We start from the raw sequence: 54,857 nt of genomic DNA on the forward strand, positions 1-54,857 counted from the left end.
CCACTCGTCGGCCCTCGACCGACTGACGCTCACAGCCCTCGCAGTCGTACTGGCGGCGGGGGTGGTCGCCCTGGCCGGCGCGATCATGATGCAGGCGAAGAACCCCCACCGGGTGGCCTTCCCCGTGGTGTGCCTCGTCGTCGTGGCCGCTCTTCTCGTCGCGGCGGACGGGGTCGACGCCCATGGAGAGAAGCTGGCCACACAGTTGTCGGCCACACCGTTCACGGCGGGCGCGTGTGACTACATCCCGCAGGACTATGTCGCCACACCGGGCTGGTTCTTCTGGTAGGGCACAGCCACATGGGCCGGTGCCCTATGGACGGGGGCCACGTGGGCGGGCGCCACATGGGCGGCGCCGCAGTCGTCCGGCGTCCGGTCGCGAGTCACCCGGCCAGCGCGGCAAGGAGCATCGGCAGGGAACGGTGCAACTCCCTCTCCCAGTAGGGCCATGCGTGGGTTCCGGGCCCGTAGAAGTCGGTGAGCACCGGACTGCCGAGGGCGCCCAACCGGTCGGCGAGGGCCCGGTTCTGCCGCTCGAAGTAGGCCTCGTTCGGGTCCTTGGCCCCGGCCGGATCGTACGGGCCCGCCTCACCGTTCCCGCAGGACAGGAAGAGGGGGAGCCCGCGCAGTGCGCTCGCCCGTACCGTGGGGTCGTGCGCGGCCCACACCGTACGTTGGCGCACGGGATCACCCCAGACGGCGTACGGGTCCACGCCCTGCGTGCGGTCGAGGTTCAGGAACCAGTCGGGGCCGGGTCCGCCGGGCACCTGGAGCAGCGGGTGCACGGTGCCACTGAACGAGGCGACGGCCCGAAACAGGCCCGGGTGGCCGACCGCGTACGAGAGCGCGCCGAAACCGCCCATCGAGAGACCGGCGGCGACGCGTCGGCCGCCCGCGCCGTAGCCGCGCTCGACGATCTGCCGGACCTCGGTGGTGTGGAAGGTCTCCCAGCGAGGTGCACCGCCCCTGCCGTAGTTCCACCAGTCGCTGTACCAGCCCGCCGCGCCGGCCTCCGGCATCACCACCAACACCCGCCGCAGGGAGGGGAGTTGGGCCACATCGCTGTACGTCGTCCAGTCGGTGTACCCACCGCAGCAGCCGTGCAGCAACCACAGGGACGGCCAGTCGTGCCGCCCCGGCGACCAGCCGTCCGGAGTGAGCAGGCGTACCTGGGCGGTGGTGCCCAGGGCCGGGGAATCGATGGTGAGGTCGAGGCGGTTGGGGGCGATCCGTTGCTCCGCGACGACCCGCGCGCCGTCGTCGGCCCGGACGAACCGGTCCCGCGCGTGGCCCGTGCCCGCGCCGAAACCGGCGGCCAGCAGGGCGACCAGGATCGCGACAACGCCTGTGCTGACCGGTACGCGACGCATCCCGACCCCCTTGTGTGAGCCCCGGGCCCGGTGCGGAACACCGCGCCACTCGGCGACCAATGGCCCCGCCGGTCTACCAGCCGCGTCCCTTCGCGCGCGAGAGGCGCTCCCCGGCCACCCCCATGTGGGTTCACCACATGGGGGCCGCACCCATGGCGTGTCCTGCCGCTGGTGGCCGCACCGGCTCACCCGTACGGCTCTCAGAGCGACAGCTGGGACACCTCGCTGCTCAGCCTCGGTGCCGGAACCGGTCGTTCCGAGCGCGGCCTCGGCGGCACGGCCGGAGCGTCCCGGGCGATTGAGGTGATGAGCTCGCGCAGCTGCTCCGCGTAGCGGTGGATGTTCTTGTGCGCGATCGCCGTGTCCGGGTAGCGGATGGCCAGTTGCAGCCCGCCGTGCAGCCGGGTGAACCACGCGCACACCTGGTCGCCGTAGGAGACCCGGAGCAGCGCGGACGCCCGGAGCTCGTCCCACTGCCGGGCCCCGGGGATGTCCCGGGCGTCCACGAACGACACGATCGAGTAGAGGTCGGGGGACGTCGGGCGGAAGTCCGAGCCGAGGAGCCGCAGCACCCGTGCGATCGGCAGGTGGGCGAGCGCCTTGTTGGCCCGCAGCGCGCCGTGGACCATCTTCAGGGCGTCGTCGAACCCCCGCGCCTGTGCCACCGGGATCTCGATGGGCGCCCCGCCGACGTACCACCCCACCGAATCCGCCCACCGGGACTTCGCTCGGGTGTGCAGCGGCACCACCGTGCGGTAGACCGGCTCGCCACCGATGTCGTGGACGATGAGGCTGGTCGCCGCCAGAATGCCGACCTGCCCGCCGCCGAACGGCCGGCAGTACGCCGAGAAGGCGGCGGCGTCCGCGTCGTCCACGAGCATCTTGTACAGGAGCTTCTGCTCGGGCAGTCCCCCGCCGGGTTCGAGCCCGAGGTCCACCGGGAAGGCCGGCAGCCTGCCGTCGCACCGGGTGATGAACTCCCGCCAGCGCGCCACGATCGCGTGGGTGTCGTCGACCTGGTCCGCGCTGGCCCGCTCGATCTCGCAGAAGTCGACATAGCTGCCGACCGGTGCCGTCTCCTCGGTGCGCCCTTCGGCCCGCGCCGAGTACAGCTCATGGATCTCGGCGGGGATGCGCTGGATCGAGTACGCGTCGACGTTGCTGTGGTCGAAGGCCATGTAGACGCTGGTGGATTCGGGCCTGACGACCGCCGTGTACAGGAAGTTCGGCCAGCCCAGGGCGTCCGCCTCCACATCGAAACGATCCTGGAGGTGGTGGCTCAGCTCCTCCGCGTCGGGGAAGTCACCCACGACCTCACGCCGGAGCGCCACCGCGTCGGGCGCGGCGGTGAAGCGGCGCATCTCGTCGTCGACCCAGCGGAAGCCGCTGCGCAGCGTCTCGTGCCGCAGGGTCCAGGTCCGCAGGGCCGCTTCCAGGACGTCCAGGTCGACCGGCCCCAGGATGTCGAAGGCGGCGCCCAGCCAGGTCGGCACGAACAGGCCGTCCTGGCGCACGGACCGAGCGGTCCTGATGTGTGATTCCTGCACATAGGCGGGGGGCCGGGAGTCGTCCGGCTGACTGGTCGCGGCCTCGACCATGGCGGGATCCAGACTCCACTCCACCAGCCGTCCGGGACGGACCTCGCAGCCGTGAAGGTCGGTGATTCGCACGGGAGTTGTCCATTCACAAGCTGTCGGGGAACACGGGCGAGCGGCGGGCCGCGGGTGCTGGTACGGCTGCGCGGGAACGCCCGCCGCGGCCGGCCCTGCGGAGCACCTGGCGGCAGTCGGCCGGACAGGGCGAGCGGCCCGGCCGGGCGCGTACGGCCCGATGGCCCCGGACACGGCGCGCGGCGCGGCAGACGACCGCTGCCCCGGTCCGGCCCTCACACCCCGAGTGCTCCCCTGCGGGGCAGGCCGAGCCGGCCGGATCGCACGGCTGCCCCGGCCCCGGTGCCACAACGCCCCTCAGCGGGGCACCCGTTGGAGAGGGCGTCGGGCGAGTCGCGGCCGCCGCGCACCGCAGCCCAAGAAATACGGTCATGTGGTGACCAACGCGGGACAGGCGCTCCCGGGCACGCAAAACCACCCCATCGAGTCGTTTGCGCCGACCGGCGCGTCCTCACGCCCCCGAAGGGATCACACTCCCACCCCGCGACCCATGAGGCTTTGCCCAGTCCCCAACTCCCCCTGTAAAGCACCGATTTGCAGCTCGCGCGACCCGGATGGGGCAGGCAGCGGGGCGCGGCGGGAAGCGGTCGGGCCGCGCGTCAGCCCGTCGCGGCGGGCGGCGTGTTCGGCACCGACAGCGGGGCGGGCTCGGCCGTGGACGGCTTGGTCGCCGGCTTCGCCTGCGCGAGCTCCTCCTTGACCATGGCGGAGATCTCCTTCAGAATCGCCGCCACCTCCGCCTTGGCCTCGGCGACGTCCGCCGCGGCGTCCTTCTTCTCATCGGCGATCATCTGGTTGACGTCCTTCATCGTCGCCGCCAGCTCGGCCTTGACGCCGGCGACGTCGTCGTCACCGGCCCGGCTGCCCATCGACTCGCCTCCCGTCCCGGGGACGGGTACGGCCGGCGCCTGTCCGGCGGCGTAGGCAGGTGCTGCGGTACCTGCGGCGAGGGCGCCGCACAGGGCGATCGCGGCGACGGTGGTACTACGGCGCATGATCGCGCTCCTCATCAGGTCGACGGCATCCAGGTCACTCCACTCTCGATCCACTGTTCGCCACCTTCGGATGGAGGGCCACCCGGGCCTTCCGAACGAGTGAGCCCGGTCTGACGCTCCGTCGGGGGGTGCCGCACATGGCGCGGCGGCCGTCATGGAGGATCGGGCCATGGGTGAACGTGTGGAACGGGTCGACGAGCAGGATCGTGTCCTCGGCGTCGTCGAGCGGGGCGAGGCCGTGCGCGAGGGCTGGCTGTACCGGATGGCCATGGTGCTGTGCCGTGATGAGCGGGGCCGCTGCCTGGTGCACCGGCGCCCGGAAGGCGTCTCACGCTTTCCGGGCGAGTACAGCTGGCTGGTGGCGGGGGCGGTGGGTGTGGGCGAGCCCTACGCGGACGCCGCACGCCGGGAGCTCCGCGAGGAGCTCGGGGTGGACGCTCCGGTGCGTCCGCTCTTCAAGTTCCTGTGCGACGGGGAGCTCGGACCGTACTGGTTCGCGGTGTACGAGACCGTCGTGGAGGAGGCGGACGTCGTGGCGGACGCGTCGGAGGTCGCCTGGCACGGCTGGCTGACCGACGACGAGTTGAGGGCGGCCATGGCGAGCTGGAAGTTCGTCTCGGACAGCCGGGACGCCTATACCCGCTATCTCGCCCTCGGCTCGTCGGGCCAGGACTCAGGAGCGGTTGACCCGGCCGGCCACCGCGTGGCCGATGAGTAGGTAAACCACGGCGGGCAGACCGTAGTTGACGATCGTGCGCCAGGTGTCGGACCTGATGGTGAACATGTCGCGCGACCAGCCCGAGAGCCAGTCCGCCGCGTGGCGCACCCACGACACGATGTCGTTGGCCGTGTTGGCGTTCACCAGGAAGAAGGCGATCCAGAGGATCAGGATCAGGGCCATGACGTCGACGATGACGAGTATGCCGGTGGCGGCGGGGTTACCGCCGTAGCGCCTGGGCATGTCCAACTCCTTGTCTGTACCGATGGGTTGAGGTGCCGAGCCGATCGACCGTGACGTGCCCCGGGGGCGCCACGGGGGCGCCCGCCGGGACACGGGGGATGTCGGTCCTCACAGGCTGAGCAGGCGTTCCGCGAGCCTGCGGTATTCGCGCAGGGCCATCCGGAGGTCCTCGGTGGCCGAACCGCCGGACGCGTCCTGCCAGGACGCGCGCAGCGTGCCGCGCCGCTGTCCGAGGGTCTCGATGATCCGCTCGGTCAGGGCGTCGACCGCGGAGGCCGCTTCCTCGACCGCCGCGCGGGGTTCGTCCACGAACCCGCCGACCGCGTGGTGCAGCCTGAGCTCCAGCTTCTCCCGCTCGTGGGGCGGCAGTACGGCACCGTCGTCGACAGCGCCGGACTCGGCCGCGGCCCGCCGCCCGGCCTGCTCGGGGACGCGCCCCTCGGCCGCGGGCTGTTCCGCCACGGGATGCCCGGACCCGGACAGGGACCGTTCGGACACGGGCTGCCCGGCTGCGGACCGTCCGGTGAGGTGCTTCCCGGTCCCGGGCTGGTCGGGAAGGGTCTGGTCGGGGGCGACGGCGCGCCCGGCCACGGACTGGTCGGGGACGGCCCGTTCGGGGACGTCACGGCCGGTCAACGGCTCTCCGGCGGCGGCCCGGTCGGGGACGGCACCCCCACTCAGGGGCTGATCGGCGGCGGCCCCGGCGGGAACATCGCGTGCGATGCCGGGCTGATGGGTGCCCGGCTGCTCGGGGACGTCGTGCCCCGAGACGAGTTTGTCGGCCAGGGGCTGATCGGATGCGGAACGCTCGGGCTTGGTCATGACTGGCTCCCTCGGGCGGTGTCGTCGTAGTGCGTGCCGCTGTGGGACGCGTGCCGGCCGCCGCGCACTCCGAGGCGCCCGGCCTTGTCGCCGCGGCGTTCCCCGGCCAGTACGGCGAAGAACTCGTGGGCCTGTACGAGGGTCTCGCGCAGTTCTTCCGTGCTGGGCCTGCGCCCGTCGGCGCCTTGGGCGACGCCACGGATGCGGCGGTAGCTGTCCAGGTGCTGGGGGTGGTGCACCGAAAGCGCGGCCAGTTGCTCGTCGGACGAGCCGCTCGGGAAGCCGCGTTCGTTCGCGAGCCGGCCGAGCAGCGCCTCGGCCTCGGCCACCGCGCGGGTGGGCGATTCCACGAACTCCTCCTGAACACGGGCCCATTGGGCGGCGTACCGGCTGCGCTCCTCGGCGCTCGGGGGGTCGACCTTCAGGCTGCCGTACCGGCGGACCCGCTCGTCGAGGTCCTTCTCCGCGGCCTTCACATCGCCGTGGTGCTCGGCCACGGTCCGCTCGTACTCGGGTCCGAACCGGCTGCGCAGGCCTTGGCCCCGCCGCGCTACGAACATGCCGATGACCACCGCCAGAACAACGATCACCACGATCGCTATCAGGATGATGACGACACCACTGGACATGGCCTGCCTTCCCGTTGGAGAACGGCCCCGCACTACGGGCTGTCCTCCACCGTGTAGACGCGAAACGGCCGAATAAACGCGCCGTCAAGGGACGTGTCCCGCGACTTCCGCGCGACGGACCGTTCACCCCATCGGGTCACGCGATTTTCCCCCGGGCCGGAACACGGAGACGCTGCAGAGGAACAACCCACCACAAACTGGAGGAAAATCGTGCGTATCCGTACCGCACTCGCCGCAACTGTCCTGGCCGCCACTGCCGTCATCGGCACGGCGGGTGCCGCAGCAGCCGACCCCAACCCGCCGGTCGTCGGCTCGGCCCACGACTCCCCGGGCGTGCTGTCCGGCGATGTCATCCAGGTCCCGGTCGACGTCCCGGTCAACGCGTGCGGCGACAGCATCGACCTCATCGGGCTGCTCAACCCGGCGGCCGGCAACACCTGCGTGAACCACTGACGCACCGCCCGCGCACCCGACTTCGCCCCGGAACGGCACCAGGGTTCCGGGGCGAAGCCGCGTTCCCCGCACCGGCACCGCTCGGCCAAGGACCGGGCCGCTGCGGAAACAGCCCGGTTCACCTCGCGTCGGACGTGCATCGCCGCCGCGCCCGGAGCAGACTCGCCCTCGCGAGGGGGGCCGGCGAAGAACAGAACGAACAGGAAAGCAACGTCATGTCGACTGCCAGCCACACCGAGCACGCCGAGCACACCCACGAACACGGCACCGGCTGCGGCCATGTGGCCGTGCCCCACGCAGATCACGTGGACTATGTGCACGACGGCCATCTCCATCGGTCCCACGACGGCCACACCGACGAGTGCGAGCCGGGCGGCCACACCGTGCACGAGGACCACGCCCATCGCCACCAGGCGGGCTGTGGACACGTTTCCGTACCGCACGGCGACCATGTCGACTACGTCCACGACGGCCACCGTCACGCCGACCACGACGGCCACTGGGACGACCACTGAGCGTCGGCCGCCCCTGAACACGGCCGCATCGACTCCGGCGCGATCCCCGCTCGGTCCGCGGCAGGTCAGTCCGCGGCCGGCCAGTCGGCCGGAATCCCCCTCGCCCCCGACTGCGGCGATCCGCCCGTCCGGGCGAGGGGCCCCTCATGGGCGCGCGTGTCCACTCTCGCCCGCGCACTCGCCAGCAACTCCCTTGCTGTGGCGAGGAGTTCGGCTTCGGCGATCGGTCCCGGCGTGGGATCCGGCGCCGGTCTTGCCGCCTCGCGGATGGTGAGGGCGAGGTGGGCGGAGAGGCCGTCCTCGCCGGTGGCGCGGTGCGGGGCGCCGCGCGGTACGTACAGGACGTCACCCGCACCGATGACGGTGCACAGGGCGGGCGCAGCCGGAGTCCGGACCGCGCCATGACGTACATCGCCGTGGGCCGGGGCCTCGTACACCGTCCACTCCTTGCGGCCGGCGAGCTGTACGACGAGGACATCGGCGTCGTCGCAGTGCACATCGCGGCCCCGGCGCCCCACCGTCGTCGCGAAGCAGAACGCCTCCGTCTCGCGGCCCAGGTCCTGGGAGAGGAGGGCCGTCAGGGCGCCGGCCGAGGCGTTCCACCGGCCGAGTCGGGGCAGCAGGAGCGTGGCCCCCTCCGCGAGCAGATGCATGATCCGTTCCGGATCGGCGAAGCCTTCCTCGGCCCCGTGGGCCGTACCGGCGGCGGCACCGAGCTCCGCCGCCGGTACGACCTCGCTCTCCCGCACCAGCTCGACGTACGGCGTGCGCATCAGACCGCCGCCGAGCGCTCCCGTCAACTCCCGTAGTGTGGGCACCTCTTGAGGCAGGAATGGAGGCGTGAACACACGCGGCCGGCCCAGGCGGCACGTCTCGAAGAACGACCCGGGCTCGCCCAGCAGGCGGTCAAGCACTCCCCAACGCATCGTCTCTCCCCAGGTCGGGGGCGGTCCGGCGCCGCCCTCAGCCGAACCTACGGGAGCGATCACGCATATGCCCCGGGACGATCGGGCAGCGTAGGCGGTCGCGAAGTCGCGGGAGCTGCCCGGGAGATCATTGACGGGTCGGCGGATGCGTCGCACCCGATCGTTGACCTCAAGCACGGTGGAGGTCGTACGTTCCTCGCATGAGTATGGAAGCCACCGCGTGGACGCAGCTCCACAACGTCATGAACGCCCAGCAGGACAAGCGGCCCTTCAACCGGGCCACGCTGCGCCGCATCGGCGCCTTCGCCCGCCCCCACCGACGCCGGATCGTCCTCTTCCTGGTCCTGAGCGTCGCCACGGCACTGCTCGCGGTGGCGACGCCGCTGCTCGCCGGGCGGGTCGTGGACACGATCGTGGCCGGCAAGGAGAGCGGGACCGTCACCCGGCTCGCCCTGTACATCGCCGCGATCGCACTCGCCGAAGCGGCCCTCGGCATCGCGAGCCGGTGGCTTTCGTCGACGCTGGGCGAGGGGCTGATCCTCGATCTGCGGACGGCGGTCTTCGACCATGTGCAGCGGATGCCGGTGGCGTTCTTCACGCGGACCCGCACCGGCGCACTCGTCAGCCGCCTCAACAACGATGTGATCGGCGCCCAACGCGCCTTCAGCAACACGCTGTCCGGCGTGGTCAGCAACCTGGTCACGCTGCTGCTCACGCTCGCGGTGATGCTGGGCATCTCCTGGCAGATCACCCTGCTCGCGCTCGTCCTGCTGCCCGTGTTCGTGCTGCCCGCGCGGCGCATGGGCACCAGAATGGCGCGGCTCCAGCGCGAGGCCGCCGAGCACAACGCCGCCATGGGCACCCGCATGACCGAGCGGTTCTCGGCGCCCGGCGCGACCCTGATCAAGCTGTTCGGGCGGCCCGCCGAGGAGTCCGCCGAGTTCGCCGCACGGGCCGGCCGGGTGCGGGACATCGGCGTGCGTACGGCGATGGCGCAGTCCGCGTTCATCACGGCCCTCACCCTGGTGTCGGCCCTCGCGCTCGCCCTGGTCTACGGCCTCGGCGGTTACTACGCGCTGCGCGGCACCCTCGAAGCGGGCGCGGTCGTCTCGCTCGCCCTGCTCCTCACCCGCCTGTACGCGCCGCTCACCTCGCTGGCCGGGGCGCGGGTGGAGGTGATGAGCGCGCTCGTCAGCTTCGAGCGGGTCTTCGAGGTGCTCGACCTGAAGCCGCTCGTCGCGGAGAAGCCCGAGGCCCGGGCGGTGCCCGCGGGGCCGGTGTCCGTGGAGTTCCACGACGTACGGTTCGGCTACCCGGCCGCCGACAAGGTCTCCCTCGCCTCGCTCGAAGAGGTCTCCAGCCTGGACACCCGGGGCGGCACCGAGGTGCTGCACGGCGTCTCCTTCCGGGCCGAGCCGGGCCAGATGGTCGCCCTGGTCGGGTCTTCGGGCGCCGGCAAGTCGACGGTGGCCCAGCTCCTGCCGCGCCTCTACGACGTCGACGCGGGCACGGTCCGGCTCGGCGGCATCGACGTACGGGACCTGACCGCCGACTCGATCCGGGACACGATCGGCATGGTCACCCAGGACGGGCACCTCTTCCACGAGTCGGTCCGCGCCAACTTGACGCTGGCCCGCCCGGATGCCGACGAGGAGCACCTCTGGGAGGCGTTGCGCCGGGCCCGCCTGGACGGTCTGGTCGCGTCCCTGCCCGACGGGTTGGACACGGTGGTCGGCGAGCGCGGCTACCGCCTCTCGGGCGGTGAGCGCCAGCGGTTGACCATCGCCCGTCTGCTCCTGGCCCGCCAGCGGGTGGTCATCCTGGACGAGGCGACCGCCCATCTCGACAACACCTCCGAGGCGTCCGTGCAGGAGGCGCTCGGCGAGGCGCTGGAGGGCCGCACCGCGGTGGTGATCGCCCACCGGCTGTCCACGGTGCGCTCCGCCGACCTGATTCTGGTCGTGGAGGACGGCCGGATCGCGGAGCGGGGCACGCATGACGAACTGCTCCGACTCGGCGGCCGCTACGAGGAGTTGTACCGCACCCAGTTCGAGCGCCCGGGCGGTGCGCCCGCCCTCGGCTGACGCAGGGGCGGTCTCCCGGGCCGGACCCGCCGCCCCGGGGCGCCGCCGGACCGGCTGCCGTGGGGTCGCGGCCGGAAACACCGGGTCGCAAGGGAACGGATCACCTCCGATCACGGTCTAGTCCGGTGCGCACCCCTGGAGGCGGTGCGGCTGGACGGTGGTCGCCGGGCGCCGCGTCCGGGCAGACCGTTTGCAGAGAGTGTTCTTGATCCATGGGGCTGACAAGTACCACCGTTCTGGCATCGGCCGTGCTCTGCACGGTGCTGCTGTCCCTCGTCGTCGTATGGCAGTGGCCCCGGCTCTCGGGGCGGGGGTGGCAGCCGGTCCTCGGGCGGGTGGGCCTGATGTGCGCGGTCCAGCTGCTGCTCTTCTCCGCCGTCGGGCTCGCCGCCAACAAGACGTTCCTCTTCTACGGCTCGTGGGCGGACCTGTTCGGACAGCAGGACGGTGTCGGGGTGCTCGGCGCACAGGCGGCCGCGAGCCCCGGGGTGAAGGTCGAGGGCAAGCAGAAGGTGGACGTCCCCGGCGCCGGGAAGCCCAGCATCGGCGGCGAGGTGCAGAAGGTCTCCGTCCAGGGAGAGCGGTCCCGGATAGTGACTCCGGCCTATGTCTATCTGCCGCCGGAGTACTTCCAGAAGGGGTACGAGACGCGGAGCTTCCCCGTCACGGTGGTCCTGACCGGCTTTCCCGGCACGGCCGAGAACCTCATCAAGGGGCTGCACTACCCGAAGACGGCGTGGACCCTGTCCAAGCAGAAGAAGACCCAGCCGATGATCCTGGTGATGATGCGGCCGACCGTCGCTCCGCCCCGCAACACCCAGTGCATCGACATTCCCGGCGGCCCACAGACCGAGACGTTCTTCGCCGACGATCTGCGCAAGGCTGTCTCCGGTACCTACCGGGTCGGCACGAAACCGCGGAACTGGGGCTTCATCGGCGACTCGACGGGCGGCTACTGCGCCCTGAAGATCGCCCTGCACCACCCGGAGGCGTACGCGGCCGGAGTCGGGCTCTCCGCCGACTACAAGCCGGACGTCGACCTCCAGTCCGGGGACCTCTTCCACGGCAACAAGCGCGAGGAGAACCGTTCCGACCTGCTGTGGAGCCTCGACCACCTGCCCCAGGGCAAGTCCTCCTTCCTGGTCACCACCTCCCGGCAGGGCGAGAGCAACCTGAAGGAGACCCGGAAGTTCATCACGAAGGTGAAGAAGCCCGCCCAGGTCTCCTCGATCACGCTCGACTCCGGCGGCCACAACTTCAACACCTGGCTCCGCGAGATCCCGCCCTCTCTCGAATGGCTGAGCGCCCGCCTCGCCGGGTGACCGGCCGCACGAAACTCGGCTGCCCCGCGCGCCCAACTCGCTTATCGTCAGCATGATTTCCGGCCGACGGCTCGGCCCGGCCGGACGAGGACGACGACGTGGAGGACGACTGTGCGGTACCGCGAACTGGGACGCAGTGGGCTGTCCGTGTCCGAGATCGGTTACGGCGCGTGGGGCATCGGCGAGTCCAGTTGGGTGGGTGCCACCGAGGACGAGTCGGTACGCGCCCTGCACCGGGCCATCGACCTCGGCGTGAACTTCATCGACACCGCGCGCGGCTACGGCGAGAGCGAGCGCATCGTGGGCCGGGTCGTGCGCGAGCGCGCCGCGGGCTCCGGGGACACGGTGCGTGTGGCGACCAAGGTGCCCCCGAAGAACGGTGTGTGGCCCGCGCCCAGCGGCATCGACCCCGCGCGGGCCTTCCCCGGCTCCCACATCCGGGAAAGCCTGGAGACCAGTCTGCGCGCGAGCGGACTGGAGCGTTTCGACCTGCTGCAGTTCCATGTGTGGAGCGACGACTGGGTCGGCCGCGGCGACTGGCTGGAGACCATCGACGACCTCAAGCGGGAGGGCACGATCGGCCTGTTCGGCGTCTCCGTCAACGACCACCGGCCCGACACCGCACTGGCCCTCGTCCGCAGCGGCGCCGTGGACAGTGTGCAGGTCATCTTCAACGTCTTCGACCAGTCCCCCACCGACGAACTGTTTCCGGCGTGCGAGGAGCACGGGGTGGGAGTCGTCGTGCGGGTCGCGCTCGACGAGGGCGGTCTCACCGGCAGCATCAGGGCCGACACGACGTTCCCCCAGGGCGACTGGCGACACCGCTACTTCAAGGGCGACCGCCCCGCACAGGTCGAGCGACGGGTCGCCGCGATCGTCGCCGATCTCGGCATCGCGCCGGACGAGATCGCGGAGACGGCGCTGCGTTTCGTGCTGAGTTCCCCGGCGGTGTCCACCGTCATCCCGGGCATGCGCAGCGTGCGCAACGTGGAGCGCAACACCGCCCTGAGCGACGGGCGCACCCTGACCGCCGAGCAGCTCGCCGTGCTGGCGAAGCACCGCTGGCAGCGCAACTTCTACTCGTGAGTGCTGCTGGGGGCAACGCGGCTGCGCGAGGCCCCTCCGAGGCCGTGCGGGGCAGGCGGTGGGGAACCCGCCTGCCCCGCACGGCCGGTGGGCCGGGCGGGGCGCCGGCTCAGACCAGGTCGACGTGGTACTGGCCGGCCTTGTAGTCGGCGAACAGCGTGTACTCGACCTCGGTCCCGGGTGCCGCCTCGTCGCCGAATTCCTTCTCCACGGGCTCCAGATCGACCAGGGCGTACTCGCTGTAGCCCTCGAAGTCGCCGGGCCCGTCCGCGACGGCGATGTGGATGGGGGTGTCGTCGGAGAGATCGGCGAGGGCCTGCCGCAGGCGGCCCGCCGTCCATACCTGCGGGGCGTGGTCAAAGGTGTCCGTCATGGGCGGAGAGTAGCCGCGCCCCCGCCCCGCCCCGCGCTCCCCCGCCAGCGGAGCGCCAACAGCCATCGCTTGGCCTATCCGGACGGGCCCGTCCCGGTCAGCCCTTCTTGATCTGCACGCGGTTGATGTTCACCGGCAGTGTCGGATAGCCGTCGCCGGGGCCGTTCTGGTCGTCCTCGCCGCCCGCCGCGATCTTCTTCAGCACGTCGAGCCCGGAGGTGACCCGGCCGAAGGGCGTGTAGGCGGGCGAGAGCTTGGTGTCCTTCCAGACGAAGAAGAACTGGCTGCCGTTGGTGTTCGGGCCCGCGTTGGCCATCGCCACCGTCCCGGCCGGATAGGTGGCGCCCGTGAGGTTCTCGTCCGGGAAGGAGTAGCCGGGGCCACCACTGCCGGTGCCGGTCGGGTCGCCGCACTGCAGGACGTACAGGCGGGCGGTGGTGAGCCGGTGGCAGTGCGAGCCGTTGAAGTAGCGCTTCTCGGCGAGGAACCGGAAGGAGTTGGTGGTGCACGGAGCCTTGTCGGTCAGCGCCTTGACGGTGATGGCGCCCTGGCTGGTGCGCAGGGTGGCGCTGAACGGCCTGGCGGCCCTGACCGGGTCGAAGTCCGGTATCCCCTTGTAGTTGTCGGCGGGTACGGCCTTGGTGTAGGCGCAGGCGGTGGCTGCGGGCACCGGGGCCTTGGCGTCCGCGTGCGGTGCCGGGGCGGCGGCGCCCGCCTGGGTCGCCGTGGCGAGCGGGATCAGGACGACGGCGGCGAGCAACGCACCTTTTCTACGGAGCACTTGAGGGCTTCCTTCCGGCGAGACCGACGTTGGCATGGCCGCCTCATCCTGCCCAGCCGCCCGCACACCATGCCACCCGGCGCCATCACCCGCCCCGGCCGCCCTCGCGCGTCCCTCGGCGCCGCCTCCGTTCATCCGATCGGCACATCAACTGCCGTACGGATCGCAGAAGTTCCCCCGTCCGAGCGGAACGGATCGGCACGAGGGGCGCTCTTACAGGGCGCACATCCCAAAAGGAACGAAAGGGGAACAGCGTGTACGTGTCTGGCATGCGCAGGATGGTCGCCGCGAGCGCGGTGGCGGTACTCGCCGGATCGGGAATCCTGCTCACCGCGGGCGGGGCCTCGGCGGCGGACCCGACTCCGGTCGGCGCCTCGGGCCGGCAGGCGGCGCCCGCCGCACCGGCGGTGGCCGAGCCCAAGGGCAAGGTCGTCGCCAACGGCGGCCTGTGGGTCCACCAAGACGCCACCACCACCTCCAAGCGGCTGAACCTGCTGCCCCAGGGCTCGGTCGTCGCCCTGCAGTGCAAGAAGGTCGCCCAGAACGTGGACGGCAACAAGGTCTGGTACAAGCTCGGTGCGGGCAAGCCCGGCTGGGTCACCGCCCGTTACGTCCAGAACCTGGCGGCGGTCCCGTACTGCAAGTGATCCGCGGCGAGCGGGTACACCGCGAGTGATCCGGTCAGGAGCATCCGACTCCGGCCGATCCGACTCCGACCGGTGTGGCTCGTTACGGGGTGGAATGGTTCCGGGGTGTCAACGGCCGTTCGAACGGCGCCCGTTGACGCCCCATCCCCTTTTCCCGGCCCGGATCGACGCGTCGATCCCGGCCCTGATCGCCGCGTCGCCCGGGGCGCGTCGCTGCGCACCGTCCGCGCGACCGGAGGGCCTCGCGGGCGCCCGCCCCGACGCCGTGGCCCTGATGCCCTTTTGTTTCCCTCAAGTTTCCTCCCGGCCCCTGTACATACGAATACCCGCCAGTAGTGTGTGGCCGCGCGGTCGTGCCCGAGGACTGCCGTGCCGCCAACTGCCAGTGCCACCAGGGGGATACCCATGCGCGGGATGAGCCGCCGTCAGTTCGTTTCCAGGATGTCCGGCGCGGCCGCGGGAGCGGCCCTGTGGTCGATGGCAGCGCAGGACCGGGCGCTGGCCGCCACCGCCGCGCGAGCTGTACAGGTCCGCGGGACCACCCTGGAGCAGGCCGCGACGCCCGTCGGCACCGGGCCGTACAAGCGGCTCGTGGCGGGGCCGGGGTGGCCGCTGGTGGTCCGGGGCGAGCTGGCCGCGGGGAGCACCGGGCGGGACGACCGCCGGACCGGACTCGCCTCCTTCGTGCAGTTCACCGACCTGCACCTGGCCGACACCGAGTCGCCGGTGCGGTTCGAGTACCTGGCCCAGTACAACGACAGCGCGCACCGCCCGCAGGAGGCCCTCACCGTGCGCGGCGCCTCCTCGCTGGTCGAACGGGTCAACTCGGTGCGCCAGGGACCGTACACGGGGCTGCCGTTCGGCATGGTGATGGCCACCGGCGACAACACCGACAACCACGAACTCATCGAGCTGGACTGGTACTTGACGGTCATGAGCGGCGGCCGGATCACCCCGAGCAGTGGCGACGTCTCCCGCTACGAGGGCGTGCAGAACTCCGGCAGCGCCCAGTACTGGAACCCGGAGCTGTCCTTCCAGGACTCCTACAAGGCCAAGGGACTCCCGCAGATCCCCGGGTTCCTCTCGGGTGCGGGCCGGCCCTTCAACGCTCCGGGTCTCGGCATTCCCTGGTACACGACCGTCGGCAACCACGACGACAGCATCGAGGGCACCCTGCCGGACCTCGGACTCCTGGGCGACCTGTACACGGGTGACCGGAAGATCGAGGGCTGCGACGACGCGACCGCTGCGAAGCTCGCCTACGCCTTGCAGCACAATCCGGCCCAAGCCGCGCTCCTGCTCGCCCAGTTGCTCGGGAACGGCGGCGCGATCCGCAAGGTGACCCCGGACGAGCGCCGGCGCCCCTTCACCCCGGCCGAGTTCGCCAAGGCACATCTGAACCCGGCCTACACGGGCGCGGGTCCGGTCGGGCACGGCTTCACCTCGGACGCGGCGAGCAGCGGGCACCTGTACTACACGTTCCCGCTCGCGGGCGGGGTGCTGGGTGTCAGCCTCGACACCACCAACAGGGCCGGTTTCGCGGACGGTTCGATCGGCACGGCCCAGCTCAACTGGCTGGAGTCGGTCCTCAAGTCGCACAGCAGCCGCTGGTACGACACGGACGGACATGTGGTGCGCGGCGGTTCGAGCGACTCGCTCATCGTCCTGTTCAGCCATCACACCAGCACCACCATGGGCAACCTGCTGCCGGACCCGTACCACCCGTTCGAGGGGCGGCACGACGGCAACGCCCTGGTCGCGCTGCTCCAGCGCTATCCGAACGTGGTGGCGTGGGTGAACGGCCACACCCACGAGAACCGGATCACCCCGCACGGCCACGCGGTCCCCGAGCGGGCCTTCTGGGAGATCAACACCGCGTCCCACATCGACTATCCGCAGCATGCCCGGGTCGTCGAGATCGCGGACAACGGTGACGGCACCCTGTCGCTGTTCACCACGCTGATCGAATCCGACGCGCCCTACACGACGGACTTCGGCGACACGTCCGACCGGGGCCTCGCGGCGCTCTACCGCGAGCTGTCCTACAACGACCCCTACGCCACCCCCTCCGCCAAGCTCGGCTCCTCGGCGGACCACAACACCGAGCTGCTGCTGGCCCACCCGGGCAAGTAGCGGCAGCCCGACAGGGCCGGGGGACGGCGTGCTCCTCCCGGCCGACCGCTCCCCCGCGTCAGGGCCGGCGCGTCGGTACGGGCAGGAGTGCGGGCCAGCGGGTGAGCATGCGGTCGCGCATGCTCACCGTCAGCGCGTGCACCGCGCCGAGTCGGGAGTCACCGGCGGTCAGTCCGCCGACGACACCGAGCCGGTGGACGAGCCGCTGCCGGGCGCTCGCCGTGCCCCACGTCCAGTCCTCGTCCGGGACGCGGGCCAGGTGGTCGGTGCCGTCGCGGTGCGCGCGCTGGACCAGCGCGTCACCGCGGATCAGCCATCCGGCGCACGCGTCGACGAGCCGGTCCTCCTCCAGCTCCGAGCCGGTGGCGGCACGCCAGGCCGCACGGTAGGCGGCCTCCGCCCGGGCGAGCAGCGGCTCGGCGGCGGAGGTGACACACCAGCAGGTGGGAAAGCCGATGCGCAGGTAGGCCAGCTCCATCACGCCGCTGCCCAGTGACGCCTGCTCGAAGTCGACGAACCTGACCCCCTCGACGGTGTGGAGGTCGTTCCCGGGGCAGGGGTCCCCGTGGAGCAGGGCGTGGCCCGGGGCCCGGTCAAGACGACGCACGAGCGCTTCGAGTTCGCCGGACGCACCGCCTGGGACAACCGCTCCGAGCGTCACGGCGAACGCGAGGAAGGAGGCGATGTCTGCCGTGCCGGGACCCTGCCACCTGGGCAGCAGACCGGCGTCCCGCGGCCCTGCCGTGGCATGCAGCCGGGCCAGGGCCTCGGCGTACGGGACGATCCAGTCGGGCGCCGGGGTGCGGTGGTCGAGATGGTCGAGGACCAGCACCCGCTGCTCGGAGTCGGTGGCCAACAGCCTTGGTACGACCGGGACTTGGGCCCGGGCCGCGATCCCGAGGGCCGCCACCTCGCGTGCGTACCGCTCGTCGGCGCCGGGGCCGTCGACGAGGTGCTTCACCACGGCCGGGCGGAGGCCGTCCCCCGCCGTGTCCGGCAGTTCCACGCGCCACACCTGCGAGCGCGGACTGCTGCTCAGGGAGCGGACGTCCGTGGGCGCCCCGAGCCTGGTCCGTAACACGTCCCCGAATTTCAGTGGCGTATCCATGCACCGGATCGTGCCAGACCCGTGCGGCGGGCCGATGTCCCGGGCCCGGCGGACGCGACCCCCGTCGCGCACACGCCCGGAGCCCCGACGGCCGTCCCGCCTGGCGGGGTGGCCGGGCCGGCGGTCCACTGGGAGAGTCCGGAGCCGTGCGTCACACGATGAGGGAGCACACCTGCGATGGCGGACACCCACCATGTTCTGCTGATCTCGTTCACCGATCCGGCGCGGTGCAGAGCGGCCTTCGAGGAGGCGGCCGACCTGCCGGGGCTGCGCCAGGCGGCCGTCCTGGAACGCTCGGCCGACGGCCTGCTCGACGTGCCGGACAACCATGTGCGGGGCGCCGGGGTGCCCACGGTCGGCGGCGGCCTGGTCGGCGGTCTCCTGGGGCTGATCGGCGGTCCGATCGGTGTGCTGCTCGGCAGCGCGGCCGGAGCCACCCTGGCGAACGCCGCGGAGAACCGGCAGATCCTGGAGGACGGTGCCGGTCTCATCGTGCTGAGCAGCAGGGTTGAGGACGGCACCGCGATGCTGGTCGTCGACCTGCACGAGTCCTCGCAGGAGCCCGCCGACGACCTGGCCCGGCGGCACGGCGGCACGCTGCAACGCCTGTCCGCGAAGGAGCTGACCGCAGAGGTCGAGGCCGCGGAGCGGGCGGCGGGGAAGCACGAGCCGGACGGCACCGGCAGGGCTTGAGCCGCACGCCCTCCTGCCTGGCGCGGCCGACGTCATCGACGCGGGCGGGTCGGCCTCGAACCTGGGGGGGGGCGTCCCCCGGCCCCGGGGCGAAAACCGGATGCGGGCCGGATCTTCCGCCCGTACCCTCGGTGACATGAAGGTCATCCACCGCAGCAGCGTCACGACCGCGCGAGCGACCAGCTCGCCGGTTGCCGCCGCCTGACCTCACTCCCCTTCCCCCGGCGACCGGAAACGGCCCGCCGGTGTGGATCGACCAGGTTTCCCGTTCGTCACCCCGCGCTCGTGGTCCCTTTCCGGCAGCCCCGCAGCCAAAGGAACCGTCGTCATGAACCCGGTCATGAACTCCGAGCACGTCCTGCGCACCTTCGTCGAGTACTTCGAGCAGCTCGGCCACCGCCGCATCACGGGCTCGTCCCTGCTGCCGCCACCCGGTGACTCCGTCCTGTTCACCACCTCCGGCATGCATCCCCTCACCCCCTATCTGGAGGGCCGCCCCCATCCCCTCGGCCGCCGTCTGGTCAATGTGCAGCGCTGTCTTCGCACCACCGATCTGGAGGAGGTCGGCGACGACACCCACCTGACGGTCTTCGAGATGCTCGGCACCTGGTCGCTCGGCGACTACACCGGCTCACAGAGCCTGAGCTGGGGCTACGACCTGCTGGTGGACGGCTTCGGCGTCGATCCGGGGCTGCTGTACGTCACGGTCTTCGGCGGCGACGAGCGCTCGGGCCCGGACCACGAGTCCCTGCGCACCTGGCAGGAAATCGGCGTGCCGGTCGAGCTGACCGGCAAAGAGAACTGGTGGTCCAACGGCCCCACCGGTCCCTGTGGACCGGACTCGGAGATCTTCGTGTGGACCGGCGACACCCCGCCACGGTCCACCCCCACCCGGGACGAGCGCTGGGTCGAGGTGTGGAACCACGTGATGATGCGCCACCGGTGCGGCGAGGACGGCACCCTGGACTCCCTGCCCCAGCAGAACATCGACACGGGCCTCGGCCTGGAGCGGCTCGTTGCCGTCCTCCAGGGCAAGGAGTCGGTCTTCGAGACGGACCTGTTCGAGCCGTGGATGCGCTCGGTGCCCCCGCTGTGGGATCTCGACGTGCGGTCGCTGCGCCTGGTCTGTGACCATCTGCGGTCCTGCATTGTCGTCATCGGCGACGGAGTGCAGCCGTCCAACACCGGCCGCGGATACGTGCTGCGCCGCCTGGTGCGGCGGGTGCTCACCTGTCTGTGGCGGGTCGATCCGTCCCGCACGCTCGGCGATCTGCCCGAAGAACTGATCGGCCACACGCTGGACCACTTCGGCCAGAACGAGCCGACCGGCCGGCTTCGCGACGTGCTCCTCGATGAGGAGCGGCGCTTCACCGGGCTCCTCGAACGGGGTCGGCGCGTCCTGTCCCAACCCCGTTTCTCCGGACCGCTCGGCGAGGACGACTTCGGCCATCTCCACGACACGTACGGGCTGCCCCGCGACCTCGTGCTCGGCCTGCGCACCGGCCTGCGGAGCTGATGCCGCGGCGCGGGCGGGGCAGCGCGGCGGCACCTGCGAACCGTCGGAGCCGGGCGGCCGCGGGCACGGACCGTAGACTCGGCGGATGGCAAAGTACTTCGACGTGCACCCCGACAACCCTCAGCGGCGCACCATCAGCAACGTGGCCGACAGCATCCGTTCCGGTGCGCTCGTCGCGTACCCGACGGACTCCTGCTACGCGTTGGGGTGCCAGCTGGGCAGTCGTGACGGCATCAACCGGATCCGGTCGATCCGCGATCTGGACGACCGCCACCACTTCACCCTGGTGTGCGAGAACTTTGCGCAGCTGGGCCAGTTCGTACAGATCGACAATGACGTGTTCCGCGCCATCAAGGCGGCCACGCCCGGCAGTTACACGTTCATCCTGCCCGCGACGAGGGAGGTGCCGCGGCAACTGCTGCACCCGAAGAAGAAGACGGTGGGGGTGCGGATTCCCGATCACGCCGTGGTCCAGGCCCTGCTCGCCGAGCTCGGGGAGCCGCTGCTCTCCAGCACGCTGCTGCTGCCCGACGAGGCCGAGCCGATGACGCAGGGCTGGGAGATCAAGGAGCGCCTCGACCACATGGTGGACGCGGTACTGGACTCGGGCGACTGCGGCACCGAGCCGACGACCGTCATCGACTTCTCGGGGGGCGAGGCGGAGATCGTGCGCCGGGGGGCGGGCGACACCTCGCGCTTCGAGTAACCGCCGCGCCCGCCCGGGCCCGGCGGGGATGCCCGCCAGGCCCGGGTACGGGTCGTGACCCGGGTCAGTCCCGGCGGGGGCCGATGACCGTTCTTCCGTCGTGCACGGTGATCGCCTGCGCGGGGCAGGCGTCGGCGACGTCCAGGATGCGCTCGTCCGGCTCGACCGCCTCCGGCAGCACCCGTGCGTGCTCGGTGTCGAGCGCGAAGACATCGGGGGCGGCCCCGGCACACATGCCCGAGGCCAGGCAGAGCTGGGGGTCCACGCGTACGGTCCAGGTCATGGCGGTCACCACGCGACCGGCATCACGCGCGGCCCGCGGACGAGCATCTCGGTCTTCCAGGTGATGTCGCCGGCCAGCTTCAGGCCCGGGAAGCGCGTGATGAGCGCACTCAGCGCCTCCTGGAGTTCGAGCCGGGCCAGCGGGGCGCCCAGGCAGTGGTGGACTCCGTGGCCGAAACCGAGATGCTGGTTGCCCTCGCGAGCGATGTCGAGCACGCCGGGGCCGCTGAAGCGCAGCGCGTCGCGATTGGCGGCGCCCGTCGCGACCAGGACCGGGCTGCCGGCCCGTACCAGGGTGCCGCCGACCTCGACGTCCTCGGTCGCGTACCGCGCCTGCCCGGCGCCACTGCCCAGCGGCACGAAGCGCAGCAGCTCCTCCACGGCGTTGGCGATCAGCTCCGGTTGCTCCCTGAGCCGGGCGAGCTGGTCGGGGTGGTCGAGCAGGGTGAGGGTGAAGTTGGGGATCTGGGAGGCGGTGGTCTCGTGCCCGGCCACCAGGACCGCCACGCACAGGTCGACGAGTTCCAGTTCGGTCAGGCGGTCGCCGCCGTCGCGCGCCTCGATGAGGGCGGTCATCAGGTCGTCCTGCGGTTCCTGGCGGTGCAGGGCGATCAACTCGCCCATGTAGGAACGCAGTTCTTCACGATTGGCCTCGAACTCGGCGGCCGTGAGCGAGCTGGTGGACAGGGCCGCGTCGCTCCACACCCGAAAGCGCGGGCGGTCCTCGGTGGGCACGCCGAGCAGTCGGCAGATCACCGCGACCGGCAGGGGCAGCGCGTAGGAGTCGACGAGGTCGGCGGGTGCTCCGCTCGCCTCCATGTCGTCCAACAGGCTCGCGGTGAGCTCGCGGACCTGCGGGCGGAGCTTCTCCACCTGGCGGACGGTGAACGCCCGCGCCACCAGGGACCGCAGGCGGGTGTGGTCGGGCGGGTCCATGCCGAGGATGCCGCTGTTGGTGCGCCCCTCGGACTGGCGCGGCTCGTCGTGCTCGGCGCCGGCGGCCCGGCTGAAGCGCTGGTCACCCAGGACGAGCCGGGCGTCCGCGTAACGCGTGACGAGCCAGGCGGACTCGCCGTACGGCAGCTGGACGCGTAACAGACCCGGCAGTTCGCGTACGCGCTCGTACTCCTCGGCGAGCTGGAGCCCGTCGGCGGTGTTGAAGGGATAGGCGAGGGGTGTGGTGTCGGCTGTCGTCACTGCGGCCTCCCGGATGTAAGCAGCTGCTTACAACGGTAGGGGCGCCCCCCGAGTCGGTCAACGGCGCATTGTGGCCGTTATCCTGACGGGCCGTCTGAGAGGACCTCCCATGGCAGAAGCCCCCGAATCACCCGTCGGCGAGCGTCGCCGCGACGCCGCGGCCACCCGCCGACGGCTGCTCGACGCGGCGCGCGATCTGTTCGCGGAACGCGGTTACGAAGGGGCGACGGTCCGCGAGATCGCCGAACGGGCGGGCGCCAACCAGGCTTTGCTGTTCCGGTACTTCGGCTCCAAGCAGGGCCTGTTGACGGAGGTCGTCGCGCAGGGCGGCCTGGAGCAGTTTCGCGCCACCGCGCCCGAGGAACTCTTCGAGACCGCGCTGCGCTCGATGCTGACGAGCAGCACCGCAGGGACGGCCGACCGGTCGCTGGAGGTCTATCTGCGGTCCATCGGCCGGGGCGACGACGCGTCCGGGACCCTGCGTGAGCTGGGCGAGCGCTATCAGCGCGCACTGGCCGAGCTCTCCGGCGCGAAGGACGGCGCCCTGCGCGCCGATCTGGCCATGGCTTGGCTGCTCGGGATCGGGCTCATGCGGACGGTGGTCGCGCGCGAGCCCCTGGCGAGCGCGGACCCGGACACGGTCTGCCGCCTCGTGGTCGACACCCTCGACCACCTGTGGTCGGACGCGGATCGGGAGGCGCCGTAGGCGTCAACTGGCTTGTATTGAGCGGCCGTTCGGTGGAGGGACTCCACCTGGACGCTTCGGGGGGGGAGCCGCCCGACACGACCCCAGCTCCGACCCCAGCTCCGACCCGGGCTCCGGCGCCGGCCTTCGGGCTCCGGCACGCGCTTGCCGGAGCCGCACATACGACTCCGGCAAGGAGGGGCCGGGACGGGGCTACCGGCGCTGAACCCATGGGCGCTGGTCCTGTGGATGCCGGGCCCGGCAGGGCGCCGGGTCTATTCGGTGATGCGGACCGCGCCGGAGGGGCAGAGGTTGACCGCCTGGCGGGCGGCGGGCTGCTGGGCCCGGTCGGGGTCAGGCGTGAGGACGTCGACGAGGCCGTCGTCGTCCTGGTCGAAAACGGCGGGGGCGGTGAGCGCGCACAACCCGGCGCCGACGCACACCTCCCGGTCGGCGGACACCCGCATGGGGACTCCTTCCACCCCGGTCACCAGGTTACGGGGAGTTCGTTGACGCCCTGGATCGTCGTGCCCGGCCGCAGCGTGAGCCGCTCCACGGGTACGGCAAGGCGCAGGGTCGGAATACGGTCGAACAGCGTGGTGAGGATGACTTCGAGTTCGAGGCGGGCCAGGTTCTGGCCGAGGCACTGGTGCACTCCGTACCCGAAGGAGAGGTGATGGCGTGCCGAGCGGTGCACATCGAGGCTGTCCGGGTTCTCGAACACCGAACCGTCGCGGTTGGCAATGGAGTTGGTGACGATCACGCCCTCGCCCGCACGGATGATCTGCCCGTCGACATCGATGTCGGCCGTGGCCACCCGGCCTCCCGCGATGTCGGCGATGGCGAGGTAGCGAAGCAGCTCCTCCACCGCACCGGGCACCAGGGCGGGGTCGGCCCTCAACGCGGCGTGCTGGTCGGGGTGTTCGAGAAGGGTGATCACGCTGAGCGAGGTCATCGAGGCCGTGGTCTCGTGACCGGCGACGAGCAACAGCAGTGCGGTGGAGACCAGTTCCTCGCGGTCGATCTCGCCGGCCGCCAACTGCCGTGTCACCAAGGTGTTCAGGAGTCCGGACCCGGGCTTGTCCTGCATCTTGGTGATGAGCCCGTCCAGATAGCCGTTGAGGTCCTCGCGGGCCGTGACGGCACTGTCCACGTCCAGGGACTGCACGAGGCGCCTGCTCGCATCCTGGAAGAAGTCGTGGTCGGCGTACGGGATGCCGAGCAGTTCGCAGATCACCATGGAGGGAACGGGCAGCGCGAACTGACTGACCAGGTCGGCGGGCGGGCCACCGGCGAGCATCTCGTCGATGAAGCCGTTCACGATGCGCTCGATGCCCGGGCGCATGCCCTTGATGCGCTTCACGGTGAATTCGCTGATCGTCATCCGCCGGCGGGGGCCGTGCTCGGGCGGGTCCATGCCGATGAAGGCGGGGCGACCCGACCGGATGGCCTCGAAGCGCGGTGAAGTGGCGGGAAAATCGGTGTGGTTGCGATCGGAGGAGAGCCGGGGGTCCGCGAGCAACCTGCGCGCGGTCTCGTGCTTGGTGACCACCCAGGCCCGCCGTCCGTCGAACAGGGTCACCGGGGTCAGCGCGTCCGGCTGGTCCCTCAACTTGCTGTATTCATGCGGCAGTTGGTAGGGGCAGGTTCGATCGGCCGGGAAGGCGGGAGCCTCGGCCGTCTGCAATGTTGCGGTCGTCTCGGTCGTGTCGGTCATCGAATCCCTCGAAACCTCAGACGTTAAAGAACGGTCAGTTCTCTAAATGAGAGGCTAGGCTGTCCCCCCTGGAGAACGCAACGGCCCCAATCGGACACACCCGGGAGGCATGGGTGCCCAGCAGCGCCGGCCCGGCCACCGAACCGGCCGTTGACCACCGCAAAGGTCCGCGCCGCCGCGGTGAGGAACTGGAACGGGCCATTCTGCAGGCCACCTTGGACGAGCTCGCCGAGACGGGCTACGCCGCACTGACCATGGAGCGCGTCGCCGCCCGGGCCCGCACCGGCAAGGCAGCTGTCTACCGCCGCTGGCCGAGCCGGGCCCAACTCGTCCTGGACGCCTGCAAGTTGGGCAAGATTTCCGACGTCGACCTGCCGGACACGGGCGAGCTGCGCGGCGACACACTGGCCCTGCTCCGCCACATGGCGATCACCATGGCGAGCCCGCTCGGCGGGATCATGCGGGGGCTGCTCGGGGAGATGACCCGCGACCCCGAACTGGCCGAATTGATTCGGGAACGCGTCCACACGGTGCGCCCGTCGATGGTCCACGTCGTCCTGGAGCGAGCCGTGGAGCGCGGCGAGGTCGAGCCCTGGGTCCTCACCTCCCGGCGCGCCACGGTCGCGACCGATCTGTTGCGCAATCAGTTCCTGCTGTTCGGCGCCCCCGTGCCGGACGAGTTCATCGTGGACGTCGTCGACGACATCTACCTGCCCCTGGTCCTCAACCCGGCCCCCGGCTCCGGCTCCGGCTCCGGCTCCGGCTCCGGCTAGAGCGTCAGCCGTCGCCGTCCGGCCGGGCTGCGAGTTTGTGCAGCAGACCGAGCAGTGATACCCGGTCCGCCGCCGTCAGCCCTTCGAAGCACTCCGCGAGCACGGAGTCGGCCACCTCGTGCCCCGCGCGCAGCACCCGCTTCCCCTCGGCCGTGAGGTGGTGCTCGATGCGCCGGCCGTGCCCCTTGCGCCGGTCCACCAGCCCCTGCGCCACGAGACGGCCCGCGAGCGTGCCGAACGCCTGCTCGCTCTGGAAGGTCGTCGCGGCCAGTTCCCGCGCGCTGGCCCCCGGCGCGTTGTCGATCGCGCGCAGGGCGTCCCACTGGGCCAGCGTGCTGCCGATGGACGCGAGGCGCGTGTCGAGGGAGCGGTGCTGTCGGTACTGGGCGGCCTTCACGGCCTTTCCCAGGGTCTGCAGGTCAACGGCCATGCCGCCAGACTAGCATGGCAACTAAGCTTGCTTAGCTAAATATCTTTAGTTACAGTCGGGGCATGACTTCCGAACTCGCGCTCGCCATATCCGGGCCTGCCACCGGCCGCCCCGTCCTCGTCCTGCACGGTGGCGGCGGCCCCGTCACGGTCGCCCCCGTCGCCGAGCACTTCGCCGCGTCATCGCCCACTCTGCTTCCCACCCATCCGGGCTGGAACGGCACGTCGCGTCCGGCCGACATCGCCAGTGTGGCCGACCTCGCGGCCCGCTACCTCCGGCTCCTGCACGACCGAGGTCTGTCCGACACCCTGGTCGTGGGGTCCTCGCTCGGGGGCTGGGTCGCCGCGGAGATGGCGGCCGCCGACACGGAGGGACTGATCGGCCGGCTCGCGCTGGTGGACGCGGTCGGCATCGAGGTCGAGGAGGAGCCGGTACGCGACTTCTTCGCCCTGGACGCCAAGGGTGTCGCCACCTACGCGTACTACGACCCGGAGCGGTTCCATGTAGCTCCGGAGGACCTGCCGGCCGAACGGCGTGCGGCCATGGCCGCCAACATGGCAGTCCTGCGCGTCATCTCCGGCGGCCCCGCGATGGCGGACCCGACCCTGCGGGCCCGGCTGGCGGATGTCACCGTACCGACGCTCGTACTGTGGGGGGAGGCCGATCGCATCGTGACGCCCGCCTACGGCTCGGCCTACGCCGCGGCGTTCGCGAACGCCCGCTATGTGACGGTGCCTCAGGCCGGCCACCTGCCCCATTTGGAACAGCCGGAGCGCACCTTCGCCCTGCTGGACGCATTCGCTACCGAGACGGTCGCCCGGTAGGGCGTGGGGCCTGCGGATGCGTCGCCGGACTTCCCGGTGGCGCGTCGCACGACCGACCAGGCAGGGCCTAGTCGCGCAGGTCCGGGTCGTCGCCTCCGGGCGCACCACCCATCATGCGCAGCATCCCCCTCCCGCCGGTCCGGAAGAAGCGCACGAGAAGGGCGCCGGCGAGCACCAGGAACACCATGTTGAGCCACGTCGTGTAGTTCCAGGCCACACCCTCCATCGGGATGGTCGCCGAGCCCCGGTCGGGCACGAGGCCGAGACCCCCGAAGACGAACTCGACCACATAGCCCGCGACCACCATCGCCCCGTAGAACGTGCCGAGAAGGAAAGCGGCCATGCGGAGGCCGTAGTACTTCCGGTAGATGGAGAGGATCGGCAGGATCAACAGGTCCGCGAAGATGAACGCGACCACCCCGCCGAAGCTGATGCCGCCCTTCCAGAGGACCACCGCTAGCGGCACATTGCCGATGGAGCAGACGAACGAGGCGATGGCTACGAGCGGGCCGATCAACGGCCCCCAGAGCCGGGACGCCAACGGGTGCCCGTCGAAGAAGAACGTACGCCAGAAGGAATCAGGCACCCATGCGGCGATCGCACCCGCGATGAGCAGTCCGACGACGAGGTCGCGCAGGATCGCCGCCCATTCCATGACGAAGACGTGCGCGGTGGAGGTGAAGCCTTCGGCGGAGAACAGCCGCGCGGAGAACGAGCCCTCCTTCCGCACGGACATGTCCATCGCGGCGTGCCCCTCCATCGACCCGGCCAGACCGCGCCCTGCCTGCTCGCGCGCCTGGCCGAGCAGCCGATCGCGCAGGAGGAGCCGGAAGAGCACGGCGAGCAGCACGATCATCACGGGTCCGCCCACGAACTCGGCCGCCGTGAACTGCCAGCCCATCAACAGGGCCAGAATCACGCCGAGTTCGACGACGAGGTTCGTCGAGGCGATCTCGAAGGCCATCGCGGCGGTGAAGTGGGCCCCCTTGCGGAAGAGCGAACGGGCCAGCGCGACGGCGGCGTACGAACAGGAGGAGGAAGCCGCGCCCAGACCCGCGGCGAGTGCGAGGGTGCGGGGCCGGTCGTCGCCGAGCAGGGCGACGACCGTGGACTTGCGCACCACCGCCTGCACGACGGCGGACAGGGCGAAGCCCAGGATCAGGACCCAGGTGATCTCCCAGGTCATCGAACCGGTGATGCGCAGGGCGTGCAGTACGGCATCCATGGCGTGCCTTCCCTGGACGGACGCGGGCGGACTCGGGGCGCACAGCGGAAAACGGGTGGGGATACGGAGACGGGTACGGGTACGGGTACGGCTAAGGGTCGTGCAGCGCAGTGGACGGGGGGGCAGGGTTCCGGTCCTGCGTCACCTTGTCGCAGGACCGGTTGTGGCAGGACCGGAACCGCCGCTCCCCCATGGGTCATTGGCTCGATGGAGCTATCGGAGCCGCTCGACGATCTTGTTCATCTGCTCGATCTCGGCATTCTGCGCCGCGATGACATTGCCCGCGAGCTTCTTCGCATCGGGGTTGGTCCCGTTGTTCTGCTCGTCCTTGGCCATGGTGACCGCGCCCTGGTGGTGACCGATCATCAGCTGGGCGAACCTCTTGTCGAAGTCCCTGCCCTTGGCGGATTTGAGGGCGGCCATGTCCTCGTCGGTCATCATCCCGGCCGTGCCGGACGTGCCGTGGTGCATCCCGGGCATGTCTCCCATCGACGAGGAGGCCGACGGCAGGGGCTTGCCCCACGTCCTGAGCCAGCCCTTCATCGTGGCGATCTCCGGATCCTGAGCCTTCTGGATCGTGGAGGCCAGGCCCTTGACCTCGGGGTCGGCGGCGCGGCCGTCGGCGAGCCGAGCCATCTCCAGGGCCTGCTGGTGGTGTGGGATCATCTGCTGCGCGAACGTCACGTCCGCGTCGTTGAAGGCGCCGGAGCCGGACGAGGCTTGGGAGGACGGGGAGTTGGGGGACGCGGCGTTGCTCGGTCCATGGTTCATGCCGGACATGACCGAGCCGTCGGGCTCGGAGCCGTTGGAGGAACCGCAGCCCGCCAGCGCGAACGCGAGGGCGGCGACGGCGCCGACAGCCGCGAGGGCGGGGCGGCGGGCGGCGAAGGAGTGGGTGACAGACATCGAATGGTGTTCTTTCCAGGTGGTCGCGCCCCTGCTGGGGCGCGCGAACGAACAGGACACGTCGTCGGTCCGGCCGGGGGCCGGGCCGAAAGTGCCTGTCACGTCCGTGCGATGCACACCTGGAGGAGCAGACCTCTGCCGTTGAGCGGTGGTCCGCGCCGTGCCGCCGTGAGTGCGGTGGTACGACGCCCGGCGAGCCCCCGTACCAGGAGGACCACCAGTCCGAGCAGCGCGCACAGTCCGGCCGCGGCCGCCGGCAGGCGGTCCCGGGCGGGCGTGGACACACAGAGCTCGCCACTCATCGGTGGGGCGACGGTGGCGGCGTGCGCACGTGAGGCGACGGTGGCGGCATGCGCAGCCATGTGCCCGCCCCACATGTCCGTGTGCCCCATAGTCATCGGCGCGCCCATGGGCGTCGCCGGGGCGAGGTCGCCGTGGCAGCCCGTGGCCGCGCTCGCCGGCGCCCCGTGCATGGAGAAGAGCCCGAACAGCAGGGCACACAGCACCAGGAGCCGCGAGAGCCCCACCCTGCGCGTCTGCCCGCCGTCCACGGTCGCCCCGGCCTTCTCTCGCTCGTACGGCTCGTGCCTTCCGGCCCGACCATACCCCCACCGGGTTTACTCCCGGGCGACCACACCCCGGCGTGGGCGAACCTCGGCGGGCGGCTCGCGCGTCGCGTCCACGTGGGCGCCCCTGCCCGGTCACCCCACCGAAGTAGCCAGGTCAGTGGTGGAATTTGGGCTGGTCCGCCACAAGGGTGAGCTATGTTTTGAGCACACGTGGCATGAGAAGGAGGCCCGCCGGTGTCATCGGGGCAGCAGGTACGCGCCCAGTCGGCCGCGATCACGCCGAGCGGGGAGCCTTCGGACCACGAACGCGCCCCGAAGGACCGGGTCCGCGCACTGTTCGACGGCCACCGGCTCTCCCCCGGGCAGCGACGCATCGCCCAGTACCTCATCGACCACCTCACCGACGCGGCGTTCCTCTCGATCACGGAACTCGCGGAACGGGTCGGCGTGAGCCAGCCGTCCGTGACCCGGTTCGCCTCCTCCCTCGGCTACAGCGGCTATCCGGCGCTGCGCGAGGTTCTCCAGCCGCTCGCCCTCAGCGCGGTCGCGGGCACCCCCGAGGGCCGTGAGGAGAGCAAGCACAACGAGCTCCAGGCGGCGGTGGACGCCGAGATCGAGAACCTGGAGAACGTGCGCCGCCTGGTCGCCAACACGACCCAGGTCCTGGAGATCGGCAGCGAACTGGCCCGTTCGGTTCCGCTGACCGTTCTGGGCCTGCGCATCTCCGTCTCCCTCGCCGAGTATTTCGCGTACGCGGCCCGGCGCATCCACCCCGACGTACGGCTGGTGACGCGCGGCGGCAGCGTCGCCTACGACGCGCTGTTGCAGTCCCGTTCGGCCGGCGGCACCTGGGTGCTGGCCTTCGCCATGCCCCGGCACGCCAAGGAGACCCTCTCCGCGCTGCGGACGGCCCGCAGCGCCGGGCTGCGCATCGCGCTGGTCACGGACACCACCCTCGGCCCGCTCGTCGACGAAGCCGATGTGGCACTGACCGCGGGCACCGGCTCGCGCCTCGTGTTCGACTCGTACGCCGCCCCCGGCGTGCTCGCCGCGGCCATCCTCCAGGCGATGGCCGACGCCGATCCCGAGCGGACCCAGGCGCGGCTTGAGGAGTACGAGCAGGCCGCCGACAAGCACGGCTTCTTCCTCTGAGCCGTCCCCCTCGGCCGCACCGCATCCCGGCCGCGATCTCCCCGTCGGCCCGGCACCGGAAGGCCCTACGCCTCCTCCAAGCTCCCCCGGCCGGTCCGCAGCGGGTCCCCGACCTGGCCTTCAAGCGCAGCTGAGTCGACTATTCCGTTTCTTCCTCCGGGGCCGGATTCGTCCGGTGCGGCGCGCAAGATCTTCACACCGTAACGGGGCATGAATTTTTTCATACCCTTGTTTACTCAACGGTATATATGTTTACTGAGCCGTGGCGGCCACCGATCTCCCCCTGCCAAGGAGAGCGACCCCAGTCCCTCCGAGAACGAACAACCGGCGTGGCGCCCCCCTCCTCACGCCGCGCCGGCTGTCCGATCCAGGTCGTCGGATCCGGTGACACGCCCCTGGCGGCCTCGGTCAACCCCTGGGCCGGGGCCGCCCACACCTCTCGATCAGAGTTCGACAACCATCGGAAGCGACGAGAATGTCCCCTACCGCCCCCACCACCACCTCCCTCAGCCCGGACTGGCCCTGTCAGGTCAAATCGCCCGGGAGCCGTGACTGGGAGCGCACCGCCACCCGTTGGCTGCGCGACCTGCTGCCGGCCCGTTACGCCGGCTACTCCCCCCTGGTCCGCCACCACGTCCTGCTGGCGCGGCACGCACAGATCCAGGTGCAGCACGAGATCCGCGCGGTGCGCGTGGCCCTCCAGACCAGTCGCGCCGAACTGCCCACCCTGGGCGTGGCCCCGGCCGTCATCGAGAACACCATCAGGATGTACGCGATGGAGCTCGAACAGCTGGGCCGCCTCGCGCGCGGGGTCCGCCTCGTCATGGAGGCGCTCATGGACGACGGCCCCACCCCCCGAAGGACCGCCGCACAGCGCCGGTGACCCGTCGGCGAAGGCCCGGAATGCGATCTATCGGGGTGCGTGCGAGCGTTGAAGTGGCTCAACCTCCGACCTGCCCAGCAGGGGGCGACCACGATGAGCAAGAAACAGACCCGCCAGAACCGGGGCGCACGCACCGGCGGCCATGACCGGACCACGACCACCACCACCGAGGCCAAGGAGCAGACGCAGACTCCCGTCTCGTCGGCGACCATGCACTCGACGCCGGAGGTGTCGCACAAGCGGTCCCGGAAGTTCGGCCACAACTAGCCACCCGCTCCTGTGGTTGCCCAACTGCCCGCACAGTGCGGGCAGTTGGGCCTCTTCTGGATAATGCTCGCGGCACGCCCGACGCTGTCCGTCTGACGTCATCCGTCATCCGTCATCCGTCATCCGTCATCCGTCATCCGCAGGGTGGGACGTGTTCAGCGTGACCGGCTGTGGGGTCCTCAGAAGACGGAGTTCGTCACCCAGCGCTGGAGCAGGTCGTCGTTCCCGGAGGTCGTGACGGCATCGGCGCTGAGGTCGAGGCGTCCGTACAGGAACAGGAGCAGATCGGCGGCCACCCCCTCGACAGTGGCGTCCGCTCCGTCCGTACCGGCCGCGTGGGCGGGGTGCGGATCGAGGCCGAAACCGTCGGGACGCAGACGGACGAGCCATTCGTCCGTCCGGTCCGTGCAGCGGAAGCGGATGGTCTCGTCCTTGCCGCGCAGCTCGGCGGTCTTCGGGGCGAACGACGCGGCGAAGGGCAGGTTGACCAGGAACTCGTCCACTCCGTCGGCCGCGAGGGCCGGGTCGATCACTGGCCGGAGGCCGACGGCGAGCTCCGCGTCCACTCGGTGCATCAGCGTTTCGAACAGCATCCGCCGCATCCAGAACCGAGCGTGCGGGTCGGCGCCCCACACCCACATGGGGGTGTCCGGGTCGGTGTCGGCGAACACCTGGCCCGCCACCTGTGCGCTGCCCGTCAACCAGGCCGGATAACCGTCGTCGCCCGCCGGCAGGTCGAGGACGGTGTCCCGGGTCAGGGGCCGTTCCTGGACCCGCAGGCGCAGCAGTCCCGAGAACGCGCGCTGCACGCTTCCGGTGTGCCGGATCAGATCGACGAGCGTCCATCCGGGGCAGCTCGGCACCGGTGCCGTGAGGTTCGCGCCCTCGACGGCCGCGACGAAGCGCTCGCTCTCCGCCAGCACAGCGCGACAGTGGATCGCGGGGGCGAGCCCGTGGGGCGCCGCATGACGCGGTCCGGCCCCGTCCCCGTCCCCGGCAGTGCCACCCCGGCTCCCGTTGCCGCTGCCGTCGCCGGTGTTGCCGTTGTTGCCGTTGTTGCCGTCCACGTGCCTGTCCATGTGGTCGCACCTTTCCGTTCGTGCTCTCGCGCGCTCGCGCCCTAGGCGCCAGTGTGCGCCGGGGCCCGGCCCGGAGTGGACGCGGGCCGACTCGGGTGTGGTGTGTACGTGCCCGGCACCGCGGTGTGTGCGTACGGCACCGGCGTATGTACGTGCGGCACCGCGGTGTGTGCATGGCTCTCGTGCGATGTGTGCTCGCAGCCCACTCGGCCAGCCGTGCCGTGTGTGCTCGCAGCCCACTCGGCCAGGCGTGCCGTGTGTGGGTGGCCGTGCGGTGTATTCAGGAGTGATGGATCTTCAGGCACTTCGCGCGGCCCGCCGCCGCTCCTTGGCGCCACGGCACGCACTCCTCGCGGTGCCGTTCGCGATGATCGCGCTCGTCACGGCAGGCGATCTGCTCGTACCGCCCGATGTGCACCTCGGGCCGTTCCTGGCCGCCGCCCCCGCCGTCACGGCGTCGTTCGCGGGGCCGCGGACCACCGGATTCATCGGCGCGGTCGCCGTCCTCGCGCAGGTGGTCGTGGCGATGGTGCGCGGCAGTGTCACCGATCTCAACCACACCTTCCAGATCATCACGCTGCTCCTCATCTCGGTGTTCGTGACCTTGTTCGCCCACCTGCGCGAGGTGCACGAGAAGCAGCTCGTGCAGTTGCGTTCGGTTGCCGAGGCCGCCCAGCAGGTCGTGCTGCGTCCCCTGCGCGAGCGGCTCGGGCCGTTGCGCGTCGCGAGCGTGTATCTGGCCGCCGCTGCGGATGCCCAGATCGGGGGCGATCTGTACGCCGCCGCCCGCACCTCCCACGGCAGCCGGCTGATCATCGGCGACGTACGGGGCAAGGGCCTTGAGGCGGTGGGGGACGCGGCTCTGGTGCTCGGTGCGTTCCGGGCGGCCGCGCATCAGGAGGCCGACCTTCCTGGGCTTGTCGACTATCTCGAACGTGCCGTCGCCCCGGACCTGGACCAGTCCCACCATTCCCCACAGCCCCATCGGACCACCACGTCCTTCCGCCCCGATGGCCGCCCCGGCTCCAGCCCCGGCTCCGGCACCCAGGTCGGCCCGGGGTCCGGCGCCGAAACGGAGGATGGCTTCGAGGCCGACGTCGACGTCGATGATCACAGCGAGGCGTTCATCACCGCCGCCCTCATCGACATCCCCGACCTCGGGCACATCGTCCAGCTGGTGAGCTGCGGCCATCCCGCGCCCCTGCTCCTGCGGGGCGGCCGGGTCATCCCCCTTGAGGTGGACCATCCGGCGCCGCCGCTCGGGCTCGCAGGTCTTGCCGAGTCCCAACTGGCCATGCAGAGCTACCCGTTCGGGCCCGGCGACATCCTGCTCCTCTACACCGACGGTGTACTCGAAGCGCGCGACGAGGCGGGCGGCTTCTACCCCCTGGCAGAACGCGCGGCGGCCTGGACCGGCACCGGCCCCGGCGCCCTGCTGAGCCACCTCCGCGACGACCTGCTCGCCCACACCCCGACGGGGACCCTGGGGGACGACGCGGCGATGGTGGCCATCGAGCGGCTCCCCGCGCCCACCCGACGGGGTGCGTCCGGCCCGTAGGGATTCGATGATGGAAGCAGGACCCCGCGAAGCGAGATGCATCCCCTGGGCAGCCCAGAGAGGGGAGCAGCACATGCGGCAGAGACCTGTAGGTGAGTGGCCCGCACCCGAAGGCGGGCGCTCGTCTGCCGACGGCATGCGGGCGGCGCCCGCAGGCACACAGCCGGCGCCCGAGAGTCCGGCGTCGGCCGCGGAAGGTGCCAGGGCGTGGTCGGGGCGCGAAGGTGCGCGGGCCTTCGCGGCGGTGGACGCGGCCACCGACTGGCTGGTCGGCTATCCGTTCGTGTTCCGGGCCCTTGCCGCTGTGAGCAGGACGGGCGGGTCGCTCCTCGACTTCGGCTGCGGACCCGGCACCGTTGCCGAGCATGCCGCCCGACGGCTCGGCATGCGGATCATCGGTGTGGACGCATCCCCCGAGATGCTCGCCCTGGCCCGCGAACGGGGCACGCCGGGCGCCGAGTACCACTTGGTCACCGGCGGCCGCGCCGACGGCCTGTCCGACGCCTGCGCGGACGCGGCCATGTGCAACCACGTCCTGGCCTCGCTGCCCGACGAGCGGACGGTTCTGGCCGTGTTCGGCGAGATCCACCGGCTGCTGCGGCCGGGCGCGCCGTTCGCCCTGCTCACCACGGACCCGGCGTGCAGCGGCGTCGAGTACGCCTCGCTACGGGTCGGCGAACCCGGTGTCGTCTACGGTCCCGGCCAGGCCCTGACCGTACGACTGCGCCGCACCGACGGCACCTGGCAGACCATGCCGAACCACGCCTGGCCCCCCGCCGCCATCTCCGTCCTGCTGGAACGTGCGGGTTTCGGCTCCATCGCGCAGCACCATCCGACACCCGACGAGGCAGACGGCGTGGCCGACCCGGACCATGTCCACAGCCGCGACTGGGCGGCGGAACGGCAGCGGCCACCCCTGGTGGTGACCGTCGCGCTCAGGGCCTGACGGGCTGCCGCGGGGGCTGCACTCTCCCGATACCGCCCCCCGCTCCCGACGGGCGATCGCTCAGAGGTTGCTGTCCAGGAACGCCTTCAGCGCTGGGCCGTCCATCGCGCCCGTGGCATCCGCCACCGCTTCGCCGCCCTTGATCAGGACCACGGAGGGCGCGGCCGTCACGCCGTAGCGCCGCACCGGACCCGGGCAACGCGTCATGTCGACCTTGACCGCGGTCAGGCGTCCCGCGTACTCCTCGGCGGCCTCGGCCACGACGACGTCCATCGCCTTGCAGTCCTTGACCGCCTTCGGCCAGGTCCCGCTGAAGTAGGCGAGCACCGGGCCGTCGGCCATGGCGAGGATGAAGTCGAACTCCCCGTCCTCCAGCGGTTGGTGGACCCTGCGGGCCATGGCGCTCCTTCGTGTTGCGTTCCGTGCTGCACCGAGTACGACGAGCAGCACGCCGGTCGGCACTGCGCCCCCATGATGACCCGGGCCGGCTCCCACGGCGAAAGGCGCGTTCCGCACACACCACATGAGTGCGTCAGCTGTGCCCGGTCAGCGGGGCCCCGGCAACCGCGATCCGGTCGACACATACATATCCGGTCGGCCGTGCGGCGAGGTGCCTGGCGCGGGGCACCGGTGGGCGGATACTGACGGCATTTCCGTACGCCCGCGCGTCCGAGGAGCCGGCCATGGTTCTGCCTCCCCCGCCCAGCGAGCCTCCGCCCGGAGTCCTCGGGCGCCGTTCGGCTCTCCTCGGCACGGCCGCCTGGTGTCTGGGCGCCGCGGCCTGTTCGGGCGGGGCGAAGTCGTCGCCCGCACCCTCCTCGTCGGGTGGCGGCTCGCGGGGCCCGTCAGCCGCCGCCTCACCCACGGGTTCGCCGTCCGCCTCCGGTTCGCCGTCCGCCTCCGGTTCGCCGTCCGGCCCTGCCGACACGCTGTCCAAGGCCGTGCCGTGGCGGCCGGGGCCGGGCGAGATCGAGCCCGCCGCCAAGCTCGCCGCCGTGCGCCTGGTCGAGGCGCTGGGGACGTGGTCGGCCGGGCAGAGTGGTCGGGAAGCGGCCGCGGCGCGTCTCGTCGCACTGGGTGTCTCCGAGTCGCTCGCGGTGCAACTCTCCGACGCATCAGGGTCGTTGGCGCCATCGGCGGACGCGGCGGTGGTGCGGGTGATCGACGCCCAGTACGGCGGGATCATGTCCGACACCGCGAGCGTACTGGTCGTCTGCGACCAGCCCACCCTGGCCGGCTCGGCCGTGCACCACGGGGGCACGACCGTCGACGTGCGGCTCAGCCGCGACTCCGGCGGCTGGGCCGTCACCGCCCTGCACCCGGCGGCACCCGGCCCCGCCAAGGCGCTGGGCCCGGCGGCGCGGGATGTGCTCGCCCAGTCCCGGATCGAGCTGCCACCCGCCTCCGTGGCCGACATCCGCAGCGGCGCCGTGCACGACAGCGTGCTGCGCGCGATGCTCCGACTCGCGGGCTCCTACCGGCTTTCGGTGAGTGTCGTACGCTCCGGCCATCCGCTGGACGTGTTCGGCACGGATCGGCCCAGCGACCATCCCCTGGGCCGCGCCTTCGACGTGTGGCGCATCGACGGACGGCCGGTCGTGGACCCGTCCACCTCCCGCAGTCTCATCACCGGGTTCATGCGGGCCGGGGCGGCGGCCGGTTCGTACAACGTCGGCGGCCCGGTGCAGTTGGCGGGCGGCGCCACGGCGAACCAGTTCTTCTCCGACGACACCCACCACGATCACGTGCATGTGGGCTTCTCCTCCTGACCCCGCACCAGCGCCCGACCCACACTGCGGCAGCCATGTCATGTGCCCGAAGTCCACGTGGCCACGGTGGCGGCGGCATGGCTGACCGGGACGGTGTGGGTGACCGGGACGGTGTGGGTGACCCACGTGGCTTCCGTACGGAGATGGAGGAGGAAGGAGGTCGGTTCCGCCAAGTAGTTGGGGACCTCGCCCCGCAGGGCCAGACCGCTCTGGAGGTGGGTGCTGGGGGCGACCGCCAGAGTGCTGCCCGCGAAGGCCGTGGTGACCGGACGGTGGACATGGCCGGCCAGGACTCGAACGACGTGGGGGTGTCGGCCGACCACTTCGGCCAGGCCGTCCCCGTCCACCATCCGCATGCCGTCCAGGAATCCGATCCCCACCGGGACGGGCGGATGATGCACACAGACGAAGACCGGCATGCCGGTGCTGCGCTCAAGTACCCCGTCGAGCCACCTCAGTTGGCGCTCACCCAGGCGGCCTCCGGGAGAGCCCGCGACCGTGGAGTCGAGGACGACGACGGTGAAGGCGGGATGGTCCACCACGTAGTGCGTGTCGCACGCACCGCCCAGGTGGACGGTCCCGCCGAAGGCCTCGCGCAGGCGCTCGGGGTCGTCGTGGTTGCCGGCCACGAGATGCAGCGGCAGGGGAAACCCGCTGATGACGTCCCGCAGGACCGCGTACTCCTCGGCACGGCCCCGGTCGGTCAGGTCCCCCGTGATCACGACGGCGTCGGGTCGTGGACCCAGGGCGAGGGCCCGGCCGAGCGCACGGGCCAGTGCCTCGGCCGGCGCGCCGGACAGCGGGCCGGACGTGAGGTGCGGGTCACTGAGGTGGGCGATGGCCAGGGTCATCCCCTTACGCTGCCCCAACCCGCCGGCGCCGGAACCGGTCACGCCGAGGGCGAAAGCCGCGCCCTGCGTCGTGCCCGTCCGGTCCGGTCCGGTCCGGGCGAGTCCCGGCAGTTCCTGGCCGGTCGGGCCGGTCGGGAACTGCCCGGACCCGGTCGGGCCGCGGCGTTCAGCGGGAGGCGAAGATCGACCGCACGTGCCTGCCGTTGACCAGTGCCACCACGGCCAGCAGAAGCAGCCCGCAGACGGCTTGTTCGGCCTTCATCCAGGCGGGGAAGGTGCCCGGCAGAGCGATGATGGCCGCGATCGCCACGACCATGACGGCAGAGATGATCCTGAGCCTGCGATACGCCGAGCGTGATCCGCGGGCCGTGCGAACGGCGCACAGGAACGTCACGAGCGCACTGACGACCACGATGGTTCCCCGTGTCCACACGGCGGAGTTCACTTCCGCCGAGTCGTCGCGGAGGAGGGCGATGGCCGCCAGCGTGAGCACGCTGATGCCGAGGTAGGCCCCGGCGAGCGCCTTCGCACCGCGGAAGGCCACCAGGCTGCGGGGGTGGTTCAGCCGCTCCGCGGATATCGCCTCGGGGGCGGGGGCGGAGTTCGAGCTGCGGCCGGGGCGCGAGCTGCGGGCGGCGTTCATGACGGTCCTCTTCTCCTGACGGGGTTCTCGTGGCCCGACCGCACCTGTTGCGGCCATGTCCAGAGTCGACCCCGCGGGCCGCCCATTCATCGCCCGCACGGACGAAGCCCACGTGGCCCGGGGTCAGGGCCCGCTGCGGGGCGTCCCGTAAGGGAGCGCGGCGGAGCCGGGTGCGGCCCGGAGAGGTCGCCTTCTCGGCTCGACGCCCACGCGCGTCAGGAATGCAAGAGGCAGGGAGGCAGGGGGCGGGGAGGCAGGGGGCGGGGAGGCAGGGGGCGGGGAGGCAGGGGGCGGGGAGGCAGGGGAGGCAGGGAGTCAGGCCATCGCGACGGTGAGCAGGAACGCCGAGTCCTCCAATGCCTCCACCGTGTGGGATGTGGCCGGCACCGCCAACAGGTCGCCGTTCCGGCCCTCCCAGGTGTCCGCCCCGGCGACGAGTCGGATCCGGCCCGACCAGACCAGCAACGTGGCCTCGCCCCCGTGGCCGTGCTCGCCGAGCGTGCTCCCCTCGGTCAGGGCCATGACCGTCTGGCGCAGCACGCGTTCGTGTCCGCCGATCACGGTGGACGCGCTGCGCCCGGCCCCGGCGTCCCGGGCGGCCTTCAGCTGAGCACGGGCAATCGCTTCCAGGGAGAACTTCTCCATGCCTTGCTCCCACTTCCTTGTACGGGGGTGCCGGGTTGCCCCAGTACGGAGGGAGCCCGGCCCAGCGCCACGGGCGGCACCAGGGCGACCCTCGCAGAAGCCCGGCCGGGCGGCACGCCGGGACGCGCCGGAAGGCGTGCGATCATCGACCCTCGCGACGGATCGGGGAGGACCGGATGCTGCTCACCTTGACCGGCGGCGCGGGGGCCGGCAAGACGACCCTGGCCATGGCCCTGGCGGCCGACGCGCCCCGGAGGCCCGTGCGGGTCCTGCACGGCGACGACTACTACTTCCGCACCCCCGAGCGGGGCGTGTGGACCCCCGACGAGACGGGGACCCCGCGCCTGGACGCGGGCGACCCGCGCTCGCTGGACACCGAACGCCTCACTCGGGACACCGACGCTGCCCTGGATGCCGCGCCACACGTCATCGTCGACGGCATGTTTGCCCACCACACAGCCCCGCGGACGCCGCACCTCCGCTTCGACGTGTTCGTCGATCTGCCGGCCGATCTGCGCCTGGCCCGCAAGATCCGGCGCAAGTGTCTGAGCGAGGGATTCCCGCTCGATGTGCTCCTGCGGAACTATGTGGACCATCGCCGGGAAGCGCACGACCGGCACGTCGAGCCGGCGCGATATGTGTGCGACCTGGTCGTCGACGGCACGCTGGCACCCCATGTCCTGGCCCGGCAAGTGTGGGCGGCCGCCACCGACTAGGCCGACTAGGCCGTCCGGATCTCGATGGCGAGCACGCGTCGGGAACGGGGAGCAGTTCCGGTCAGGAGATCGGGCGGTCAGGAGGTAGGGACCCCCAGCCCCCGCACCAGCGTCGACGCGGTGCTCGCGATCACCGCGTTGTCCGCGGGGGCCTGCGCGACCGCATGGTTGGTGTAGACCGCGATGATGACGGGGTGGCCCGACTTCGGCCACGCCACGGCGATGTCGTTCGCGGAGCCGTACGCGTCGGTCGTGCCGGTCTTGTCGCCGACGGTCCAGTCCTTGGGCAGCCCGGCCCGGATGCGCTCGCCTCCCGTGACGGTCGCGCGCAGCCACGTGTTCAAGGTGTCCCGGTCGGCCGGCGCCAGGCCACAGCCCAGGGAGGTCTTGGCCAGGTCGCGCCCCATGGACGCAGGGGCCGTGGTGTCGCGGTGCTCCCCGGGCTGCCAGTCGTTCAGCTCGGGCTCCCAGCGGTCCAGACGTGAGACGGGGTCGCCGAGCGACCGGTAGTAGCGGGTCATGCCCTGAGGTCCACCGATCTGGTGGAGCACCATGTTGCCCGCGGTGTTGTCGCTCTGGGTGATGGCCGCCCGGCACAGCTCGGCGACGGTCATCCCCTTGCCGCCCTGCCCCTTGGTGACCGGCGAGTTGGCGACCTCGTCGCTCGCCTTCCAGTGGACGACCTTGTCAAGGAGCCCCGGCTCGACGTGCCGCGCCCTGTCGAGCACGGCCGCGCATGCCATCGCCTTGAAGGTGGACAGCGAGGGGAAGCTTTCGTTGCCGCGGTAGCTGACGGTCCGTCCGGTCACGGTGTCGAGGGCGTACGCGCCGATCCGTACGTCGTGGGCGGCTTCCAGCTGCCGCAGTGCGTCGGACACGTCATGGGTGCCGACCCCATGGCCCGATGACGGCCCCGAGGGGGCGGCGGCGGTGGTGCGGTTCCCGGCTTCGGCCGCCTGTGCGGTGGAGGCGGTCCCGGTGCTCAGCACCGCGAGGGCGAGCAGCGCGGCGGGCCACTTCGCAGGGGAGCGGCGCAGGGCGGCAAGGCGTGTCGTGTTGTCTCGCATGCCCCCAGAAGAACAGGCGTGCCCCCTCGACGTCCAAGAGGCGTCCCCGGAACGGGGCCATAGCGAACTGCCTATGACACCTGTTGGGAGGGACACGCACGCAGCACGGCGGATCACGAACCGGGCCACCGCAAGAGTGCCGAACATGCCGCCGCCGCACCGGAATTGGCCAATGACCACTCGAATACATCAACGTTCCGTTGGATTCACCGACAAGTCCGCGAATGTTCACCTGGCGGCCTCCTAGAGTCTGGGCTCTCTTCCCGTACGCACACCTATGCGCGCGTACGCCTACCGGGAGCGGAGCCATGGATTCGTTACGTCATCTCGCCGCCCATCTGGGGCTCGACCTCATCGCCATCTGCCTGCTCACGTTCGCGATCTACTACCCGCGCCACCGGCGGCGCGATCTCGTGCCGGCGTATCTCGCCCTGAACGTCGCCCTGTTCACCATCGTCGCGGCCCTCACCGAGGTGGGCGGACGCGGCGGGACGGCGCTCGGCTTCGGCCTGTTCGGAGTCCTGTCGATCATCCGGCTGCGCTCCGACGCCGTACAACACGAGGAAGTGGCCTACTACTTCACCACCCTGGTGCTGGGTCTCATCTGCGGCCTGCCCCACCTCCGGTTCGCCCTGGCCGCGGCTCTCAGCGCCGTCCTGCTCCTGGTCGTGTACGCCGCCGACCACCCGCGCCTCTTCGCCCGTGCCCGCCGCGCCGTCATCACCCTCGACACCGTCCACACCAACCCGACGGCCCTGCGCGCCGACCTCACGCGGCGCATGGGCGAGCCGCTGCACTGGACGGTCATGGAGATCGACTTCGTACGGGATCTGATGGTCGTCGATGTCCGCTACCGCGAACCCGTGGCCGCCGCCTCCGTGTCCCCACACATCCACCCCCACACAGCCACATCCCCGTCCCCGTCTCCGTCCGTGTCTCCGTCCGTGTCCGTGGCACCGGGGCACGTCGACGTGCCGCGTCCGGCCGCGCCCGCCCTGGACACCGCATGAGCCTCACCCGGGCCACGGCCTCCGCCCCCGCCCCCGCCCCCGCCCCCGCCCGGATCGTGGCCTCCGCCCCGGCCCCCGATGCCCTGCGGGCGGTCGACGAGGCGGCGTGGGGGGCCGACCCCATCTCGCTGGCCGAGCTCAACGCACGGTCCTCGCTGCTCACCCGTTTCGACCGCAGCTACCTGGTGCCCGTCCCCACGTTCCTCCGGGTGGTCGGCCGCCTCACCGAGGCCGACCGGGCGGGCGGCCCCTTCCAGGCCCTGGCCATCAACGGCCGCCGCGCCTTCCGCTACCACTCGGTGTACTACGACACCCCGGACCTTCGCTCCTTCCACGACCACCGGCAGGGGCGACGCCTGCGGTTCAAGGTCCGCGAGCGTGTCTACGAGGACAGCGGGGAGCGGCAGTTCGAGATCAAGCTCAAGGGCGCTCGGGGCGACACCGTCAAACACCGCCGCGCCCTCATCGGCACCGACAGCGCACTCGGCGCCGCGCAGCAGGCGTTCCTCGCCGACACACTCCGCCGCGCCTACGCGATGGAGGCGCCGGGCGTGCTCGGGCCCTCCCTTTCCACCGACTACCTCCGGATCACACTCGTGGCGGACGGGCAGCGCATCACGTGCGATGCCGGGCTGGTGTGCGTCGATCTGAGCAATGACCGTGCGGTGCGCGCCGACGGCGGTCTCGTGCTCGTCGAGACGAAGTCCGCCGCGCACCTCACGGAGGCGGACCGGCTGCTGCACGCCCATCGGGTGCGGCCCGCCGTGTTCACCAAGTACTGCGGGGCGCTCGCCGTGCTGCGTCCCACGCTGCCCGGCAACCGGTGGCGGCGGGCCGCACACCAGGCGTTCGGGCGGGTGGCGCACTGACCGGTCACGGGTCGCCCGGCGCCGCGCCGGGCGACTTCGCGCTCTACTGCACACCCTTGGAGCCCCCGTATGGTGGGCCGTCACATATGTCCGGGCGGAGAGGAATTGATGGTGCGCAGGACCAGGAACATCCGACATGCGGCCGTGCTCGCGGCCACGGTGCTGCTGTCCGCCGGACTGACTCCTGCGGCGTTCGCGGCGGGGGCCCCGTCGACGCCCGGGCCGGACGCCGCGGAGCTGAGCGGCTTCTGGACCGCGGCCCGTATGACGGCGGCACGACCCGGCGACACGGGGCCGGGCGGCACAGGCCCCGGTGACACGGGTCAGGACGAATCCATGGCGGCGCGCACCACGGAGCCGACCGTGGACGGCCCCAGGCCGGGCGAGGTGATCCCGCCGAGCAAGAGCTTCGACGGCATCCCGCAGGCGGGCACCTTCTTCTGGACGGACGCCTCCGGTACGGGGCGCACGTGCAGCGGTTCCGTGGTGCGCAGCCCCGGCCGCAACCTGGTGCTCAGCGCCGGGCACTGTCTGATGGGGTACTCGGGCAGCTCCCCCAAGCGTCATCTCGCCTTCGTGCCGCAGTACCACGACGGGCTCACGCCCTTCGGCATCTTCCCCGTCCAGGACAACGGGGTCTACGTCTCGCAGCAGTACTACGACAAGGGCGAACACGCGGGCGCCGCCTACGACTTCGGGTTCGCGGTCACCGAGGCCAACCAGGACGGGCAACGCCTTGAGGACGCGGCCGGCGGGGTCGAGCTCCTCACCGGCTCCGGTTATTCCCACGCCCCCGTACGGATGATCGGCTACCCCGGTGGCGCACAGAAGCCGCTGGAGTGTCTGAGCAAGACCACCAAGTGGGCCAGCGACGACTCGGCCGACCCGGGCACCTTCGAGCGCATCGCCTGCGCCGGTTTCGTGGGCGGCACGAGCGGCGGACCCATGCTGGTGGCGCGGCCGGGCGGCTGGGGCGTGATCGGGGTCATCGGCGGCTATCACACCGGCGGCAACACCCCACAGGTCTCCTACAGCGCGTACTTCGGCCCCGCCACCCAGGCCCTGTACAAGGCCGCCACCACCGGCGCGCCTCCGGCCGGCCCCGCTTCCTGACCGACGCCGCCCGATCGACGCGTCGTGCCCCACGCCTCGAACAGCCCGGCCGACGCTTCAGGAATTGCGCAATCGTGGAACCGTAGCCGCGTTCCGGACGTTCTAACCGGACGACGGAACCGGCACAACCACGGAGGAACGACATGGGCGTGAGTCTCGGCAAGGGCGGCAATGTCTCGCTGAGCAAGGAAGCCCCCGGCCTGACGGCCGTCACGGTGGGCCTGGGCTGGGACGTGCGGACGACCACCGGCACCGATCACGACCTCGATGCCAGCGCGCTGCTGTGCAACGAGAGCGGCAAGGTGCTCTCCGACAGCCACTTCGTCTTCTACAACAACCTGACCAGCCCCGACGGTTCGGTGCAGCACACCGGCGACAACCTCACCGGCGAGGGCGAGGGCGACGACGAGACCATCAACATCGACCTCAGCGCCGTCCCCGCCCCCGTCGCGAAGATCGTCTTCCCGGTCTCCATCCACGACGCCCAGGCGCGCGGCCAGAACTTCGGCCAGGTGCGCAACGCCTACATCCGCGTGATCAACCAGTCGGGCGGCTCCGAGCTGGCCCGCTACGACCTCAGCGAGGACGCCTCGACGGAGACGGCGATGGTCTTCGGGGAGCTCTACCGGCACGGCGCCGAGTGGAAGTTCCGCGCCGTCGGCCAGGGGTACGCGTCCGGGCTCGCCGGTATCGCCTCCGATTACGGGGTCAACGTCTGACGCCGACGGCCACCCCGTGTGGCCGGTCCATGTGTGGGATTGCGACACAGCGCCCCCCACACGGCCCGTCAGGGCGTCAGCACGCCTTGACGTGCCAGGCCGGCGCGAAGTTGTAGCTGCCGTTGTACCAATTGTTGGTGGGGTCGGTGTCGACCAGAGTGTTGTAGTTGCGGTCCTGGATCAGCGCGTGCGCACCGCCGGTGTTGTCGTTGATCCAGGAACCCACGCCGTTCCAGTTGTTGAGGTTGTACTCGGCGCAGTGGTACATCCGGAACATGGTTCCGGTGTAGTCCGTGCCCGTGTAGATACAGAAGTAGCCGGGTGTACAGCCCTCATTGGGGCTGACCCCCGCGACTCCGGTCACCGTGGCACCGTTGTTGTCGTGCGGGCCGGCGAAAGCGACGCCGGAGGCGGCGGCCACGAACGAGAGCGCCAGGGCACTGACGCCGAGTACGGCCTTGGTTGCCTTGCGAATTGCCATGGTGATTCCCCTGGGGATGTGTGGGGCCGGTCCGGTACAGGCCCTCGTGCCGCGTTCGGAACGTGCCGTGCACACGGAGGCCCAATTCGCGCGGCACAGCGCACAGTTGGCACATTCGACCGGCTTGTCGAACCGGCGGCACAGCCACCCGGCAGCCCCCGTCGCCCCGGTCCACGACGCAAAGACCCTCGCACGGACACCGATCGTCGACGAGGGGTAATTCGGCTGTCGCGATAACGCCGCAGGCTGCCCCTCTCCCGTGCCGGGAGATTCCTCCCGCGTTCCGCGAGGCGACCGGCCCCGTGCGCGCCGTGCGATTCCCGCGCGGCCCGGCGGGCGAAACGGCCATGCCCGACGGGTCCGTCCCGACACGGTCGGCGCGATGCGATCGCGTGCCGCTCTCGCGCCCCACCACGGTTCCACGCCGCACCACCGTGTTCGACGCCCTGCCCCGCCTTTTCCGATGATCACGGTTGTGCAGCGGGCGGGTGAAGGGGAAGACGGCCGCCTCGACCGGCTCCCGGATCCCCGCTACGAAGGGGGCGCGGACTCCCCTGCTGTTTACCCGCCGTCCCGCTCCCCGACCTGGAGGCGCCCCGCCGTGCAGTGGTTCTCGTCATCGGCGTACTGGTTCGGCCGACTGGTCTTCCAACGCTCGCTCGCGGCCGTCTATCTGGTGGCGTTCCTCGCGGCGGCCCTGCAGTTCCGGGCGCTCATCGGGGAGCGCGGGATGCTTCCCGTATCCGCCTTCGTGCGGCGCGTGCCGTTCCGCAGTGCGCCCAGCCTGTTCCAACTCCGTTACTCCGACCGGCTGTTCGCGCTGTGTGCGTGGTCGGGCGCGGCGCTGGCCGGGGCCGTGGTGGCGGGAGCGGCCGATGCGCTGCCGCTCGGGGCGGCGATGCTGTGCTGGGCCGTGCTGTGGGCGCTGTACCTGTCCATCGTCAACGTCGGCCAGACCTGGTACGGCTTCGGCTGGGAGTCACTGCTCCTGGAGGCCGGGTTCCTCGCCATCTTCCTGGGGAACGACGACATCGCCCCGCCGGTGATCCTGATGTGGCTGCTGCGGTGGGTGTTGTTCCGGGTGGAGTTCGGCGCCGGACTCATCAAGCTGCGCGGTGATCCGTGCTGGCGCGATCTGACGTGCCTGTACTACCACCACGAGACCCAGCCGATGCCCGGCCCGCTCAGCTGGTTCTTCCACCATCTGCCGAAGCCGCTGCACCGGGTGGAGGTGGCGGCCAACCACGTCGTCCAACTCGTGGTGCCCATCGCCCTGTTCACCCCGCAGCCGGTGGCGAGCATCGCCGCCTGCCTGATCATCTTCACCCAGTTGTGGCTGGTGCTCTCCGGGAACTTCGCCTGGCTCAACTGGCTTACCGTCGTCCTCGCCACCTCCGCGCTCGACGGCTCCCCCCTCGCGTCCCCGCCCTCCCTCCCCCGTCCGCCCCTCTGGTACGAGATCGTGGCCGCCCTGGTGGCCGTGCTCGTCCTGGCGCTCAGCTATCGTCCGGCACGCAATCTGCTGTCGCGCCGCCAGCGGATGAACACCACGTACGAGCCGCTCCACCTGGTGAATTCGTACGGGGCCTTCGGAAGCATCACGCGTATTCGGCACGAGGTCGTCATCGAGGGAACGGCGGACGAGTCGGTCACGGACCGTACGGTCTGGCGGGAATACGAATTCCATGGAAAGCCCGGCGATGTACGGCGGATGCCCCGCCAATTCGCCCCGTACCATCTGCGGCTCGACTGGCTGCTCTGGTTCTTGGCGCTCTCACCGGCCTACGGGCACTCCTGGTTCAGCGCGTTCGTGGAACGCCTGTTGGTCAACGACCCCGATACGCTCCGCCTGTTGCGGCACAACCCCTTTCCCGACGCCCCGCCGGTCTTCGTCCGCGCCCGCGTATGGCGCTATCGCTTCACGACGTGGCAGGAACTCCGTACGACCGGGGCGTGGTGGCACCGCGAGGCGCCGCGCGAATTCCTGCCCCCGACGACGCTTCGCTGACCCCGGCTGACGGCATCGCACGGCCGCCGGGACCGTACGGCCGCCAGGGCCAGCGGGTAACGGGTCAGCTGATGACCTGGTCGCCGTCGGGCACGTCCTGGACGGTCACCAGCGGACGCGCGAGACCGAGGCCGTCGGCCACCGCTCGGGCGATGCCTTCGCCGTCGCGGCCCGTCGGGACCGGCACCGGCTCCGTGTCGCCGTAGCTCTCGATCGCCCGGGTGAAGTAGCTCGGGTGCCAGGCGCCGACCGCGCCCCTCACCTCGACGGCGGAGACCGGCCGACCGTCGATGCGGGCCTTCAGGGCGGGCAGGATCGCGTCGGAACGCAGTTCGCCCGGCACCTGGAACAGGCTGGCGTGCGCCCCTACCAGGCCGCCGTCGCGCAGGCGGACCGTGATCGTGAGGCAGCTGGTCACGCTCGGGTAGGTGAGCACACCGCCCGGCGCGACCTCCTTCACCTGCCCCTCGGTGACGGTGGCTTCCAGCGGGGCGGGGACCGTGTGTGCGACCGCCCCGGCCCCCGCCCGCGCTCCGGCCTCCACGGCGGGGGCATCCGTCGCCGTCCCCGGCGTGTGCGCCTGCGCCGAGCCGGCCCCGATCTGTAGGGCGAGCAGCGCCACCGGAAGTACCAGGGCGGCGCCGGCCCCCCTGGCCCTGTGCGCCGTGGACCGTGCGACGGCGGAAGGGGGAACGGGGGCGGTCGGTCGGGACTGCGGGCGGAACACGGGAACTCCTGGATGGATCGAGCGGGGCCGACGGCACGGATGTGTGCGCCGGCCCCATGGTCGGCCGACCACTGTACGCAGCGCACACGTGGCCGGGCCCCATGCGCTGCGCTTCCTTCCCCGGACCTACCTCTTCATCGGCTCGATCATCGCGGCCAGCACCGCGTGCAGGTCCTCTCCGGGCGCCGGGCGCAGGGCCGGCGCGAGGCGGTCCGCGCGGTAGTGCCAACGGTGGTCGAGGTCACGGTGGACCTCGTCGTCGAACGTGACGGCACTGTCGCTGCCGAGCAGCGTCGTCAGTTCGGCGGTCAGGTCGGACCAGGCCACGTGCCCGCTCACCGCGTTGGCCACGCCGTGCACGGGGGCGTCGAGGCAGCAGACCACCGCGCGGGCCAGAGCGGCCGCGTGCACCCAGGGCGCTCCGTACCAGTCGTGTCCGCCGGCGCCGGGCGCGGGCAGGCCGATGGGGTGTCCGGCGAGCGCGGCCTGGTAGAGCAACCCCGTTGCTCCCCAGCGCAGTTGGTCGCGCAGCCGGTCGTGCGCGCCCCACACGATGGGCGAGCGCACGGCGCTCGCGCCGCCCCGGCCCTCGGTGCCCGCCGCGCTCAGCAGAAGCCGCTCGCAGTCCAGCTTGGCCTGGCCGTACGAGCTCAGCGGGGCCTGCGGGGCCGACTCCTCGGCGACTCGGGCGGACTTCGGCCGCCCGTAGGCGTCCACACTGCTCACGAAGACGAAGGGGCCGCCGCGCCAGGCGCCGACCATGGCCTCCATGGCGGCCACGTCCACCTCGGGGCGGGTGAAGGTGCACGCCGCGTGGACGACGGCGTCCGCGCCGTCGACGGCGGCCCGCAGACTGTCCAGGTCGCCGAGGTCGCCCTCGATCACCTCGACGCCGTCGCCACCGACCAGATGCGCCGACTCGGGACGGGCCAGCGCGAGCACCGGCCTTCCGCGGGCGGCCAGTTCGCGCAGCACGAACGCGCCGACGCCACCCGTGCCGCCGGTCACCAGGACCGTACCCTCGCGCGCTCGGCGCTTTCGCGGAGCGGCGGACGGGGCCGACGCGGAGGCGGCGACCGCCGCTGTCCGCTCCGCCGCGCGCGCGTCGAGCAGTTCCGCGACGGCCCGTGGCGTACGGGTCTGCATGATGTCGAGGCCGACCAGGGGCAGGGTCAGCGCGGCCCGCAGGCGTTCGGCGAGCTGGACGGCGGCCAGCGAGTGGCCGCCGAGCGCGAAGAAGTCGTCGTCCGGGCGCGGGCGTTGGCCGAGAAGCCCCGTGAACGCCTCCGTCACCGCTTCGAGGTGGGGGCTCCTGGGGGCTGCCGGAACGGGGCCCGAGGGCAGCCGCGCGGGGTCCACCGATCCGTCGGCCGTGCGCGGCATCGAGTCGAGCAACATGACGGCCGCGGGCACGAGTTCACGCCCGAGGACGCCTCGCAGGTGGGTACGGAGCTGGACGGGTGAGGGTCCCCCGGTGCGGCGCAGTACGGCGTAGGCGAGCAGAGGGCCGCCCGCCGGGTCCGGTACGTGTGCCTCGGCGACCTCGGGGTGCGCCAGGAGGCGGGCCTCGGCGGGGTGCCGGTCATCGGCCTCCGGCGCGGCGAGTTCGCCCGGCAGCGCGGACAGCCGCAGTTCGGGGTCGGCGGCCACGGCGGTCAGCAGTTCGGCGAAGGACTCGGCGAGGGCCCGGCCCGTCTCCTCGTCGAGTGCGGCCCGGCCGTACTGGACCAGACTCGCGGGTGCGTCCGTGTCGAACAGACCGAGGGTCAGGTCGAACTTGGCTTCCCCGACGCCCACTTCGACGAACCGCGACTCAAGTCCGGTGAGCCGAAGGGCGGTCTGGTCGCCGACCACGTCCGAGGTGACGCGGACGAGGGCGGTGCCGTCATCCGCTCGGGCCGTTGCTCCGAGCCGCTCCAGGATCAGGTCGAACGGCACCTCGCGATGCTGCTGCGCTTCGAGCAGCGCGTCACGTACGCGCTCGACGAGGGTCGCGAAGGCGGGGTCGCCGGACAGGTCGACGCGCACCGGAAGGGTGTTGACGCACAGGCCCACCAGGCCGCGCATCGCCGGGCCCTCGCGGTGGGTGGCGGCGCAGCCGATGACGAGGTCGAGCTCGCCGGTGAGGCGGTGCAGCGCGGCGAACGCGGCGGCCAGGCCCACGGTGAACACCGTGGCCCGGCGCCGGCGGCCGAGCTCGCGCAGCGCGGGCAGGACGTCCTCGCCGAGTGCGGTGGAGCGGGTCGCGGCCGGGTGTTCGGCCACATCGGCGGGCACGACGGCCGGCCGGGGAAGGCGCGGTGCGGTGGCGCCGGTGAGACGCCTGGTCCAGTGGCCGAGACCGTCTTCGAGCCGGGCCGCGTCCGCGTGTTCACGGCGCGCGAAGTCCGCGTACTGCGGCGGTTCGGGCAGCGTGTGCGCGCGTCCGTCCACGGCGGCCTCGTACAGTGCCGCCAGCTCGTCGGCCACGGTCTCCAACGAACCGCCGTCGATGGCAATGTGATGGAACGTCAGTAGCACGGTGTGGTCCTGCGGCCCGTGGCGCAGGACGAGGGCGCGCGGGACGGTGCCGCCGGCCAGGTCGAAGGGGCGGCGGGCCTCCTCGGTCAGGAGGCGGGCACCGTCGTCCGGGACGTCGACCACGGGGACCGCGATCGACTCGGGCGCGGGCAGCGCCTCCTGGTAGGGCTCGTCGCCGTCGCGGCCGTAGCGGGTGCGCAGGATTTCGTGGCGGCGTACCAGTTCGGTCAGTGCGGCGCTCAGGGCGTCCGGGGCGAAGGGCCCGGTCAGCCGGGTCGCGAACGGCACGCTGTACTGGGCGCTGCTCCCGCCGAGCCGCTCCATCAGCCACATGCGGCGCTGGGCGTGGGTGAGCGGGGCCGGTCCGGCGGCTCGGGCCCGGGCCGGCGCCGGGGTGGCGGGACGGTCCGCGGCGCGGGCGCGGGCTCTGCGCAGCAGCTCCTGCTGCAGGGCGGCGGGGGTGTCAGTGGCGGCCATCGGTGTCCTCGGGCGCGTCGGGGTGCAGATCGGTGTGGGCGGCGAGCAGGGCGCGCTCGACCAGGTCGGCGTGTCCGGCGACCGTGGGGGCGGCGAAGAAGTCGGCGAGCGACAGCTCCACGCCGAGGTCCTCGCGCAGGTCCTCGGCCACGACGAGGGCCAGCAGGGAGTGTCCGCCGAGTTCGAGGAAGTCGGCGTCGGGCCGGGTCACTTCGCACCCGAGCGAGCGTCCCCACACCTCGGCGACGGCCTGCTGGAGCGGGGTGAGCGGTTCGGCTTCGCCGATGGTGTCGACGGCGGTGGCGAGGTCGGCGAGGGCCTTGCGGTCGACCTTGCCGGAGGTGGTGAGCGGAAGTCGCTCCACGAAGGTCAGTTCGTCCGGGACCAGGTGCGCGGGCAGGAGAGCGGTGAGGCGGGCGAGGAGCGCCTCGGAGCGGGGCACCGGCCCCGGGCCGGCCACCACGAAGGCGGCGAGCCGGGCGTCGTCGGGGCTGGGGCGGCGTACGGTGACGGCCGCGTCGTCCACCTCCGGCTGCTCGCGCAGGACGTGCTCGATCTCGCCGGGTTCGATGCGGAAGCCGCGCACCTTGACCTGGTCGTCGGTGCGGCCGTGGAAGTCGAGGATGCCGTCCGGGCGGGCGGAGACGAGGTCTCCGGTGCGGTAGAGGCGGCCGAGCGCGGGGTGGTCGACGAAGCGTTCGGCGGTCAACTCGGGCCGCCGGGTGTATCCGTGGGCAAGGCGGCTGCCGCCGATCCACAGTTCGCCGCGTGCGCCGTCGTCGACGGGCAGGTCGGCCTCGTCGAGGATGTGGGCGGTGGCGCCGGCCACGGGGCGGCCGATGGGTACGGGCCCGTCGCAGTCGGCGTCGGTGACGCGGTGGGCGGTGGCGAAGGTGGTGGTCTCGGTGGGGCCGTAGCCGTTGACGAGCTCGACCCAGGGGAAGGCCCGCAGCACGGCGCGGGCGTGCTGCGCGGCCATTGCCTCACCGCCGACGACCACCGTGCGGAGCAGCGAGAAGACGCGGGAGCGGCGGGCCGCGAGCTGGTGGAAGAGGGCGGTGGTGAAGAACGCGACGGTGACACCGTGCCGCTCCACGTCCTTGGCGAGATCCTCGAAGGAGGGCCGCTCGGTGGTGCACACCACGACGGCGGCGCCGTTGGCGAGCGCCGACCACACCTCGAAGGTGGAGCCGTCGAACGTCGCCGGGGAGTGCAGGAGCACCCGGTCGCGCGCGGTGACGGTGACGTAGTCCGGGGCGGTGACGAGTTCGGCGACGGCGCCGTGCGGGGTGGCGACGCCCTTGGGGCGGCCGGTGGAGCCGGAGGTGAACATGACGAACGCGATGGCGTCGGGGCCGGGCCCTTCGCCGGTCGTCTCCGGGCCGGGCAGTCGCTCGTCGTCGGGCAGGGCGAGGACGGCTCCGGCCGGCGCGGCCGCTTCGAGCAGCTTGCTGTCGCCGACGGTGAGGGTGGCACCGGAGTCTTCGAGCATGGCAGCCGTGCGCGGCCGGGGGTGCGCCGGGTCGAGGGGCACGACGGCGGCGCCGGCCCACCACAGGGCGAGCTGGGCGACGACGGTCCCGGCCGAACGCGGCATGAGCAGCGCCACCGGGTCGCCGGGCCGTACGCCCTGGTCGTGCAGGTAGGAGGCGAGCCGGCGGGCGCGCGAGACGAGCTGCGTGTACGTCAGAGTGGTGTCGCCGTCCGCCACGGCCAGGGCGTTCGGGGTGTGCTCGGCGTGCCGCGCCACCAGGGCGGGCAGGCCGGTCTGTGGCACGGTCACGGTCGATTCCTTCCGGTCGTCGAGCAGGGGCCGCGGGGTCCTCACGTCAGGACCCCGATGTGCGCGCGGCGGTGCGGCGCTTGTCGAGGACGGCCGCGATGGCGCGCAGGTCGGGCTGGCGCAGCAACTCCGTCGCGCGCAGCCTCACTTGGGCCTCGCGCTCCAGGACTTCGAGGAGCCGGGCGGCGAGGATGGAGGTGCCGCCCGCGTCGCTGAAGTTGTCGTCCAGGGTGGTCTCGGGGCGGCCGAGCAGGTCGCGGACCGAGGCGAGGACGAGGAGTTCGTCGGCGGTGGCGTCGGCGGGCAGGTCGGCGCCGGCGGCCGGCGCGGCCGGCTCCTCCGCCTGCGAGCGCAGCGCGGCCCGGTCCACCTTGCCGTTGGCGTCCAGCGGGAAGGCGTCGACGATGCGTACGGTCGAGGGCACCGCCTGTTCGGGCAGCCAGGCCCGTACCGCGGCGAGGAGTTCGTCGACGGCGGGGGTCGCGCCGGGGGCGGCGAGGACGTGGGCCACGAGACGGGCGCGGCCCTCGCTGTCGCGCGGGGCGGTGACCACGGCGCTGCGGACGTAGTCGTGCTGCTCGAACGCGGCCTCGACCTCGGCGGGTTCGATCCGCACACCGCTGATCTTGACCTGGTCGTCGAGCCGTCCGAGGAATTCGAGGCTGCCGTCCGCGAGCATCCGCACGCGGTCACCGGTGCGGTACATGCGGTCCAGGTGGGCCAGTTGGGCCGGCGGGGCGGTGAAGCGCCGTGCGGTCAGCTCCGGGTCGAGGTAGCCGAGCGCCAAACAGCTCCCACCGATGCGGAGTTCGCCGTCCTCGCCGCGCGCGAGGACCGTGCCGTCGGCACCGGTGACGGCGACGGTCGCGCCCGCTATCGGGACGCCGATGGGAGGCGCGGCGTCGACGGCCGCGTCGGGGTCGGTGGCGCGCATCGCGTGGGTGGTGGTGACGACGGTCGCCTCGGCGGGGCCGTAGGCGTTGTGCACGGCGGCGGTCACGTCCGGGCCGGGGCGCCGGCGCATCCGGTCGCCGCCGACCATGAGGTGACGGAGCTTCAGGTCCTGCGGCCAGGGCCGGTCCAGGAGTGGATCGACCATGGGGGTGGCCGAGACCGCGACCGTGACTTCGGCGTCGCGCCACCAGTCGGTGAGGGCGGCCGGGTCCCAGCGGACCTCGTCGGGGGCGGGTACGAGGGCCGCGCCGGAGGCCAGTCCGGCCCACAGTTCGAGGAGGTGGGGGTCGAAGGCGACGCCGATGAGCAGGGACTGCCGGTCGCCGGGGGCGAGTCCGGTCTCGGCCCGGTACCAGTCCACGAGGGTGGCCAGGGCGGGCTCGGCGACGGCGACCGCCTTGGGGCGGCCGGTGGAGCCGGAGGTGAGCACGGCGTACAGGGCCTCGGGCGGGGCGGTACGGGCACCCGGCGCGACCGTTCCGAAGGCGGCCACGACGGAGGCCGCGGCGTTGACGCCTTCAGCCGGCAGCGGCAAGTCCAGCCGCTCCACATGTTCTTGACGCATAATCAGGTTCGCCGGATCGCCGATGAGGCAGACGACGCCGATGTCTTCGGCGACGGCGCTGATGCGACGCTCCCCGGGGCGCGGGCCTAGCGGCAGGTAGACCGCGCCGATCCGGGCCAGGGCGACGGCGGTGACGACCAGGGCGGCCGATCTGTCCAGGCAGACGCCGACGAGGTCGCCGGGCCGGACCCGGCCGGCCAGGGCCTTCGCGACCGCGTCCGCCGCCTCGTCGAGCTCGGCGTAGCTCCAGCGGTGCTCGCCGTCGATCACCGCGGGGGCCTGCGGGGCGTTGCGCACCCACTCCTCGTAGCGGGCCACCACACCCGGTGCGGCGGGCCCGGCGAGGGGTGCGCCGTGCAGGATGCTCGGTGCGGCGTGGGTGGTGGCTGACTGACGGTCCATCAACTGCTCGGTCATCACGACTCCTTCGGCGTGGCGAGGGCGGGGGTGGCGGTCGCGGCGAGGGCGCGCGCCTGGTCGGCGAGGACCGGGTGCTGGAAGAGCAGGCGCAGCGAGGGACGCTCACCCAGGCGGGGCTCAAGCCAGGCCGCGAGCTGCGCGGCGAGCAGGGAGTGTCCGCCGATGTGGAAGAAGTGCGAGCTCTCCTCGAAGCGGTCGTGCCCGAGCACTTCGCGCCAGCCCTCCGCGAGCAGCACG

57 protein-coding genes (2 of these 57 cut by a window edge) are annotated in these 54,857 nt (G+C 71.7%); 27 read left to right on the plus strand and 30 right to left on the minus strand.

Annotation, left to right across the window (positions count from 1 at the left end; all coding sequences use genetic code 11):
• Positions 1–289: the 3' portion of a hypothetical protein gene (locus tag IE267_RS27025; RefSeq protein ID WP_189765013.1), read on the plus strand. The gene continues 146 nt to the left of window position 1, outside the view; only the last 289 of its 435 coding nucleotides appear in the window; its start codon lies off the left edge, out of view; it ends in the stop codon at positions 287–289.
• A gap of 94 nt (positions 290–383) precedes the next feature.
• Here IE267_RS27025 and IE267_RS27030 read toward each other — a convergent pair whose 3' ends face one another.
• The 3 genes from IE267_RS27030 to IE267_RS27040 form a co-directional block, all read right to left on the minus strand.
• The gene (locus tag IE267_RS27030; protein WP_189765014.1) at positions 384–1,370 is read right to left on the minus strand and encodes an alpha/beta hydrolase; all 987 of its coding nucleotides are present in this window, start codon (positions 1,368–1,370) and stop codon (positions 384–386) included.
• A gap of 200 nt (positions 1,371–1,570) precedes the next feature.
• Positions 1,571–3,040: a condensation domain-containing protein gene (locus tag IE267_RS27035; RefSeq protein WP_189765015.1), complete on the minus strand. Its 1,470-nt coding sequence runs from the start codon at positions 3,038–3,040 to the stop codon at positions 1,571–1,573.
• A 599-nt stretch (positions 3,041–3,639) separates the two neighbouring features.
• A complete protein-coding gene (locus tag IE267_RS27040; RefSeq protein ID WP_189765016.1) occupies positions 3,640–4,035 on the minus strand; it encodes a hypothetical protein in 396 nt (131 codons plus the stop codon).
• A 169-nt stretch (positions 4,036–4,204) separates the two neighbouring features.
• Between IE267_RS27040 and IE267_RS27045 the strand changes: the two genes are divergently transcribed.
• Complete coding sequence (locus IE267_RS27045; protein ID WP_189765017.1) at positions 4,205–4,753, plus strand: NUDIX hydrolase; 549 nt, start codon at positions 4,205–4,207, stop codon at positions 4,751–4,753.
• Here the strand turns inward: IE267_RS27045 and IE267_RS27050 are convergent.
• From IE267_RS27050 to IE267_RS27060, 3 genes are all read right to left on the minus strand, one after another.
• Positions 4,709–4,996 carry a hypothetical protein gene (locus IE267_RS27050; protein WP_189765018.1) on the minus strand — a complete coding sequence of 96 codons (288 nt, stop codon included), beginning with the start codon at positions 4,994–4,996 and terminating at the stop codon, positions 4,709–4,711. The genes IE267_RS27045 and IE267_RS27050 overlap by 45 nt on opposite strands.
• A gap of 108 nt (positions 4,997–5,104) precedes the next feature.
• On the minus strand, positions 5,105–5,818 hold the full coding sequence (locus tag IE267_RS39755) for a hypothetical protein (RefSeq protein WP_229861445.1): 714 nt from the start codon (positions 5,816–5,818) through the stop codon (positions 5,105–5,107).
• Positions 5,815–6,447, minus strand: a complete 633-nt coding sequence (locus IE267_RS27060; RefSeq protein ID WP_167160249.1) for a hypothetical protein — start codon at positions 6,445–6,447, stop codon at positions 5,815–5,817. The genes IE267_RS39755 and IE267_RS27060 overlap by 4 nt, the downstream gene beginning before the upstream one ends.
• A 207-nt stretch (positions 6,448–6,654) precedes the next feature.
• Here IE267_RS27060 and IE267_RS27065 point away from each other — a divergent pair, with 207 nt between their 5' ends.
• Positions 6,655–6,900, plus strand: coding sequence for a chaplin (locus IE267_RS27065; RefSeq protein WP_373304600.1), 246 nt, complete (start codon positions 6,655–6,657; stop codon positions 6,898–6,900).
• A 215-nt stretch (positions 6,901–7,115) separates the two neighbouring features.
• Complete coding sequence (locus tag IE267_RS27070) at positions 7,116–7,415, plus strand: hypothetical protein (protein ID WP_167160245.1); 300 nt, start codon at positions 7,116–7,118, stop codon at positions 7,413–7,415.
• Between the two features lie 65 nt (positions 7,416–7,480).
• Here the strand turns inward: IE267_RS27070 and IE267_RS27075 are convergent, their stop codons facing one another.
• Positions 7,481–8,341 (minus strand): JmjC domain-containing protein, encoded by an 861-nt coding sequence (locus IE267_RS27075; RefSeq protein ID WP_229861446.1) that lies wholly within the window; start codon positions 8,339–8,341, stop codon positions 7,481–7,483.
• A 200-nt stretch (positions 8,342–8,541) separates the two neighbouring features.
• Between IE267_RS27075 and IE267_RS27080 the strand changes: the two genes are divergently transcribed.
• The 3 genes from IE267_RS27080 to IE267_RS27090 all read left to right on the plus strand — a co-directional run bounded on the left by IE267_RS27080 (position 8,542) and on the right by IE267_RS27090 (position 12,833).
• Positions 8,542–10,425: an ABC transporter ATP-binding protein gene (locus IE267_RS27080; RefSeq protein ID WP_189765021.1), complete on the plus strand. Its 1,884-nt coding sequence runs from the start codon at positions 8,542–8,544 to the stop codon at positions 10,423–10,425.
• A 212-nt stretch (positions 10,426–10,637) separates the two neighbouring features.
• Complete coding sequence (locus IE267_RS27085) at positions 10,638–11,747, plus strand: alpha/beta hydrolase (protein ID WP_167160238.1); 1,110 nt, start codon at positions 10,638–10,640, stop codon at positions 11,745–11,747.
• Positions 11,748–11,858: 111 nt separating this feature from the next.
• A complete protein-coding gene (locus tag IE267_RS27090) occupies positions 11,859–12,833 on the plus strand; it encodes an aldo/keto reductase (RefSeq protein WP_189765022.1) in 975 nt (324 codons plus the stop codon).
• 109 nt (positions 12,834–12,942) lie between these two features.
• Here the strand turns inward: IE267_RS27090 and IE267_RS27095 are convergent, their stop codons facing one another.
• Together IE267_RS27095 and IE267_RS27100 are read right to left on the minus strand one after the other, a co-directional pair.
• A complete protein-coding gene (locus IE267_RS27095; protein WP_189765023.1) occupies positions 12,943–13,206 on the minus strand; it encodes a DUF6225 family protein in 264 nt (87 codons plus the stop codon).
• 97 nt (positions 13,207–13,303) lie between these two features.
• Positions 13,304–13,987 carry a peptidylprolyl isomerase gene (locus tag IE267_RS27100; RefSeq protein WP_229861447.1) on the minus strand — a complete coding sequence of 228 codons (684 nt, stop codon included), beginning with the start codon at positions 13,985–13,987 and terminating at the stop codon, positions 13,304–13,306.
• A gap of 254 nt (positions 13,988–14,241) precedes the next feature.
• Between IE267_RS27100 and IE267_RS27105 the strand changes: the two genes are divergently transcribed.
• Both IE267_RS27105 and IE267_RS27110 read left to right on the plus strand, forming a co-directional pair.
• Complete coding sequence (locus IE267_RS27105; protein ID WP_189765025.1) at positions 14,242–14,634, plus strand: SH3 domain-containing protein; 393 nt, start codon at positions 14,242–14,244, stop codon at positions 14,632–14,634.
• A 405-nt stretch (positions 14,635–15,039) separates the two neighbouring features.
• Positions 15,040–16,767, plus strand: coding sequence for a TIGR03767 family metallophosphoesterase (locus IE267_RS27110; RefSeq protein WP_189765026.1), 1,728 nt, complete (start codon positions 15,040–15,042; stop codon positions 16,765–16,767).
• Between the two features lie 58 nt (positions 16,768–16,825).
• Here the strand turns inward: IE267_RS27110 and IE267_RS27115 are convergent, their stop codons facing one another.
• Complete coding sequence (locus IE267_RS27115) at positions 16,826–17,875, minus strand: aminoglycoside phosphotransferase family protein (RefSeq protein WP_189765027.1); 1,050 nt, start codon at positions 17,873–17,875, stop codon at positions 16,826–16,828.
• Between the two features lie 177 nt (positions 17,876–18,052).
• Between IE267_RS27115 and IE267_RS27120 the strand changes: the two genes are divergently transcribed.
• The 3 genes from IE267_RS27120 (at position 18,053) to IE267_RS27130 (ending at position 20,790) form a co-directional block, all read left to right on the plus strand.
• Complete coding sequence (locus tag IE267_RS27120; protein ID WP_189765028.1) at positions 18,053–18,568, plus strand: histidine kinase; 516 nt, start codon at positions 18,053–18,055, stop codon at positions 18,566–18,568.
• Between the two features lie 340 nt (positions 18,569–18,908).
• Entirely contained in the window at positions 18,909–20,084 is a 1,176-nt protein-coding gene (locus IE267_RS27125; protein WP_189765156.1) for an alanine--tRNA ligase-related protein, read from the plus strand.
• A gap of 85 nt (positions 20,085–20,169) precedes the next feature.
• The gene (locus IE267_RS27130) at positions 20,170–20,790 is read left to right on the plus strand and encodes an L-threonylcarbamoyladenylate synthase (protein ID WP_189765029.1); all 621 of its coding nucleotides are present in this window, start codon (positions 20,170–20,172) and stop codon (positions 20,788–20,790) included.
• Between the two features lie 64 nt (positions 20,791–20,854).
• On the opposite strand, the gene IE267_RS27135 is transcribed toward IE267_RS27130, so the two are convergent.
• Positions 20,855–21,073: a ferredoxin gene (locus tag IE267_RS27135; RefSeq protein ID WP_189765030.1), complete on the minus strand. Its 219-nt coding sequence runs from the start codon at positions 21,071–21,073 to the stop codon at positions 20,855–20,857.
• A 5-nt stretch (positions 21,074–21,078) separates the two neighbouring features.
• The gene (locus IE267_RS27140) at positions 21,079–22,269 is read right to left on the minus strand and encodes a cytochrome P450 (protein WP_189765031.1); all 1,191 of its coding nucleotides are present in this window, start codon (positions 22,267–22,269) and stop codon (positions 21,079–21,081) included.
• 109 nt (positions 22,270–22,378) lie between these two features.
• On the opposite strand from IE267_RS27140, the gene IE267_RS27145 reads away from it, so the two are divergent.
• Positions 22,379–22,975: a TetR/AcrR family transcriptional regulator gene (locus IE267_RS27145; protein WP_167160219.1), complete on the plus strand. Its 597-nt coding sequence runs from the start codon at positions 22,379–22,381 to the stop codon at positions 22,973–22,975.
• Positions 22,976–23,229: 254 nt separating this feature from the next.
• On the opposite strand, the gene IE267_RS27150 is transcribed toward IE267_RS27145, so the two are convergent.
• Both IE267_RS27150 and IE267_RS27155 read right to left on the minus strand, forming a co-directional pair.
• Complete coding sequence (locus tag IE267_RS27150) at positions 23,230–23,421, minus strand: ferredoxin (RefSeq protein ID WP_167160217.1); 192 nt, start codon at positions 23,419–23,421, stop codon at positions 23,230–23,232.
• A 20-nt stretch (positions 23,422–23,441) separates the two neighbouring features.
• A complete protein-coding gene (locus IE267_RS27155; protein ID WP_189765032.1) occupies positions 23,442–24,671 on the minus strand; it encodes a cytochrome P450 in 1,230 nt (409 codons plus the stop codon).
• Positions 24,672–24,784: 113 nt separating this feature from the next.
• On the opposite strand from IE267_RS27155, the gene IE267_RS27160 reads away from it, so the two are divergent.
• The gene (locus tag IE267_RS27160) at positions 24,785–25,444 is read left to right on the plus strand and encodes a TetR/AcrR family transcriptional regulator (RefSeq protein ID WP_189765033.1); all 660 of its coding nucleotides are present in this window, start codon (positions 24,785–24,787) and stop codon (positions 25,442–25,444) included.
• A gap of 4 nt (positions 25,445–25,448) precedes the next feature.
• Here IE267_RS27160 and IE267_RS27165 read toward each other — a convergent pair whose 3' ends face one another.
• Positions 25,449–25,874: a MarR family winged helix-turn-helix transcriptional regulator gene (locus tag IE267_RS27165; RefSeq protein ID WP_167160213.1), complete on the minus strand. Its 426-nt coding sequence runs from the start codon at positions 25,872–25,874 to the stop codon at positions 25,449–25,451.
• Between the two features lie 62 nt (positions 25,875–25,936).
• Here IE267_RS27165 and IE267_RS27170 point away from each other — a divergent pair, with 62 nt between their 5' ends.
• Positions 25,937–26,698 carry an alpha/beta fold hydrolase gene (locus IE267_RS27170; RefSeq protein WP_189765034.1) on the plus strand — a complete coding sequence of 254 codons (762 nt, stop codon included), beginning with the start codon at positions 25,937–25,939 and terminating at the stop codon, positions 26,696–26,698.
• Positions 26,699–26,765: 67 nt separating this feature from the next.
• Here IE267_RS27170 and IE267_RS27175 read toward each other — a convergent pair whose 3' ends face one another.
• The 3 genes from IE267_RS27175 to IE267_RS27185 all read right to left on the minus strand — a co-directional run bounded on the left by IE267_RS27175 (position 26,766) and on the right by IE267_RS27185 (position 29,380).
• Entirely contained in the window at positions 26,766–27,923 is a 1,158-nt protein-coding gene (locus IE267_RS27175) for a permease (RefSeq protein WP_189765035.1), read from the minus strand.
• Positions 27,924–28,136: 213 nt separating this feature from the next.
• Entirely contained in the window at positions 28,137–28,829 is a 693-nt protein-coding gene (locus IE267_RS27180; protein WP_189765036.1) for a DUF305 domain-containing protein, read from the minus strand.
• Between the two features lie 98 nt (positions 28,830–28,927).
• Positions 28,928–29,380, minus strand: coding sequence for a hypothetical protein (locus tag IE267_RS27185; RefSeq protein ID WP_189765037.1), 453 nt, complete (start codon positions 29,378–29,380; stop codon positions 28,928–28,930).
• Positions 29,381–29,632: 252 nt separating this feature from the next.
• Here IE267_RS27185 and IE267_RS27190 point away from each other — a divergent pair, with 252 nt between their 5' ends.
• From IE267_RS27190 to IE267_RS27200, 3 genes are all read left to right on the plus strand, one after another.
• On the plus strand, positions 29,633–30,550 hold the full coding sequence (locus IE267_RS27190) for a MurR/RpiR family transcriptional regulator (RefSeq protein ID WP_161250901.1): 918 nt from the start codon (positions 29,633–29,635) through the stop codon (positions 30,548–30,550).
• Positions 30,551–31,025: 475 nt separating this feature from the next.
• Positions 31,026–31,433 (plus strand): hypothetical protein, encoded by a 408-nt coding sequence (locus IE267_RS27195; RefSeq protein ID WP_167160204.1) that lies wholly within the window; start codon positions 31,026–31,028, stop codon positions 31,431–31,433.
• A 93-nt stretch (positions 31,434–31,526) separates the two neighbouring features.
• Positions 31,527–31,700 carry a hypothetical protein gene (locus tag IE267_RS27200; RefSeq protein WP_167160202.1) on the plus strand — a complete coding sequence of 58 codons (174 nt, stop codon included), beginning with the start codon at positions 31,527–31,529 and terminating at the stop codon, positions 31,698–31,700.
• A 179-nt stretch (positions 31,701–31,879) separates the two neighbouring features.
• On the opposite strand, the gene IE267_RS27205 is transcribed toward IE267_RS27200, so the two are convergent.
• Entirely contained in the window at positions 31,880–32,779 is a 900-nt protein-coding gene (locus IE267_RS27205) for a maleylpyruvate isomerase family mycothiol-dependent enzyme (RefSeq protein ID WP_189765038.1), read from the minus strand.
• A gap of 289 nt (positions 32,780–33,068) precedes the next feature.
• On the opposite strand from IE267_RS27205, the gene IE267_RS27210 reads away from it, so the two are divergent.
• Together IE267_RS27210 and IE267_RS27215 are read left to right on the plus strand one after the other, a co-directional pair.
• Entirely contained in the window at positions 33,069–34,337 is a 1,269-nt protein-coding gene (locus IE267_RS27210) for a PP2C family protein-serine/threonine phosphatase (RefSeq protein ID WP_189765039.1), read from the plus strand.
• 73 nt (positions 34,338–34,410) lie between these two features.
• Positions 34,411–35,283: a class I SAM-dependent methyltransferase gene (locus IE267_RS27215; RefSeq protein ID WP_189765040.1), complete on the plus strand. Its 873-nt coding sequence runs from the start codon at positions 34,411–34,413 to the stop codon at positions 35,281–35,283.
• A 60-nt stretch (positions 35,284–35,343) separates the two neighbouring features.
• Here the strand turns inward: IE267_RS27215 and IE267_RS27220 are convergent, their stop codons facing one another.
• Positions 35,344–35,682, minus strand: coding sequence for a thioredoxin family protein (locus tag IE267_RS27220; RefSeq protein ID WP_189765041.1), 339 nt, complete (start codon positions 35,680–35,682; stop codon positions 35,344–35,346).
• 284 nt (positions 35,683–35,966) lie between these two features.
• On the opposite strand from IE267_RS27220, the gene IE267_RS39760 reads away from it, so the two are divergent.
• On the plus strand, positions 35,967–37,052 hold the full coding sequence (locus IE267_RS39760) for a hypothetical protein (RefSeq protein ID WP_229861449.1): 1,086 nt from the start codon (positions 35,967–35,969) through the stop codon (positions 37,050–37,052).
• A gap of 38 nt (positions 37,053–37,090) precedes the next feature.
• Here the strand turns inward: IE267_RS39760 and IE267_RS27230 are convergent, their stop codons facing one another.
• The 3 genes from IE267_RS27230 to IE267_RS27240 all read right to left on the minus strand — a co-directional run bounded on the left by IE267_RS27230 (position 37,091) and on the right by IE267_RS27240 (position 39,191).
• Positions 37,091–37,903 carry a phosphodiesterase gene (locus IE267_RS27230; RefSeq protein WP_189765042.1) on the minus strand — a complete coding sequence of 271 codons (813 nt, stop codon included), beginning with the start codon at positions 37,901–37,903 and terminating at the stop codon, positions 37,091–37,093.
• Positions 37,904–38,069: 166 nt separating this feature from the next.
• Complete coding sequence (locus IE267_RS27235; RefSeq protein WP_189765043.1) at positions 38,070–38,546, minus strand: hypothetical protein; 477 nt, start codon at positions 38,544–38,546, stop codon at positions 38,070–38,072.
• Positions 38,547–38,861: 315 nt separating this feature from the next.
• Positions 38,862–39,191: a cupin domain-containing protein gene (locus tag IE267_RS27240; RefSeq protein WP_161245991.1), complete on the minus strand. Its 330-nt coding sequence runs from the start codon at positions 39,189–39,191 to the stop codon at positions 38,862–38,864.
• A 176-nt stretch (positions 39,192–39,367) separates the two neighbouring features.
• Between IE267_RS27240 and IE267_RS27245 the strand changes: the two genes are divergently transcribed.
• A complete protein-coding gene (locus IE267_RS27245; protein ID WP_167160190.1) occupies positions 39,368–39,907 on the plus strand; it encodes a uridine kinase family protein in 540 nt (179 codons plus the stop codon).
• Between the two features lie 77 nt (positions 39,908–39,984).
• Here IE267_RS27245 and bla read toward each other — a convergent pair whose 3' ends face one another.
• A complete protein-coding gene (bla, locus tag IE267_RS27250; RefSeq protein ID WP_189765044.1) occupies positions 39,985–40,974 on the minus strand; it encodes a class A beta-lactamase in 990 nt (329 codons plus the stop codon).
• 308 nt (positions 40,975–41,282) lie between these two features.
• On the opposite strand from bla, the gene IE267_RS27255 reads away from it, so the two are divergent.
• The 4 genes from IE267_RS27255 (at position 41,283) to IE267_RS27270 (ending at position 44,685) form a co-directional block, all read left to right on the plus strand.
• Positions 41,283–41,984 carry a DUF4956 domain-containing protein gene (locus IE267_RS27255; RefSeq protein WP_189765045.1) on the plus strand — a complete coding sequence of 234 codons (702 nt, stop codon included), beginning with the start codon at positions 41,283–41,285 and terminating at the stop codon, positions 41,982–41,984.
• Positions 41,981–42,853: a polyphosphate polymerase domain-containing protein gene (locus IE267_RS27260; RefSeq protein WP_189765046.1), complete on the plus strand. Its 873-nt coding sequence runs from the start codon at positions 41,981–41,983 to the stop codon at positions 42,851–42,853. The genes IE267_RS27255 and IE267_RS27260 overlap by 4 nt, the downstream gene beginning before the upstream one ends.
• 108 nt (positions 42,854–42,961) lie before the next feature.
• Positions 42,962–43,966 carry a trypsin-like serine peptidase gene (locus tag IE267_RS27265; RefSeq protein WP_373304594.1) on the plus strand — a complete coding sequence of 335 codons (1,005 nt, stop codon included), beginning with the start codon at positions 42,962–42,964 and terminating at the stop codon, positions 43,964–43,966.
• 143 nt (positions 43,967–44,109) lie between these two features.
• Complete coding sequence (locus tag IE267_RS27270) at positions 44,110–44,685, plus strand: TerD family protein (protein ID WP_161257884.1); 576 nt, start codon at positions 44,110–44,112, stop codon at positions 44,683–44,685.
• A 76-nt stretch (positions 44,686–44,761) separates the two neighbouring features.
• On the opposite strand, the gene IE267_RS27275 is transcribed toward IE267_RS27270, so the two are convergent.
• Positions 44,762–45,166: a peptidase inhibitor family I36 protein gene (locus IE267_RS27275; RefSeq protein WP_167160180.1), complete on the minus strand. Its 405-nt coding sequence runs from the start codon at positions 45,164–45,166 to the stop codon at positions 44,762–44,764.
• A 601-nt stretch (positions 45,167–45,767) separates the two neighbouring features.
• On the opposite strand from IE267_RS27275, the gene IE267_RS27280 reads away from it, so the two are divergent.
• A complete protein-coding gene (locus tag IE267_RS27280) occupies positions 45,768–47,174 on the plus strand; it encodes a lipase maturation factor family protein (RefSeq protein WP_189765048.1) in 1,407 nt (468 codons plus the stop codon).
• A 64-nt stretch (positions 47,175–47,238) separates the two neighbouring features.
• Here IE267_RS27280 and IE267_RS27285 read toward each other — a convergent pair whose 3' ends face one another.
• From IE267_RS27285 to IE267_RS27305, 5 genes are all read right to left on the minus strand, one after another.
• Entirely contained in the window at positions 47,239–47,901 is a 663-nt protein-coding gene (locus IE267_RS27285) for a hypothetical protein (protein ID WP_229861450.1), read from the minus strand.
• Between the two features lie 126 nt (positions 47,902–48,027).
• On the minus strand, positions 48,028–50,898 hold the full coding sequence (locus IE267_RS27290) for a condensation domain-containing protein (protein ID WP_189765049.1): 2,871 nt from the start codon (positions 50,896–50,898) through the stop codon (positions 48,028–48,030).
• Entirely contained in the window at positions 50,885–52,681 is a 1,797-nt protein-coding gene (locus IE267_RS27295) for a non-ribosomal peptide synthetase (RefSeq protein ID WP_229861451.1), read from the minus strand. The genes IE267_RS27290 and IE267_RS27295 overlap by 14 nt, the downstream gene beginning before the upstream one ends.
• A gap of 46 nt (positions 52,682–52,727) precedes the next feature.
• Positions 52,728–54,617, minus strand: a complete 1,890-nt coding sequence (locus IE267_RS27300) for a non-ribosomal peptide synthetase (protein WP_189765051.1) — start codon at positions 54,615–54,617, stop codon at positions 52,728–52,730.
• Positions 54,617–54,857, minus strand: the 3' portion of a protein-coding gene (locus IE267_RS27305; RefSeq protein ID WP_189765052.1) for a non-ribosomal peptide synthetase. The gene runs 2,948 nt beyond the window's last position; only the last 241 of its 3,189 coding nucleotides appear in the window; its start codon lies off the right edge, out of view — the gene reads right to left on this strand; its stop codon occupies positions 54,617–54,619. The genes IE267_RS27300 and IE267_RS27305 overlap by 1 nt, the downstream gene beginning before the upstream one ends.

Source organism: Streptomyces xanthochromogenes (assembly GCF_014650455.1).
In the GTDB taxonomy this organism is placed as follows: domain Bacteria; phylum Actinomycetota; class Actinomycetes; order Streptomycetales; family Streptomycetaceae; genus Streptomyces; species Streptomyces xanthochromogenes.

Bases quoted from the DNA above. Each gene is read 5' to 3' on its own strand.
- IE267_RS27300 (WP_189765051.1), bottom strand. From the start codon at position 54,617: ATGACCGAGCAGTTGATGGACCGTCAGTCAGCCACCACCCACGCCGCA.
- IE267_RS27040 (WP_189765016.1), bottom strand. From the start codon at position 4,035: ATGCGCCGTAGTACCACCGTCGCCGCGATCGCCCTGTGCGGCGCCCTC.
- IE267_RS39755 (WP_229861445.1), bottom strand. From the start codon at position 5,818: ATGACCAAGCCCGAGCGTTCCGCATCCGATCAGCCCCTGGCCGACAAA.
- IE267_RS27060 (WP_167160249.1), bottom strand. From the start codon at position 6,447: ATGTCCAGTGGTGTCGTCATCATCCTGATAGCGATCGTGGTGATCGTT.
- IE267_RS27130 (WP_189765029.1), top strand. From the start codon at position 20,170: ATGGCAAAGTACTTCGACGTGCACCCCGACAACCCTCAGCGGCGCACC.
- IE267_RS27200 (WP_167160202.1), top strand. From the start codon at position 31,527: ATGAGCAAGAAACAGACCCGCCAGAACCGGGGCGCACGCACCGGCGGC.
- bla (WP_189765044.1), bottom strand. From the start codon at position 40,974: ATGCGAGACAACACGACACGCCTTGCCGCCCTGCGCCGCTCCCCTGCG.
- IE267_RS27095 (WP_189765023.1), bottom strand. From the start codon at position 13,206: ATGACGGACACCTTTGACCACGCCCCGCAGGTATGGACGGCGGGCCGC.
- IE267_RS27230 (WP_189765042.1), bottom strand. From the start codon at position 37,903: ATGACCCTGGCCATCGCCCACCTCAGTGACCCGCACCTCACGTCCGGC.
- IE267_RS27045 (WP_189765017.1), top strand. From the start codon at position 4,205: ATGGGTGAACGTGTGGAACGGGTCGACGAGCAGGATCGTGTCCTCGGC.
- IE267_RS27115 (WP_189765027.1), bottom strand. From the start codon at position 17,875: ATGGATACGCCACTGAAATTCGGGGACGTGTTACGGACCAGGCTCGGG.
- IE267_RS27070 (WP_167160245.1), top strand. From the start codon at position 7,116: ATGTCGACTGCCAGCCACACCGAGCACGCCGAGCACACCCACGAACAC.
- IE267_RS27265 (WP_373304594.1), top strand. From the start codon at position 42,962: ATGGTGCGCAGGACCAGGAACATCCGACATGCGGCCGTGCTCGCGGCC.
- IE267_RS27270 (WP_161257884.1), top strand. From the start codon at position 44,110: ATGGGCGTGAGTCTCGGCAAGGGCGGCAATGTCTCGCTGAGCAAGGAA.
- IE267_RS27135 (WP_189765030.1), bottom strand. From the start codon at position 21,073: ATGACCTGGACCGTACGCGTGGACCCCCAGCTCTGCCTGGCCTCGGGC.
- IE267_RS27085 (WP_167160238.1), top strand. From the start codon at position 10,638: ATGGGGCTGACAAGTACCACCGTTCTGGCATCGGCCGTGCTCTGCACG.
- IE267_RS27255 (WP_189765045.1), top strand. From the start codon at position 41,283: ATGGATTCGTTACGTCATCTCGCCGCCCATCTGGGGCTCGACCTCATC.
- IE267_RS27170 (WP_189765034.1), top strand. From the start codon at position 25,937: ATGACTTCCGAACTCGCGCTCGCCATATCCGGGCCTGCCACCGGCCGC.
- IE267_RS27245 (WP_167160190.1), top strand. From the start codon at position 39,368: ATGCTGCTCACCTTGACCGGCGGCGCGGGGGCCGGCAAGACGACCCTG.
- IE267_RS27165 (WP_167160213.1), bottom strand. From the start codon at position 25,874: ATGGCCGTTGACCTGCAGACCCTGGGAAAGGCCGTGAAGGCCGCCCAG.
- IE267_RS39760 (WP_229861449.1), top strand. From the start codon at position 35,967: ATGGTTCTGCCTCCCCCGCCCAGCGAGCCTCCGCCCGGAGTCCTCGGG.
- IE267_RS27080 (WP_189765021.1), top strand. From the start codon at position 8,542: ATGAGTATGGAAGCCACCGCGTGGACGCAGCTCCACAACGTCATGAAC.
- IE267_RS27240 (WP_161245991.1), bottom strand. From the start codon at position 39,191: ATGGAGAAGTTCTCCCTGGAAGCGATTGCCCGTGCTCAGCTGAAGGCC.
- IE267_RS27150 (WP_167160217.1), bottom strand. From the start codon at position 23,421: ATGCGGGTGTCCGCCGACCGGGAGGTGTGCGTCGGCGCCGGGTTGTGC.
- IE267_RS27050 (WP_189765018.1), bottom strand. From the start codon at position 4,996: ATGCCCAGGCGCTACGGCGGTAACCCCGCCGCCACCGGCATACTCGTC.
- IE267_RS27120 (WP_189765028.1), top strand. From the start codon at position 18,053: ATGGCGGACACCCACCATGTTCTGCTGATCTCGTTCACCGATCCGGCG.
- IE267_RS27195 (WP_167160204.1), top strand. From the start codon at position 31,026: ATGTCCCCTACCGCCCCCACCACCACCTCCCTCAGCCCGGACTGGCCC.
- IE267_RS27260 (WP_189765046.1), top strand. From the start codon at position 41,981: ATGAGCCTCACCCGGGCCACGGCCTCCGCCCCCGCCCCCGCCCCCGCC.
- IE267_RS27110 (WP_189765026.1), top strand. From the start codon at position 15,040: ATGCGCGGGATGAGCCGCCGTCAGTTCGTTTCCAGGATGTCCGGCGCG.
- IE267_RS27075 (WP_229861446.1), bottom strand. From the start codon at position 8,341: ATGCGTTGGGGAGTGCTTGACCGCCTGCTGGGCGAGCCCGGGTCGTTC.
- IE267_RS27205 (WP_189765038.1), bottom strand. From the start codon at position 32,779: ATGGACAGGCACGTGGACGGCAACAACGGCAACAACGGCAACACCGGC.
- IE267_RS27215 (WP_189765040.1), top strand. From the start codon at position 34,411: ATGCGGCAGAGACCTGTAGGTGAGTGGCCCGCACCCGAAGGCGGGCGC.
- IE267_RS27155 (WP_189765032.1), bottom strand. From the start codon at position 24,671: ATGACCGACACGACCGAGACGACCGCAACATTGCAGACGGCCGAGGCT.
- IE267_RS27030 (WP_189765014.1), bottom strand. From the start codon at position 1,370: ATGCGTCGCGTACCGGTCAGCACAGGCGTTGTCGCGATCCTGGTCGCC.
- IE267_RS27145 (WP_167160219.1), top strand. From the start codon at position 22,379: ATGGCAGAAGCCCCCGAATCACCCGTCGGCGAGCGTCGCCGCGACGCC.
- IE267_RS27290 (WP_189765049.1), bottom strand. From the start codon at position 50,898: ATGGCCGCCACTGACACCCCCGCCGCCCTGCAGCAGGAGCTGCTGCGC.
- IE267_RS27180 (WP_189765036.1), bottom strand. From the start codon at position 28,829: ATGTCTGTCACCCACTCCTTCGCCGCCCGCCGCCCCGCCCTCGCGGCT.
- IE267_RS27220 (WP_189765041.1), bottom strand. From the start codon at position 35,682: ATGGCCCGCAGGGTCCACCAACCGCTGGAGGACGGGGAGTTCGACTTC.
- IE267_RS27210 (WP_189765039.1), top strand. From the start codon at position 33,069: ATGGATCTTCAGGCACTTCGCGCGGCCCGCCGCCGCTCCTTGGCGCCA.
- IE267_RS27125 (WP_189765156.1), top strand. From the start codon at position 18,909: ATGAACTCCGAGCACGTCCTGCGCACCTTCGTCGAGTACTTCGAGCAG.
- IE267_RS27175 (WP_189765035.1), bottom strand. From the start codon at position 27,923: ATGGATGCCGTACTGCACGCCCTGCGCATCACCGGTTCGATGACCTGG.
- IE267_RS27275 (WP_167160180.1), bottom strand. From the start codon at position 45,166: ATGGCAATTCGCAAGGCAACCAAGGCCGTACTCGGCGTCAGTGCCCTG.
- IE267_RS27235 (WP_189765043.1), bottom strand. From the start codon at position 38,546: ATGAACGCCGCCCGCAGCTCGCGCCCCGGCCGCAGCTCGAACTCCGCC.